Consider the following 57671-nt stretch of genomic DNA (forward strand, 5'->3'; position numbering starts at 1 on the left):
TGATCGCCTATATGCGCCGCCGGCTCGCCGCCGACTACGCGGAAGTCAATGCGCCGCAGGTGCTCGACAAATCCCTGTGGGAGACCTCGGGTCACTGGGGCTGGTACAAGGAGAACATGTTCAAGGTGCAGTCCGCCGGCGACGAGACGGAAGACGAGCGCATTTTCGCCTTGAAGCCGATGAACTGCCCCGGCCATGTGCAGATCTTCAAGCATGGCCTGAAGAGCTATCGCGACCTGCCGATGCGGCTCGCCGAATTCGGTGCCGTGCATCGCTACGAGCCTTCGGGCGCGCTGCATGGGTTGATGCGCGTGCGCGGGTTCACCCAGGACGACGCGCATATCTTCTGCACCGAAGAGCAGATGGCCGAGGAATGCCTCAAGATCAACGATCTCATTCTCTCGACCTACGCCGATTTCGGCTTCGAGGAGATCGTGGTGAAGCTCTCCACGCGGCCGGAGAAGCGCGTGGGCACCGATGAGGTCTGGGATCACGCCGAGGCGGTCATGAGCCGCGTGCTGGAGGAGATTGCCGCGCGTTCGGGCGGGCGCATCAAGACCGACATCCTGCCGGGCGAGGGCGCCTTCTACGGGCCGAAGTTCGAATACACCCTGCGCGATGCCATCGGCCGTGAATGGCAGTGTGGCACGACGCAGGTCGACTTCAATCTGCCTGAACGCTTCGGCGCCTTCTATGTGGATGCCGACGGCACCAAGAAGCCGCCGGTGATGATCCACCGTGCCATCTGCGGCTCGATGGAGCGCTTCACCGGCATCCTGATCGAGCATTTCGCGGGCCATTTCCCGCTATGGCTGGCGCCGTCGCAGGTTGTCGTCGCGACCATCACCTCGGACGCCGACCCCTATGCGGAAGATGTGGTGGCGACGTTAAAGGCGGCGGGCTTGCGTGCTGAAACCGATCTGCGCAACGAGAAAATCACCTACAAGGTCCGCGAGCATTCGCTGGCCAAGGTGCCGGTGCTGCTCGTGGTCGGTCGCAAGGAAGCGGCGGAGCGTACCGTATCGGTCCGCAGGCTGGGGTCCCCCAACCAGACGTCGATGACGCTCGACGAGGCGCTGGCGGGACTGCTCGCTGAGGCAACGCCGCCGGATCTGGCTCAGCAGAACGCGGCGCGCGCGGCCAAGCACTAGTATTCGCGCTGCGAAATACACGATCGGTCAAATCCCGGCGGTTCACGGAACCGTCGGGATTTTTTTTCCTGAATCTGCCAATCGCGGGCGTCAGCGTCGGATAGCGGCGCGCGCCGGTCCCTCCCACGGCCAACGGCTGGCCTCGCGCTCCGCGTCTGCCTGAGACAGCCCGATGTCCTTCAAGGCGTTCTCGTCCAGCTGTCGAAGCCGGCGGCGCTCCGCGCAGCGGGAGAGACTGAGTTCAATCCAAGTCACCAGGCGCAAGCCGTAATCGTTGCCGCGCGCGGTAAGCGATGAAGGTAGAGATATATTAGCCATGATCTTGATCCTCGTTCTGCGGCGGACCATGACCTTGGCCATCGTCCTTGTCGCCGGAGAACGCTTCGATCGCTAGCGAACCATTGTTACATGCGCTCTTCAATATGGACTGCTAATGTCATGGCATGAGTGCGCAAACACACCTTGCTCAGATGGGGGCTCTCCTCGGTGACCCCGCCCGCGCGAACATCCTGCTCGCGCTGATGGACGGCGGGGCGCGGACAGCCAAGGAACTCGCCTTTCTTGCCCGCATCAGCGCCCCGACGGCCAGCGCGCATCTCGGCAAATTGGTCGATGGCGGCTTGCTGACGGTCGTCGCGCAGGGGCGTCACCGCTACTTCCGTATCGCGTCCGCCGAGACCGGGCATATGCTCGAGACGATGCTCGGCTTCGCCACGAGCCGCATGCGCGCTGTCCGGCGTGCGGGCCCTGCCGACGAGCGGCTGCGGGCGGCCAGAACCTGCTACGATCACATCGCGGGCCGACTTGGAGTGGCCATCGCCGACCAGTTGCAGAGAGCCGGGCATGTGGTTCTCAATGATGGCGCTGGTCGGGTATCGGCGAGCGGCCACGCCTTTTTCGCCGAGCTTGGCCTCGATACGGAGGCAAGCGGAAGCCGCCCTGGCGTCCTGTGCCGGCCCTGTCTCGACTGGAGCGAACGACGCTACCACCTGGGCGGAATGCTCGGGCGTGCACTCTGCCAGCACTGCGTCAGCCGGGGGTGGGTCAAGCGTGACAATGACACGCGCGCGCTCATCATCACGGACGCCGGGCGTAATGCTTTCGACAGCCTGTTCGGATTATCGCGCATGGATGCGGAGGAGGAGGCTTCCATCAGGGAAACCACCCTCCAGGCCGTCGCTGTCCCGTGAGGTTCAGTGCTGTCAGCGCGCGACGATTTCGATATCGCGATCGGCGCCGCTGTCGACTTTGAACTCGCGCGTATAGACTTGGCCGTCATGCCGGGCGATGAGCACATAGTCGCCCTCGGCCAGCACGAGCGAGGGAAATGCGCCGATAGCCTCGCGGATCACGTCGCCACCCGGTGTCAGAACGCTGAAGGCAGTGCCTGCAAAAGCCTCGCCCCCGGCGGTATTCACGAGCTTCAACGTAACGGTGGCCGCGCGATGGTTGATCGTGGCCTCCGTGAGCTTGCCGGCTTCGACACGCAGGTCACTGCGCATGATCGCGTTGCTATCGCCATATGTGGAAACGATGTGATAGGCGCCCTCCGGCAGCCGGATCAGATCGCCGGGCTTAGCGTCCGCGACCACAAGACGACCCTCGGCATCGTTGCCGACCGGCAGATAGACCGAGAACGTCAGCTTCGAGACCGGGATCGCGATGTCCCCGATCGTGCCGGAAACCTTCAGGGCTCCGGCATTGACCGTCAATATCTCGTCGAGCGGCGCGTTCCGCAGCGTGACACGCCGCATGGCGCTGGCGAAACCGTAGGAGGCGTGCAGCATGTAGGTGCCGGGGGGAAGCTCGAAATGGCTCGTGGCATCGTCCGCGCGGGCTACGAGGTCGGGCGCCGTGCCTTCAGCGCCAAGCCGGTAGACCCGCCAGATCAGTCCCGAGCGGATCGGCGCATCGCCCGTCGCCAATCTGGCGCTCGCCGTGATCATGCTGTTGGCCACGGATTGATCAAGCGGTGCCATGGCGGCGGGCGGCACAGGCGGTGCTGTAAGTGTCGCTGACGGTAGCGCGGGAGGCACGGGCGGTTGTGCCTGTGGCGCTGGCGCCTGCGCCACAGCTGGCGTGACGAGAGCCACGGCAAGCGGCAGAAGAATTGCCGGGACCCATCGCGCGGTCGCGGCATATCGCGGCCAAATGGCCTTCGGACCCCTGTCGCCGACCTCCAGATCGCCTGCGAAGCTGCCAGTCATGAGTACGCGCGGATTCATCATTCCCTGTATCTGCCAAGGCAAGGCGTCCGCTGCAAGCAGGCGTGTCAGGTACGACCACCAAATGCCCCGCTCATATCATCGCGGCGCGCGTTCCTTGTCGTCCAATAGGTCGGCTGCCGCTGTGGCAAGATTATGGAGCGACAGGGGCTCGTATCTGAACTCGACCATGTGGCGGCCAGCCGGCACCTCGACGGCGCGGAACAGAAGATTGGCGCGCCGGATCGGCTTCTCCTCACCATCGACCGTCACCTGCCAACCGGGATAATAGATGTCGTGCAACACCAGCATCGCCGGCTTGTCGGTGACCACGCGGATGCGCACGCTGTTGCGGCGGTAGCGCGTGATGATGGCCTTGCCGCTCGGTGGCTCCTGCACTTCCGGAATGTCGCCGAGGCCGTAGCGGTTGTTGAGATCCTTGACATCGGCCACATCGATGAGGGCTTCGTCGCTGTGCTCGAGATCCGGCAGGCCCTGTTCCTTGAGCACACGTTCGCTCTCCACGGGCACGAGGCGCGTTGCCAGATAGGCGCGGGGCGTGCGCGGTGGCATCTTGTAGATCCACATCGTTCCCGCGCCGTAGATCAGCCTGGCTTGCGGCAGATGCGGGAACTGGGACGGCATTTTCTCGACCGGGCGGTCGAGTACGATGTATTCGAGGCCGAGCAGCGAGGCGAGGCGCGAGCGATAGTTGCGGAAGGTGATGGGAAACTGCCGCAGGCTCGCGTCGGCGGCATTCTCTCCGGGACCGACGGCGCGCTCGTAATCGGCGATGCGCAGCGGGTTATAGCCGAGCGTGTCTTCGAGGCCCAGCACCATCGAGGCGTTCTGCCAGGCGCCCTGGAGGCCGAGGATCTCGACGCGGGGGCGGGCTCCCTCCGCGTGGCGGGCCGCGAGTTCCCGGGTCAGCACCTGAAGCCCGCGGAGCTGGTCGGACGGCAGCTGCTCGAACACAGCATAACGCTCACGCGGCTCAGCATTGAGAGCCGACGCGGCGTTGCGCAGGATGAGGTCGCCACCCGTGATGGCGATCAGCACCGCGCAGGCATAGAGGCGCACGGCGGGGCGCCTTCCGGCGATGATGATGGCAGCCGCGATGAAGGCGATCAAGGCGCCGAGGCCGATCTGGATCATCGCTTCCGGCAGCTTGCCGGCGGCGATCGCGAAGCGGCTGGCATTGATGATGGCCGCCGCAGTGAGCCCCACCGCGAGCACCACGAGAAGAGGACTGGCCGGGCTGCGCTCGATATCAGCGCGCTTTGGCGTCCCTTCCGCCATGTAGCGATGCACAAGATAGCCGGCGGCCATGGCGAAGGCAAAGTTCAGCATGAACGTTGCGTCGGCCGGCCGCCGGTAGAGGTCGACACCCGGGATATAGCGGTAGAACAGCTCGAATACCGGGGTGTAGTAGCCGAGCGCATAGATGAGCGCGCCGATGCCGACATAGAGGAAGAAGCGGAACTCGCGCGAGAGCAGGCGGCCACCCCCGATACCGTGCCACAGAATGAGCATGGCGGGCACAGTGCCGATGAACAGATAGTCGATCGCCCGGTCCGTCCACGTCCCTTCGGGCAGCGTATGCGGCCCCGGACCCCAATAGTCATAGGTCAGGTTGAGGGAGCCGAAGATATTTCCGAAGATGGCCGTCGCGAGGCTTTGTGGCGGGAGCGATCCCATGCCCGCCGTCGCGAAATCGATCATCGGGCGGTTGGAATCGGAGAGAAACTGGATGGTCAGAAGGGCAGGCACCGCCAGGAGGGCGCCTCCCGTCGCCGCCATGACCGCGAGCAGACCCACGCGGCTGCGCAGATAGGCAAGTGGCGCCTGCGCGGTTGCGATCTGATAGACCACGCTGCCGATCAGCGCGAGGCAGAAGAGATAGGCAACCTGGTCGCGTCCGAGCGCCATGAGCGAGGCGATGACGCCGAAGGCGACAGCTCTGACGTAGGAGCGGCGGCCGAGCGAGCTTTCCAGGAGAAAGAGCGCCAGGGGGAAATAGCCGTAGGAGAAGATCATCCCGGTATGCTGCAGGCGCGCTGACGCCGAGCCGCCGAGGATATAGATCATCACCGTGACGATGGCGCCGGCCGGATGCCAGCCTCTGCGCTTGAACAACCCGACGATGCCGAGAGCGCCCGGCAGGAAATGCGCGTAGACGGCGATATCGAAGAGCTGCATCGATGCCTGGGGCATAAGCCAGCCGAACAGCACCATGGATGGCGTGAACAGGAGCGACTGCGGGTCCGCGACCGAAGGGTAGCCGCTGAAATGGTAGGGGTTCCAGAGCGGCCACTCGCCCGCTTCGAGGGAAGCGCCGAGGTAGCGCAGCATGGGATAGAAGTGATTCTTCGAATCCCACGGCACGACCGCGCCCGTGAGCGGCCAGACCAGTGCTGTCACCAGCCAGAAGGCGAAGATGATAAGGAGCGTGCGGGTCGTGGTCTCACGCGTCCAGTTCATCGACCCCGGAGGCCCGGGTATGCGCGAGGCCGGTGTGCCGGATCTGGGCGAGGGAGGCACGGTCGATGGTGAAGTAAGTGAGTGAGACATGGTCGAGTGGGGCATGGGGATGACCAGGCTGCGGATGCTTGCTACAGAGGCCATCCGATCCTGGCAGGCCCTGGGGCCCGTGAGCGGCATAGCGGGGGATTGAGACACCATGAGCCCTGTTGCCGATTGCACCTGCGCGGCTCTCGCAAATGGCTGGCATGAGCGGCGGTCAGCTAGGCGCTGCCCGTGCTATATCGGCAGTACAGACAGACGATCGACAAAGCGCGCGCGGCTTGACCATGGCACCGACCGGGGAGGGGTAACCTCCGCAACCACCTAAGGCTTGTCCCAATCGCAATGCAGGCATGCGCTGGTAGCTCGACGATTCGAGCACAACAAACCCAATGTCAACCATGAAACACATGAATCAGGCGTAATTCTGATGCTCGACATTCTCCAAAGCCGCAGATCCGTTCCACCCCGCCTTCTCCGAGCCCCGGGCCCGTCGCCGGACGAGCTCGCGACATTGCTCCGGATCGCCTCGCGCGTACCGGATCATGGCAAACTCGCGCCCTGGCGTTTCATCGTGTTTGAGGGGGAGGCCCGGCGTCAGGCTGGTGAGGTGATCGCGGCGGTCTATGCTGTGGATAACCCTGAGGCGGACGACAAGCGCCTGGCCGCCGAACGAGATCGCCTCGCGATCGCGCCGCTGGTCATCGGCGTGGTGTCGCGCGCCGCGCCCCACGTGAAAATTCCAGAATGGGAACAGGTTCTCTCGGCGGGCGCGGTTGCCATGAACCTGACCATTGCGGCCAACGCCATGGGCTATGGGTCCGCATGGCTGACGGAGTGGTATGCCTATGATCGACGCGTGCTGCAAAAGCTGGGCGTCGCCGCGGATGAGCGTATGGCCGGCTTCGTGCATATAGGCACGCCGGTCGAACGCCAGCCGGATCGTCCGCGCCCGGAGCTGGCGGAGATCGTCACCCACTTCCGAGGATGACTGAGGACCGTCCCGTGCCCAGCCGGTCCTGACCCACCGGAACTCCTCACGGTCCCCGACGCGGAACCCGCTGGTGGGTGGTACCGCACAGTCGGTTGGCTTTGCCGAGGGCGGCAGCGGCTCTTTTCGTCGTGCGCGCCGCGATGTGGGAACCGCCGGCGAAGTCAAAAGGCCAAGTGGGATGGCCTCATCTATCCCCACTGTTAATGCATCGTTTACTATGATTACCCCACCATTCAGGCAACGGACTGCTAAGTATCGTCGCGTGAGTCGGTGTCGAGGTTTGTATGATTATTCGTCGGTATCTCGTGTGGGCCACAACGGCTACGGCTTCCCAGCGAGCCGCCGCGGCAGACGTGTTGGTGCGCGCCTATCACCAATCGCCACTGACGGACGCAGACCGCGTCGATATCGACAAGGCGTTGATCGGGCTCGCCTCCGACTCATCCCCGATGGTACGGGTCGCGTTGGTGGAAGCCTTCAAGGCGTCGGCCGCCATACCGATGCCGGTGTTCGAGGCCTTGCTGGCGGCAGGCGACACCGCGGCGATGACCCTGCTTGCCGACAGCCGGGCCGTGAGCTCGGCCCAGCTCGTCGATTGCGTGGCCGTCGGCGACCCTGCGTCACACCGAAGGATTGCCGGACGCGAGGGGCTGCCGGCTCAGGTCTCGGCCGCCCTCGCGGAGGTCGCTTCGCTCGACGGGCTGATGGCGCTGCTGGCCAACGACACGGCCGTAATTTCACAGAGCGCTTTACAGCGCATGTTTGACCGCCATGGCCACAGCCCGGCCCTTCAGTCGGCCTTGCTCAGCCGTCAGGAGCTGCCGCCTTTCATGCGGCATGCGCTGATGTCCTTTCTCTGTGAAAGGCTTGCGGACTATACGGTTGATCGCGGCTGGCTGTCACCGGCGCGGGCCGGGGCGCTGCAGGTCGAGGCTGGCGATATGGCCACCATGGCGCTCGTTGCCGAAGCGAGTGACGAGACGTTGGAACGGCTGGTGAGCCATCTCATCGCCAGCGGCGAATTGACTGTCGGTCTGTTGTTGCGCTCGCTACTCTGCGCTGAGCCACGGCTCCTCACCATTGCACTGGCCAAGCTGACGGGCACGCCGCGCGGTGCTATCGAGGCCGCGCGTGGCATTCCTGGTCGTGCCGCTTTCGAAGCGACCTACCAGCGGGCGGGCCTGCCAGGCGGGTTGCTGGCGGCTTTCCACGCGGCCCTCGACGCGCTGGATAAACTGCCGCCCCCGATGCGCCGCCAGGACGGGCATTTGTCGCTCACGATGGTCCGGCATGTCATCGCTGCCTGCGAGGATATGCCGTCCACGGCGGCCGGGCCGCTTCTGGCGCTGCTGGAGCGATTCACCGAGGAGGCCCGGGCGACGCAGAGCGCGATCGATCCGTCTCCTGCCGCGTCGCCGCTATACGCGAACTGGACGGCAGCGCCGGCCGTTCACCCGCAAGCGCTGGCGGCCTGATCCACGGCGAGCAGCCCGGGTTTCCGGTTCTGAAAGCTTGGTCCAGCGGGTAATAGCCGCCGCATTGTCGCGAGATGACGCTCGCTCGCGCGTTCAGTAGCCGAACTGCTCGCTGAGAATGCGCTCATCCAGGCTGTGGCCTGGATCGTGCAGCATGACGAGATCGACGCTGCGGTCCATGACGACGTCGACATGGCTGACCGAACGGAACTCCGTATGGTCGGCGACGGCGCTGACTGGTCGCTTTTCGCTGTCCAGCACGTCGATGGCGATCCGCGCGTAATCCGGCAGCAGGGCGCCCCGCCAGCGTCTGGGGCGGAAGGCTGACAATGGCGTGAGCGCCAGAAGCGGCGTGTTCAACGGAAGAATGGGGCCGTTGGCCGAGAAGTTGTAGGCGGTCGATCCCGCCGGTGTTGCCACGACGATGCCGTCGGCCACCAGCTCATCGAGACGCACCTTGCCGTCGACCGTGATACGGAGTTTGGCGATCTGGTGGGTCTGGCGCAGCATATGGACGTCGTTGATGGCGCGGGCCTGATGGCGCTGGCCATCCATGCTCTCGGCGATCATCAGGAGCGGATGGGTGATGCTGCGGTGGGCCGCTTCCAGGCGCTCCACCAGGGCATCCTCGGAAAACTCATTCATGAGGAAGCCGACTGACCCGCGGTTCATGCCGTAGATCGGTTTGCCCGTTCCCATGAAGCGGTGCAGCGTTTGCAGCATGAGGCCGTCGCCACCAAGGGCGACGACCACGTCGGCCTCTTCGGGCGGCACTCCATTATAGCGCGAAGCAAGACTGCTGCGCGCTTCCAGCGCTTCGGGCGTATCGCTCGAAACAAAGGCGACAGACGAAAAGCGGCGCGCCATCGAAGACCACGATCTGATCCGCCGGTGCCCTCCATCGCGGCGCTTCTCGCCCGTGACGAATCCCGACCATCAGCAGACATAGCACGCCTCGGAGAGCATGGGATTGTCGCAGCGGCAAAAACAGCATCTGATGTGCGCGGGGATTGGCGAACTCACACAAAAGCCCCATATCAGCTTTAGACTTCCATAAGGTCATCAGAGGGAAAAACTGAGCGCATGCAAGGCTACGACCGGTTCAGGGCTGGCGGCATCCAGTTCACGCGTTTGAAGAGGTGGCAGGTCTGGCTGGCGGTCGCTGTTGCCGCGACGCTGATCCTGACGCTGGCTGTCGTGGCCGCGAGCGCTTTCCTCATCATCTTTCCCATCGTCTTGATAGCGGGATTGCTCTATCGGCTCGCGGCTCGTTTCGGCTTGGTCGGCCGTCGCCAGACAGCGAAAAGCGCCTCCCCGGATATCATCGATGGTGAGTATGTGATCATCACGGATGATCTGCGGGAACGTCTCCCGCCGCACGGCGACCGTCGCTGACCTAGAACGAACATCGGCACGACAGACAGGCCACCCGATCAAAAGTCCGGCTGATCCCGGTCACCACAGCGTTGTCGCCGGTCTTCCTGGTGGCTGGAACGCCTGGTTTACCGCGGCGGAGCGGCCGGAGGTTTCGTTGCGGTGACATCGTGGTCGCGATCGTGGTGCAGCGTATTGATCTCCGCGCCGATCAACAGCGCGAGCGCGGTCAGCCACAGCCACAACAGCAGCACGACCACGGCTCCCAGTGAGCCATAGGTTGCGTCATAGGTGGCGATGCGCGTGACATAGGCGGAAAACAGCGCTGATCCGATCAGCCAGAGTGCTGTCGCCATCACCGCCCCGATGACGGTGGATGTCCAGCGCACGCGGTGGCAGGGGGCCGCGTAGTAGATGATTGTGAAGCCGAGCATCGTGACGGCGGCCAGGAAGGGCCAGCGGATGAGAAGCAGGGGGGTGCGGATCTCGTCAGGCACGGGCAGGAAGGCGAGCACGGCCGGCACGGCGGCGATCGCGAGAATAGAGACCACACCGAAGACCATCCCGCCCAGCGTCAGTGCCAGCGCCACCACCTGCTGATGCAGGATGCCGCGTGCCTCCGGTCGATCATAGGCGATATTGAGGCCGGTCATCAGCGAGCTCATGCCCGTGCGTGCGCTGAAAAGGGCGATCGCGAGACCGATGACGAGGCCCGTGTTGAGCCGCGAGGTGTTCTTCTCGACCACGCCGTGCAGTGCTCCGAGGAGGATCTGGATCGCTTCCTGCGGCAGGAATGCCGAGAGGGCGAGGATCTGCCCCTCGACCGTCTTGGGATCGGCAACGAGCCCGAACAGCGAGACGAAGACGCCGAGCGCCGGGAATATGGCCAACATGGCGTAGAACGCGACCCCGGCGGCGACGAGACTGAGATTGTCGCGCGATATCCGGTCGACGAGCCGCCAGAGCATCGACCAGATCGACGGCCGCGCCGGGCGTCCGGTGTCTTCGCCTAGGTGACGATTGGTCTCCCCGCGTTCCCTGAGCCCGTTGAGCGCAGCGACCGCCATCGCGGTCCATAGTCGTTTCGGCGCCCTGTCTCGATCGAACACGCATATCCCCTTTCGCGCCGGACGCTCGCCGTCGCATCCGCTGCAACACGTGCGGGGCGAACGTGTCAAGCGCGCTGTGGTTCCGCTTGTTCGGGCGCCCGGTCGGGCCTTGCGGCTGTTGGGCCGGTGTGACCGGGCAACAGGTCCTTCAACACGTCGGCGGCCAGCACCAGTGCCGCAATGAGTACCGCTCCGATCGTCCAGTAGAAATAGCGGAACTCGGTTGCCACGCCCACGATAGCGAGCGGCAGCCCGTAGAGCACGCCCGAGAACGAGAGCAAGGCGGCATCGCGGGCTGTCCAGCGATCCAGCCCGCGCCGGCAGGCCGCCGCGCAGACCACCGCGCCGACGATGATCCAGAGCCCGCCGCGCATCAGATCTCCGATAACCGGCGCGCCGCTCGCTGCCCTCACCATGCCCTGGACGCCGCGGAAGCCCTCGTTGGCCGTGAAGCCATGGGCGACCGAAGGCGCGGCCGGGATCGGGGGAACGGCGATGAGAGGCTCCAGCAATTGGCGCGTATGGGAGAGGCGATGCCGGAGATAGGCAAAGGGGTGGGCCGCAACGGCTGCGAGCCAGGGGCGCGTGAGCCCTTCCCGCCAATGGCCATCGGCGACGAGCCGCTTCACGACGAAGGCGCACTGCCCCCACGCGAGGTTATCCCACGCGCGGGGCTCGTAGCAGGTATGGACGATGCGTTGATCCTCATCGGCGCTCCACGCACCGGGCAGTCCGTTGTTGCCGGTTCTCGCCGCGATGCCGACGATGTCGAAGGCCATTAGCGAGTTGACGACCCCGGAAGGCTGGGCATTAAGGATATGCCGATTGAGCAGCCATCCGGCGCATGATGTGGTCGCGACCGTTGCAAGCGTGATGATCACAAGTCGCCACGAGATAGTCCCGACTTGTTTCACGCGGGTGGTCTGCCGGGATGGCGGATGCCAGACGCCGAGCATGATCAGAGGTGCCGCCGCCAGCATGGCATTATGGCGCGCGAGGGAACCGATCAGGAGCAGGACGAGTGCGGTCGCCATCAGGACGGGCCGCCACGGTCCCCGGCGCGATGCCGATGTGGCGAGCAGGGCGGCGGCCGGCAGGAAACAGGCGAAGACGAGCGAGTCCTTCCACAGCATCGCGGGGATCGCGATCATCATTGGTGAAATGCCGGCGAGAATGATGAGGTAGCCAACAATAGGCAGCGATCGGCCGTAGCGCAGGGCCATCAGCCAGAGGCCGAGCCAGTAGAGCGCCAAGATCAGCGTGAACAGGCCAGCGGGACCGGCAACCAGACGATCCGTATAATGCCAGATGAGCGCCATGACAGGCGGATGCCAATCATTAAAGATAAAGCGGCGCGCCTGGTTCAACTGGTCGCCTGAATCGCTGGTCATCAGGCCTGGATAGAAAGACCAGTAAACCGCCCCGGCCAAAACTATGCATATGGCCGTGATCGCTATGCCGTGTATTCTATAGATTTTAGTTTTATCGAATGACATGCTGGTAAAAAATAATTTTACAATATGGGATATTTATCCTTGCCTTTCTCTTAGGGGAAATCGTCTTTTGTTATTGTTTGATGCGAATTTTTATTTTTTTCTTATATCGCGGTCATCGAAGAATATGAATCGATGCGTTCTGATCGACGTCTATATTCGAGACGCCCAAGGGGATGGGCGTGCCATTCGATTGCCGGTTCCGTGCGGGTCAGAATTCAGCTGCGCCGGCCCGCACCGCATTTCATGCCCAGGACCACCGCGCCATATCCAATGACGAGGCTCGCCAGAACATAGACGATGGCGACCATCGCGGATTGGGTGGATGCACCCATCAGGACGACAGCGCCATAAACAAAACTCGAGAAGGTCGACAAGCCGCCCATGACGCCGGTTCCGACCAGAGTATTGGTGTCGTCGCTGATGACTTTGCGGGCATGCAGGGCCGCTGCAAGGCCAAGAAGAAATGCGGCCGCAATATTGGCGACGAAGATATCGAGGGGGAAGCTGTCAGCCAGATGTGGCGTGCCGAGCATCAGAAGCTCGCGGATGATCGCGCCCAAAGCGCCACCGACGAAGACCAGGATGATTGTATTGATCATCGCGCGCGCCTCATCCCATCACATTGGCAAGCGCGGCGCCGAGCGCCGCGGCGGCGAGGCCGGTCATCACGGACAGGACGAGGTAGGCGACAGCCCGAAAAGGGGACTTCGTGGCGAGCTTGGCGGCGTCCAGCTGCATGCTGCTGAAGGTCGTGTATCCGCCGAGCCCGCCCGTCAGGAGAGCGGCGACGAGCGCCGTGCTGTAGCGGTCGCGCCAGTAGACGCCGAGCATGACGGAGAGAAAGCCGATGACGAAGGCGCCGGAGACGTTGATCAGAAATGTCGCGAGCGGGAAGCCGCCGTGATAGCGCTCCCCGACCATTCGCCCGATCGCCCATCTGAGCACGGAGCCGAGGCCGCCGCCGAGGCCAACCCAGGCAAAGTCGAGCGCTGTCATGGCATGTCCCTTCTCCCAGCGCCTGTTCGCTGGGGGCTCGGACCTCACGCGCGAATGGCAGGACGTCCGAGCCCGTGTTCAGGGCTAGTCAGGACCGCAGGAGCGGATCCGGATTGAAATCGTGCAACGGAACATCCGCCACGCCCCAGCTACGCTTCACCACATGGACGTGGACATCACGCGCGCTGTGACGCTTCAGGATCTCGATGATCTTGGCATCATTGGTGGGATCGGCCGCGTGAACCCAGAGGATCAGTCCCCCATCCTCTATCTGCTGCTGAATACGTTCGGCATGGCGGCGGCCGAACGCACGCGCGAAAACGAGGCCTAGCGCCCCGCCGGTCAAGCCGCTGCCGGCGACAACCGCGATGGTCGGGATGAGGGCTGCACCCCCGGTCGCCACAATGGCGGCCGCGCCCGCGCCAGCAACATAGGCCGGAACGCCAACCAGGGCCGCGAGGCCCTCGACACGCGTGTCGGAGGAGACGAAAGCCTTGCGCTCCACATTGTCCTTGTCTTCGAGTTCCTCCGTGGTGACCGATCCGCTTTGCACGCGCGCGGAATCGGCGAGAAGGCTCAGATCCTCCTGCCGCACGCCTACCTGGAACAGTTCGTCGACCGCGGCGTTGAGCGACTTCTCATCGTCGAAGACGGCGACGGCCTCCCGCTCTTCGTAAGCGTGTTCGCCGCTGTCATTCTCGATCCCGTTCAGAGCCATCACCATCTCCCGCGCGTCCTCGCCGACGCATCGACGCCATTGAAATTATTCTAATCCCGTAGCGCAAAAGCTATATTGATGTAAGCCGATTTTCAGCGCGGCTCGTCCAGTCGGTTCGCCTCAGGTGGCGAGCAGATCACGCGGGGTCAGCGTGGCGTTGGCGATCTGTTTAAGGTAAGGCGCGTACTCCGCGCGCATCGCGAGATATTCTCGCAAGCAGGCTGCCTTGTCTTCGGCAACCGGTAGGCCGGCCTTGGCCATGGCGTCATAGACCGTGTCGAACTCCGCCACCTTGGCCTTGCTCGCTTCCGGCATCTCCTGGTCGACGATAGGCGCGCGGCCATCGAGCTCCAGGGCCACCAGCTGCAGCGTATTGACCCCGAGCAGGCGGCACATGCGCGCGGAATCGGGGGCGCCTCGCTGCAGGCAGGCGATGACGAGTGATGTCATGTCGAGAACTGTTGATGCCGCGACCACCCAAGACTTGCCCTTATAGATCGAGGGGACATAGGCGACGATGGGTGACTGCAGATGGGTCTCGCGTACGCCGCGAAACCATTCTTCCCATTCTTCCCACCCATCGAGAAAGCGACCCTGTCCGTTAGAGCCTTGGAGCCAGCGAAAGAATAGCTCGGCGGTCGGCGCTTCATTCGTGCGTGTATAAAGCCAGCTGACCTTGCGTTCGCGCGTCTGCACAGCCGCCTGATAGCCGGGAACGAATGTGAAAAGCAGCATGACGATGGCAAGGCCGATTGCCGCCTGGAAGACAGCGAGATACTCGCCCGCCAGACTGCTCGGGGTCAGGAAGCCAAGCGTGCTTAGCGCGGAGCCGCTCGCGCTCAGGGCGCGCCAGATGTCCGGTTCGATCTGCAGTCCCCAGAGAATGCCCGTGAATGCGAGCTGTACGAGCAGGAACCAGATGATGACGCAGATCAGGATGAACAGCGGCATGATCCATGCCTGCGACTGCTGGATCCGGTAATGCTCGGTCTTCTTGCCGATCGCGCCGTGAACGATGGTGACGGCAATCGTGCGCGCGACGCGTTCGATGACGTCCTTCGACCGGGAGTTCAGCAATGTGACCACGACGATCGATCGGAAATAGACCAGAAGCAGGATAACCCCGCCGACCACCGCCAGCATGCGCAGTGAAAAGTCCATTGTCGCCATTCCCAGTCTATTATGAAGCGCGATCGTGCCTGACAGACGTTTCGGCCGTCAGGGTTTGCTCTTGCTGCTCAAGATGCCGCCTTTGATGGGCGCGTGCGGATGTGGCTGCAGGTCCGACTTCGGCAGCAGGAAAAGCCAGGTGACGAAGACGAAGGGCGCGGTGAAGGTCGGGACGCCGAATGGCGCGATTCCGGCATCGAGAGCCCCCTGCACGATGACGGTGAAGATGGTCCCCAGGAGCGCGAAGGCAGCGACCCGGAGCGAGGGATTGTAGAACACGCACCCCAAGGCCACCGCGGTCAGCACCGGACTGAAGCCGTAAAGTCCCGCGGTTATATCCCCGATACTGGCGCCGAGCCCGAGCGACACGGCCAGCGCGACAGCCGCTCCCGCGGCCGCGAAGAATGCGGCCCAGGGCGAGCTCACAAACAGCCCGAGCAGAACAACGACACCGCTGATAGGGTTGTTGATGAGAAAAACCTGAGCGGGGCCCTTGAGCCACGCTTCAAGGACGGCGGTGAGGCTCAATGCTTCGGCTGCGCCCGCCGATGCGGTGGCGTGGGGCAAGGCAGGCGGTCCCATGGAGGCGATCGGCAGCTGGCCGAAGGAATAGGCCGCCAGCACGAGGAACCAGGTGGTCAGGACGAAGGGGAAGGTAAGCGCGGGTGTCTCCCAGGTCTTCATGACCTTGGAAATGGCGAGCATCACGACCGTCGAGACTGCGGCGCCGACGACGAGGATGAACCACATCGCCGCGCCATCGGCCAGAAAGGTCGGCACGGCGGCGCCGACGAGGATGCCGTTGAAACCGAACAGGCCCTGATTGAGCGATGTCTCGTCAGCTTCCAGAACCATCGCCGTCACGGTTGCTATGACGAGAGCAACGACCGCGCCGATGATGATGTCGAGCTGCCCGCCGGTATACGCCCCCCACGCGATGGCGAGGATGAAGAGCAAGCCGGTCAGCGGGTTGTTCTGGAAGATGACCTGCCCCGCGCCGCGCAGGTTGATGTCGATGAACCGCAGGGCCGCATGCCGCGACGCCAGTGTCGACCAAGTGGAGATCGCTTCAGCCATAGTGCCCCCTTCCATGGTACTCGCGGGCAATCAGCCCTTGCCACGGTGCCGGCGCGGCGTCGCCGACGCGCCGAGATATCTCCGGCGCCCGACACCGAAGCTGCAACACATCCAAAGAGCGCTTCGCGAAGAGCTCTTGCCTTCAAACCAGCTGGCGATGCGCCGATGGCTCAACCATGGCCAGCTACGCTTACGCCCAGAGAAAATTGTCCGGCACGCGCGGACCAACCACGACCTGCCGGACCTCGGACCAGAACTGCCTGATCGTTTCCATCACCGGCGCGCTTTCCATCGCCAGAACCTTGAACACCAGCCCCGCATCATGGGGGAGGCGGCTCACCCCATGCGCGATCCCGTTCTCGCGATCAAAGACCGGTGTGTTGGCCTCGAACAGGCGATCCGCGTTGTCCTTAGGCGTGATGACGACCACATTGCCGAAGACATGGAAGTCGCCCATCGCGCCGAGCGCATGCAGCTTGTCGAGCTTGGGGCGTATGACGAACTTCTCCGTAAAGAGCGACTGGCCGCTCGGCCGCTGCGCGGTCACGGTCGAGGAAAACAGCTCGTATTCGAAGATCTCACCGTCTCGGTAATACTTCCGGCCCGGCATCATGATCTCCGAATAGATCAGGGTTGCACTGGGATCGACCTCGATCTTGGTCGTCTGGATAAAGCGCGAGTTCTTGTGCGGTATGATCGGCCGGGGGATATATTCGAGATAGGAACCGGGCCCAAGGGTGAGCAACTGCGTCTGGCTCGCGTAGTTGGCATCCATTTCGTGGATGCGCGTCGCCGATTGCGTCGTCACATGGGCCTGGGCACCGGCCTGCAGATCGATCTCGATGACGTTGCGATCGCCCTGCAGGATGCCGCCGGCGTTGGAGATGATGCTGACGCAGGGAAGTCCCGGCATCTCCTCATCCCAATAGAGCGCCTGTTGCACGATGAGCGGCGCGCGTCGATGCAGGGTCCGCAACAGGGTGCGATGCGAGCCCGGTTCGAAGCCGAGCCGCAGATAGGCATTCTTGCCAAAGGATCCGCTGGGTAGCTGAGGAGGCTCGTCCTGATAAGCGCTCAGTTCCCTGGCGTCGCCAAGCATCACGCGCTCGCCTTGTCGGAGATGGTTTCGAACAGAACGTTCTCGCGGATGAGGCGCGTAAGCTCCTCGATACCCTCGTTCGTCTTGCAGTTCGTGAAGACGAACGGCTTCTTGCCGCGCATCATGCGGGAGTCATCGTCCATCACCTTGAGGCTTGCGCCGACATGCGGGGCAAGGTCAGTCTTGTTGATCACTAGGATATCGGACTGGCTGATGCCAGGGCCATTCTTGCGCGGGATCTTGTCGCCTGCGGCCACGTCGATGACATAGATGAAGAAATCGACGAGGGCAGGGCTGAACGTCAGGGTCAGGTTGTCGCCGCCGCTCTCGATGAGGACGAGATCGGAATCCGGAAACTTCGCTTCCATTTCCTCCACGGCCGCAAGGTTCATGCTGGGATCCTCGCGGACGGCCGTGTGGGGGCATCCGCCTGTCTCGACGCCGATGATCCGCTCCTCGAGGAGGATGCCGCGCAGGGTGCGCTGCACGTGCTTGGCGTCTTCGGTGGTTACCACGTCATTGGTGATCACGAGAATGCGGTAGCCGAGTTTCACCAGCTCGGGGGTAACGGCCTCGATGATCGCAGTCTTGCCAGAGCCGACCGGGCCGCCGATACCAATGCGAGGAATTTTCTTCATCTGTCCAAACCCTGTTGACGCTTACCGCCGGGGCGCTCCGCTCAAGCCGGAACCATCCCCTCACATTTTCCCTTGGAGCTGCGGTTCTAAAAACCGCGTGGCGCCTTCGCTAGTTCATGAACATGCGCACATGCCCCTTCACATGGACAGCCGCCAGTATGTCGATCATGGGCGCGAAACTGGCCATTTCGTCGATGGTCGCATCCGCGACACGTTCATAGGCAGGTGCCACCTGCGCCGTGACATCGAGCAGGATTTTCTGGGTGTCGATAAAGGAGATGCGCATCAGTCGCAGCGCCGCGCTGAGGACTGCGGTCGCCACGCCATATTGCTGGACACCGAACGCATCTTGCCGCCTCACATGGAGGGCGGCAAGGGTGATGGCCAGGCTCACAGGATGCGTGCCGGGCGTGTCGCCGCTCTTGATCCGCTCGAACCAATCGCGCGTCGCGTCATTTGCAGTAATGACAGATGACAGTTCGCACAGTTTACGTCCCATGCGCACGGTCATGAGACGCGTTTCCTCATTGAGCTTGCGCTCAAAGGTCAGCTTGTCGATCCGCGTCAGTGTCTCGATATCGCCGGCCTCGGCGGCGCGGTGGGCGCAGAGCACGGCGATGCCGTCGCTCGTCGCCGCCTGCCACATCGAGGTCTCGGTATAGGTCCGCAACGTTGCGGGACCATCCACGAGGCCCTCCTGGATGGCCGATTCAAGACCGTTCGAGAACGAGAAGCCACCTACGGGAAGTGCTGAATCTCCGAACTGGAGGAGATACAGCAACTCCGGCAATGTCCTCCCAAGGGGGAGTTCAATGCCCATGGTCGTGGTCGTGGCCATGGTGATGTCCATGTCCGTGATCATGTCCATGCGAATGCGCGGGCCGGCCATCGCCGTGGTGATGCGAATGGGGCGTGTCGCTGGCACCGCCGAACAGACGCCTGGCCTCGTGAGGCGCGAGGTAGGGAATGACGTCCGAGCCCGGGGTGAATTCATAACGCACGCCCGGCAGAGCGTGGGTCTTCATCACCGAGGACATGACCTTGCGATCCACGGTCAGCGGTACATAGACCTTCGTCTCCTTGACGATCGCCGGCCAGTGCTGGTTCCCCAGCGCGTGCCCGAGCTCGAACAGGGTCTGCACCATCTTCTCGACCTTCTCGCCGACCACTTCAGCGAGGTCGATGATCATGACCTCGCGCAGGTGGATGCGCGCGACGACGGCGGCACGCTTGGCCTCGTCCCAGAGGAGGATGTCGCCGTCATGCAGATGGGAGTTGCGATCGAGCGACAAGGCCAGCTCGACCTCGCCGGCCGTCGCCTTGCGCAGGCGGCTCTTCTGAGCTTCCCATTGATCCAGATCGAGCCAGTCGATCGCAGCCCCTTCGAGAGCCTTCGCCCACTTGGGATCCGACAGATTGCCAAGCGTATTCTCGATAATGATCATGCGTGCCTCTGCTGCATGCCGATGCAGACATTAACTGAAGAAGTAGAGCTGGTTAAGCGCGATGCTCTTGGGCGGCTCGACCGTCACATGCGTACCGTCGATAGTGACGGCGAAGGTCTCCGGGTTGACGTCGATATTCGGCAGGTAGTCGTTGAGCACCATGTGATGCTTGCCGAGGACACGCGTCGAAGAGACCGGGCTGACGACGCGCTGCAGGCCCAGGCGCTCACCGATATTCGCGTCATAGGCAGCACGCGAGACGAAGGTGAGAGAGGTCTTCGGCATCGCGGAGCCGAAGGCACCGAACATCGGCCGATAATACATCGGCTGCGGGGTCGGCAGCGAGGCATTTGGGTCGCCCATGTTGGCCCAGGCGACGAAACCACCCTTCAGCACCAGCTTTGGCTTGGCGCCGAAGAAGGCCGGCTCCCAAAGGACCAGGTCCGCGAATTTGCCGGGAGCGATCGAGCCCACCTCATGGGCGACACCGGCGGTGATGCACGGGTTGATCGTGACCTTGGCGATATACCGCAGCACGCGGAAATTGTCGTTGCCTGGCGCGTCTTCCACCAGCGGACCGCGCGCCTTCTTCATGGCATCGGCAGTTTGAATGGAGCGCAGGAAACTTTCGCCGATGCGTCCCATGGCCTGCGAGTCGCTGCCGATCATCGAGATCGCGCCGAGGTCATGCAGCACGCTCTCGGCCACGATCGTCTCCGAGCGCACGCGGCTTTCGGCGAAGGCCACGTCGGACGGGATCTTCGGATTGAGATTGTGGCAGACCATGATCATGTCGAAGAGTTCGGCCACCGAATTCTGCCCGCAGGGCAGGGTCGGGTTGGTCGAGCTCGGGAGAACATTGCGCTGGCCGACGACCTTCAGCAGGTCGGGGGCGTGACCGCCGCCCGCGCCTTCCGAATGGAAGGTGTGAATGGTGCGGCCGTCGAAGGCGGCGATCGTGTCTTCCACATAGCCGGCTTCGTTCAGGGTGTCGGTGTGCACCGCGACCGAGACGTCGTATTCGTCAGCGACCGAAAGGCAGGCGCGAATGGCTGACGGGGTGGCGCCGTAGTCCTCGTGAACCTTGAAACCGGCAGCGCCGCCCAGGAGCTGCTCGATCATGGGGCCCTTACCCGTCGAGTTGCCCTTGCCCAGCAGGCCGAAATTGATCGGCAGGCCTTCGATGGACCGCAGCATCATTTCGAGGTTCCACGGCCCGTTCGTCGTGGTGACGCCGTTCGAGCCGTCCACCGGGCCGATACCGCCGCCCCACAGCGTGGTAATGCCGTTCGACAATGCCGCATAGACCTGCTGGGGCGAGATGTAGTGGACATGGGTGTCCATGCCGCCAGCGGTCAGAATCAGATGCTCGCCCGAGATCGCGTCTGTGGCGGCGCCGGTGACGAGGCCAGGCGTGACGCCTTCCATCGTCGCAGGGTTGCCCGCCTTGCCAAGGCCAACGATGCGGCCGTTGCGGATGCCGACGTCAGCCTTCACGACGCCGAGAGTGGGCTCGAGAACGGTAACGTTGGTGATAACGAGGTCGAGACAGCCGGCCTCCTGGGTCAGCTGGTTCTCGGAGCCCATGCCGTCGCGCAGTGTCTTGCCACCGCCATACTGGAGCTCGTCACCATAGACAGCCCGAAGATCCTTTTCGATCTCGACATAGAGATCGGTATTGCCAAGGCGAATCTTGTCACCAACGGTCGGCCCGTAGAGATCCGCGTACTGTTGACGTGAAATTTGCGACATGGCGGCGTACCTTACGAAACGGAGAAAAGTGGAAGGGCTTACTTCGCAGACTTCTTCGTCTGAGCCCGTGACTTGAAGCCGAGCTCCGCCGCCTTGGCGATCGACGCATCCCGGTTCGGGCTATAGCCGGGCGCCGGCCCGGAGCCTGTCCAACCGTCCACCAAACCATTGAAGCCGAAGATGAATTGCTTGCCCGCGTAGGGAACCAGCGTCACTTCCTTCTCGTCGCCGGGCTCGAAACGCACGGCCGTATTCGCTGGGATGTCGAGGCGCTGGCCGAAGGCGGCGGCGCGGTCGAATTCCAGATACCGGTTCGTCTCGAAGAAGTGGAAATGCGATCCAACCTGGATGGGGCGGTCGCCTGTATTGCGCACCGCAAGCTTCGTACGCGGCCGGCCCGGATTGATCTCGATCGGGTCCGAGGCAAGAACATAGCCGCCAACCGGTGTCGGCGCGGGACCTGGCGCCTTCTTGGGTATTGGAGCTGCGGCCTTCTTGGGAGCAGGAGAGGTTTGCTTCGACGGATTCTTTGCCAAGATAGCCTCCTTGAAAGGCTTTGCCGGCGCGATGCTGGCTGATCAGACGATGGGGCTGTGCAGGCTGACGAGGCGGCTTCCGTCGAGGAAGACGGCTTCGACTTGAATCAGCGAAATGAGATCGGTGACACCTTCCATCACGTCCTCCGCCTTGAGGACGTTGCGGGCCCCGTCCATCACTTCCTCGACGGTCTTGCCCTCGCGCGCGCCCTCGAGAACATAGGCCGACAGCACGGCCACCGATTCCGGGTGATTGAGCTTGAGACCCTTGGCCTTACGCTTCAGCGCAACATCGGCCATCATATGGATCAGCAGCTTGTCGAACTCCCGCGGTGTCAGATGCATCGTCATCTCCAAACAGGTTATAGCCGCATTGATTGGGGGATTATACGTGAGGTCTCGACGATATTCTTGCTGCGCGACAAATTGTTTCCACAGCAGATGGCCTCGTAACTGCCAACGGAACGCGGTTAGAGCTGCACGTCGGTCAACGCCGCATTATGCACGCTCGCTGATCCAGCACTATCGTTAACCAATCACGCCCCCGCAATACAGCATCACGCTGCGTACAACCTAGCTTAAGCTCGATGGGCTGATCAACAGCAAACGCATTACAAGCAAATTAAATAAGTTAATTGTTGGCGTCGGAGCGGCTCAGCGTCTTGTCTACTTGGACGTTAATTTTGGTAAGCACAGATCAGGGTGATCTCGCTTCCCGCTCATGGTGGTCGAACTCAATGCCGGCGAGCATGCCGACTTGGGGTACGAACTGCATGGAGCAGATGGCTCAATCGGTTGATCTCGAAATCGATATCGTTAATTGCTCCGCCATCGTCGCTCGGGGGCTGGGGAAGGGCCGACGCATCACGTTGGTTCCCCGGATGAGCAGCCGCTTTCAGAGAGCGAAGTACGGCGACGCGCGCTGCAATCGCGCGCTCGTCCTCAACCGGATCCTGTTCATGGCGGGTTTCCACAAAGCGCGTGATGTGATCGCACAGGCGCTCGGCATTGACGATCACAGGGAACCATGCGGCAGCTTCGCTGCTCGCGGGTGGAGGCTCCGACAACGCTCGCTGCAACGTGGTGCGGACGTTGGAGAGGCTGTGATATGCCGCCCTCCGCGCGGCCATCAGATCGTTGTCGTTGCCGTTGGCCCCGCGGCCGGCCGCAGCGAGATAGTCCGCGACGGCCTGCATCGCGGCAGCGAACGATTTTCCGATATGCGCTCCGGGCGAGCGTGGCCAGATGAGATAGCCGAAAACCAATGTGATAGCGGCGCCCAGCACGGTGTCGACGAGGCGCTGCGCGGCGTAGTCCACGGTAGCGCCTGGTGTACTCACATCGATCATGATGAGGACAAAGGGGGTCAAGAAAGTGCATTGCAGCGCATAGCCCCGCAAGCCGGCCCACGGGATAGCAGCCGCCAATACGGTCATCACGACGATCAGGATCAGGCCTTTTGGAAGCAAGGTCATGATGGCAACGCCAATGGCCACGCCAGCCACAGTGCCAATGCTGCGCTGAACGGCGCGGACGAAAACCGACCCGAAATCCGGCTTGAGAACGATCGCGACCGTCAGCGGGATCCAGTAGGAGCGCGCGCCCGGCGCGTGACGCTCCGCAACGACGGCTATGCCTATGCACAATGCCAACTGCGCAGCGGCGAGGACGACCTCGCGGCCGAGCACGAGCTTGCCGTGCAATAGCTCGTAGGAAGGAATGCTCAGCCGCCGCGGGACGCGGGCGGCCGCATGCGGGGCTGAGAGCGGTGCAGGCGTAGCGTCCACGGCCGAGGAAGGCCATAGCTCTTCGGTCAACCGGTCGATATAGCGAAGCAAGCGACACGTGGCAGGGCGCGCATAGGAGGGCGGTGGTGGCTCATGGCGTTCGGTCAGCGCTTGGGCGATCTGGTTCAGCCGGGCAGCGACAGAATGCATCAGGCCTCGGTCATCGGCATTGCCGACGATCTCGGCAGAAATCAGCTCCATCGTCGAGAGGATCGCGGCGCTTCGCTCCTGCCTGTCGGACGGGCCTTCGTCGCCGCGCCGCGAGTCGAGCAAGCCCGCATAGCCCTTGGCGATCGCATCGGTGAGGCCGCGCCGTGCCCTCTCGATCGGTGTTGCCGTATCCGGCGGGCCCTTGCTGCCAGGCGCCTGGGGTTCCGCGTCGGCCACCCGGGCCATCGCGTTCACGATATGCGCCAGGGTCGCTCGCTCCGGCAGGCGCCGATCCAGCAAGGCCTCGCAACCCAAAAGAGCGGCTGCAAACGCACTGCCGCCCATGAAAAGCAGCGGCGGGAGCCATAGCGGTGCGTCGGAATGTACGCTCGCGCCGATGATGGCGAGCACGAGCATCTGCATCGCGGCCGTCGAGAACGCGGCGCCGTATCCGCTGATCAGCCCGGAGGCAAAGGCGATTCCGACGAGAAGAATGAGGCTCAGCGCCCCATGGCCGGCAACGGTGGCGCCGACCACATAACCAAGACCCGCGATGGGCGCCGCGATCAACTGCCGTTGCAGGCGCGCGAGATAGGAGTCGGACTGCACCTTGACGGAGTTGAGCAAAGCCCCGAGGCAGACGAGCAGCGCCGGATCTCTCAAGTCGGTGAAATGACCGACGAGCAACGGCACCGCCACCGCGATTGCAATCCGGATGGAATGGCGCCAAGGCCAAGCCGTGTTGGGATTAAGCCGCGCCACATTGCGCAGCCAACCGGGTGGCCGGTACGTCCTGGCGTTGGCGTGTTGGTCGCTACCCGTCCTCACCGCTTCTCTCTCGATCGCTCGAAATTCACTTGCTTCTAAGTGAAGCTCCGGATCATCGCAAGTTTAGCGACTATGCTCCGAAGATGTAACACAGTCCTGTTGTCACGCTGTCCGCATGTTCTGTGTTGTTTCGCATCTGTCAAAAAAACCAACCTTGCCTTCTCTACCGTGAGATGGGGCTGGAAAGCTTGCATATCCCTTGTGGGAAAAGTCAGAGGGCGGTACGGCGCGGGTTGTCCGTTCGTCTCCCCGGCGCTAGCGTCGGATCAATATAGGATGGTTCGTCAGACACGTTGTGTCAGCGGTCGTGAGTGCTATGTCTTTCAGTCGGTTAATGCTCGCGGCTCTTCTTCCTTTGGCAGGCTGCACACCCGCGGCGGCGCCGTCGATTCCGTTGTTCGGAGCTTATTTTCCGGCGTGGTTGGCCTGCGCCGTGGCTGGCATTCTCGGCGCTGTCATCCTACGCGTGGTCTTCGTCCAGATCGGCGTTGACGACGTCCTGCCCTGGCGTCTGCTGGTCTACGTCTGCCTGGCGCTGGCTATCGCTTTCGCGTTCTCGCGCTTCGTCTTCGGACGCTGACGCATGGCCGGATCGCGCAAGACGAGCCCTTCCAACGCCTTCGGCGGGATCGTGGCGGTCATCGTAGTGGCGGCGGCCGCCTTCCTCGGCTGGCGCTACATCAACAAGGCCGACAGCAATCCATTGTCCGAGGATGCGGTGTTGCAGGCCGATCTCGTGCAGATCTCATCGACGGTGCCGGGGCGCATTATACGGCTGGCCGTGAAGGAAAACGATCGCGTGAAGAAGGGAGATCTTCTCTTCGCGATCGATCCTCAGGCTTACGAGCTCGCCGTGGAGCAGGCGACCGCAGATCTGCGCATCGCCGAGGCCGCGCTCGCGACTCAGGAGCGCACCATCCAAGCGGAGGCCTCCAACGCCGCCATCGCCGGCGAGCAGGTGGTCCGCGCGAGGGCCAATCTGGCTCTGGCGACGCAGACGCTCGATCGCCTCACAGCGCTGCGGCCCAAGGGTTACGTCACCGCGCAGCAGGTCGATGATGCCGCCACCGCCAAGCGCGATGCCGAAGTCAGCCTGAGGCAGGCCCTTGCGCAGGTGGAGGCCGCGAAGGCGCTCGTCAACAGCGCCGATGCCGCCGAGGCGTTGGTGCAGGCGCGGAAGGCCGCGCTGGGCTTGGCCAAGCGCAATCTTGCAGAGACGGAGATCCGGGCGCCGCACGACGGGCTCGTCGCCGGTTTGCGCACAGCGACGGGCGAATTCGTCATAACCGGGCAATCGGTCTTCACCCTCATCGACACGGGAAGATGGTTTGCGTCCGCCGCGTTCCGCGAGACAGACCTGCGAAACATCACCGTCGGCAGCTGTGCGACCGTCTATGCGATGGCGGATCGCTCGGTCGCCATGGAAGGCGTCGTCGAGGGCATCGGGTGGGGCGTGAGTTCGGAGGAGCTGCTGCCGATACCCCGGAATCTGCCTTACGTGCCCAAGACCTTAAACTGGGTCCGTGTGTCGCAGCGTTTTCCGGTTAGGGTCCGGATTGATCAACCCCCGGATGATCTGATGCGCGTCGGCGCTTCGGCTGTCGTCATCGTTCACAGCGACCAGCGCTGCTGACGATATGCCGGGCGTGATCCTCCGTCAGGTATGGCGCGACCTGGGAATTTTTCCCGGGCGCTTCGGAATGACGTGGCGTATCGCGCTCCTCTGCGCGCTCGTGGCGGCCGTCGCGATGCTCTACAAGGTTCCCGAGCCGGCTATCGGTTGCTATCTCATCATCTATCTCATGAAGCCTAACGCGGGCGTGAATATCGCGCTTGGGATCGGCGCGTCCATTCTCGTGACCGTGGTCGTGGCTGTGGTCCTCGTCCTGGTCCGTTGGACCATCGACGTCCCCGCGTTACGGCTGGCGACGATGGCGCTGGCGGCCTTTTCCCTTGTTTTCCTTGGTTCGGTCAGCCGTCTCGGTCCCCTCGGGTCGGACATGGCGCTGGTGGTGACATTCGCGCTCAGCCTCACGGCGGATGTACCCGTGGCCGAATTGGCCACCAGAGGTTTGCTCTACGCCTGGCAGATGGTGACCATGCCGATGGCCCTCATGGTCGTTTTTAATCTGGTGGTGGGATGGACGCCCGCCCGACTGCTCGCGGCGACGTTGCAGGAGCGGCTGGAGACGGCATCCGACGCGCTCGAGCGCGGCGATGTTTCCGGCGTGCGGGCCCTTCTGCGCGAGGGCAACGGCGACCCGCAGCAGATGGCGTTGCTGACGCGGCTTTTTCACTACGTGCCCGCGACGCGGGGCATGTGGCTGTCACAGGCCGCGGACAGCACCTACCGTCTGCTGCTCGCGATTGCCGCGCTTCCGCGGTCGCTCGCGCCGGAATGGCGTAGCCGCCTCGCGGCGGATTGCCGGCTTGCCATCGCGGCGATCAGGGAGAAGGCGAGGGGCAAAGCGGAGACCTCCTGGACAGCCCCGGACGCAAAGCAGGTGTCGTCCGATCCGGCAGTCAGCGTCGCCGTACGCGCCGTCGAGGCTCTCGCCTTGCCCGCCCGGAGCTGGGCGCCGGTGCCGAAGGAGCCCTTCTTCGCGCAGGATGCGCTGAGCAATCCTGACCACCAGCGCTTTGCCCTGAAGACCGCCGCGGCCGCGATGGCCTGCTATCTCATTTACACGGGCATAGACTGGCAGGGCATCCACACCGCGATGATCACGTGCTTCGTGGCGGCGCTGGGGACAACGGCCGAGACCGTTCACAAGCTCGCCCTGCGCATCGTGGGATGCTTGATCGGCGCGGCGATGGGCATCGCGGCGATCCTGTTCGTCATTCCCAACATCACGTCGGTTGGCGGCCTGATGGTTCTCGTCTTCGCCGGCATCCTGCCGGCTGCCTGGGTATCCACCGGCAATGAGCGGATCTCCTATGGCGGCGTTCAGATCGGGCTCGCGTTTCTTCTGACCATTCTTCAAGGCTTCGAGCCGAGCCTCGACATGGATTCCGCCAGAGACCGGATCGTCGGCATCCTCCTCGGCAATGTGATGGTCTATGTCGTCTTCACCCAAATCTGGCCGGTCGGTGTCATCCACGGCGTCAAGCAGCAGCTCGCGGATGCTTTCGGGGCCCTGGCGCAACTTGCACGACGAGGTACAGGGGAGATTTCGGCCGCGACCAACGACGCCGCCAAGGCCGAGGCCCAGCTGGAGGCGGCCATGAACAGTCTGGCGCTCGCCCTGTTCGAACCCCGCCACCAGCGCCCGGGTGCCATGCAGATTGAACGTCTGGGGGAGGTGATCGCGGAAGCGAAAGCCGTTGTTCCGAAGCTGTTCGTCCTTGGCGCACCCGACTGGGACGTTGACGGACCTTCGCCCGACAATGAAGACACCGTCGCGAAGATGCCCGGTACGGCGGAAGAGCGGATGGTTTTGGCAAGTCGTTTCGCGCGGTTGTCCCGCGACATTCACGACCTCTCGGTGCCAAATGAGCCACCGCAAGGTCAAAAAAACACCGCGGATCATTTACGGCCTGACCTTAGCCTGTGTAATACAGTTCCAGAACATGTCGATCGGATAGAGGATCTCCTCGGCGGGCTGGGGCGCGATGTCGGTTAAGAGTAGGACAAGCCGCAGCGCCCGCGTGTGCTTCAATTGTGCCTGCGTTGTGGTCATGGCGGCACTGGTCGCCGGCTGCGCCAGCAATGCGGAAAGCCTCGCGCCCGCGTCGCCCACCCAACCCTGGACGCCGGGCAACAGGTCCGGCAGCAGCCTCCTGCCATCCAAAGGTGGCCAGGGAAGCACCGGGACCGATGCGCAAGCCAGGGACTTCTCCGTTCTTGGCAATCCCGCAGTCGCGGATATGCCGCCACCGCCGCAAACGCAGGCTGGCAAGGTCTACCAGCTGCCGGAACTCATCGACATCGCGGCGCGCAACAATCCCACGACGCGTGTCGCCTGGGAACACGCGCGCCAATCCGCGCTCGCGGTCGGTATTGCCGAGGCGACGTTCCTGCCATCCATTTCCGCGAATGCCGTCGGCGGCGTGCAATCGACTGAAACACCGGTGCAGGCGCTCGGGGTTCAGCGCTATCTCGATACGACCGCGCGCGGCGTGACGTCATCGCTTGCGTTTCAGTGGTTGCTGTTCGACTTCGGCCAGCGAAGTGCCGTCGTCGATGCCGCCAAGCAAGTGTCGTTCGCCGCCAATGTGATGTTCAACGCCTCGCACCAGAGGCTGATCTTCTCGGTTACGCAGACCTATTATCAATACGGAGCCGCGCGCACACGCGTCGATATCGCCGAGCAAACTTTGCGCAACAGCCGCGCCATCTATGCCGCGGCGGTGCAGCGTGAAAAGGGAGGCATCGGGACGACCGTGGAGGTGGCGCAGGCGCGTCAGCAGGTCGCGCAATCGGAACTGCGCCGCGTCGTGGCACAGGGGCAGGAGCAGGATGCCTACCAAGCCCTGCTCGGCGCGATGGGTGTGTCGCCGACACTCGCCATCAAGGTCGCCAATGCCGGCAACCGCCGTCTTCCTTCAGCGGTCAATCTGCCGATGGACGACATGATCAAGCTGGCGCTCAGGCGCCGGCCGGACGTGCTGGCGAGCTATGCGACCATCAAGGCGAGCGAGGCCGGGGTGGACGCCGCGAAGGCGGATTACCTGCCGAAAGTCTTCGTGGCTGGCGGCGTGGCAACCGGCAGCGGAAGCTTCAATGCCAGCGGCCTCCCGACCATCGGGCAGCAGACCTCGGCGACGGGGGTCCTGGTGGGGGCCACCATGCCGCTGTTCGACGGCGGTGTGCGGAGTGCCAACCTGCGCGCCGCCCAGTCGCGGGTTTCCGCCGCGCAGGACATCTTCAAGAAGACCCAGCAGGACGCCGTGCGTGAGATGGTGGTTGCATCCAACGCGGTGCGATCCGCGCTTCAGTCTTATCAGGCCGCGACGCGCTTGACCGAGGCGGCCACGATCACCTACGACGCGGCTCTTGACGCCTATCGCAACGGGCTCGGGACTATCACGGCCGCGACGGCCGCCGACACGGGCTTGCTCGACGCCCGCCAGGCCCGCGCCGATGCCCATATGGCGGCCTTGGTGGCGGCCTCCAATCTTGCGTTCGTGCTCGGCTCCATGACATCGCGCGACACCCCTGATCTCATGCTTCCGCGATAAGGGTGACCACGCTCACCGCATCAGCATGACGATGATGATGCCGCCGATGGTCAGCAGCGTGTTGCCGACCGCGCAGGTCACGGTGAAGCCGAGCGCTGGAACCTGACTGCCGGCCCTCTCCGTCAGCATGCCGAGCGTGGCCGTGGACGCGCGCGCGCCGGCGCAGCAGCCAAGCAGGATCGCGTCGTCGAACCTGAACAGGTAACGGCCGATATAGAGGCTGAGGATCAGCGGCACGGCCGTCGCGACCATGCCCCAGAGAAATAGACTTGCGCCGAGCTGTTCCGCGCCGGCGACGAAGCTCGGGCCGGAGGACAGGCCGACTGTCGCGATGAACATGTTGAGGCCAAGGGAGTTCATCAGCCAGCCCGCCGCGGGGGGCACGTTACCGAAGGTGGGGTGCACCGCCCGCAACCAGCCTGCCACGATGCCCGCGATCAATACGCCGCCGGACGAAGAGAGTGTGATCGGCACCGAGCCTATGTGCCAGACGAGTGTGCCGACAAGTGCTCCGATCACGATCGCGCCCGCGACGAATCCGATATCCGTCTCGTCGCTGCTCCGGTCCGCGCGTCCAAAAGTTGAAACCGCGGCTGAAATGTCTTGCGGGCGTCCATAGACGGTCAGCACGTCGCCGCGGTGCAGTTCGGTCGCGGGAAGTATCGGAATGTCGACACCCGTCGCGCCGCGGCGGATGCGTCTCAGAAAAATTCCACGCGTGACGGGGAGTTTCGCGAGTTCGCTGAGTGTCTTCCCGTCGAAGTGCCGATTCGTGAGAAGGACGTCGACGCCCTCGATCCGAACATCGAGGAGTTCCCGGTCCTCGACTTCCTCCAGGGAATGGCCGAGCTGCTGCAGAATATCGCCGCGTTCTCCCGCCACGGCGATGACGTCTCCGGCCTGCAACACGGTATCAGCCTTGACATCGAAGATCGCATTGTCGCGGCGTAGTCTTTCTACGAAGAACTGCTTGTGACGGTAGCTCGCCTCGACCCGCAGCGCCGTTTGTCCGATGAAACTGCTATCCGGCAAAATACGATAGGACCGTGCGATGAACTGATGCCATGCGGAGCTATGGCCGCCATGGTTGGCGCGCGCGCCCATCTTGATCTCGTAGGCCTTGCAGGCCTCGACCAGGTTGATGCCGAGCAGCTTCGGGCCGAGGAGCGCGATGATGAGCGTGGCGCCGATGGTACCGAAGATGTAGGTCATCGCGAAAGCGGTCGGTACCGCATTGACCAGCGCGTTCGTCTCCTCAGGAGGCTTGCCGATTTGCTCGATCGCGTCGACGGAGAGAGCAAGGGCGGATGAGATCGTGTTGGAGCCGGCGAAAAGCCCTGCGGCAAAACCAACGTTGTAGCCTGCGATCCGGGCGCACAGCCATGCAACACCGAGACACAGCACGCAGACCACGATGGTGAAAGCGGCTTGCGGCAATCCGTTCTTGGCGACGCCCTGTACGAATTGCGGACCGACACTGTAGCCTATGGCGAACAGAAAGATCAGAAAGAAGATGGAGCGGACGTCGTTAGAAATGACAATGTCCAGCTGTCCGACGACGAGGGCGGTGAGGAGTGTTCCTGTCACCGCGCCAAGGCCGATACCCTTGTACGACAGCTTTCCGACCGCGTAGCCTATGGCGAGTGACAGGAATACTGCGATTGCGGGATGCGCTCGCAGCACGTCCACAAACCACTGCCACATTACACATTGTCTCCCATGATGCTGGTGCGCGGCGCCCCGTCATCACCGGGCTTGTCCGCGAGATCGGATTTATCCGATTTCGGCTATAGATCAGAAGCTCGGCAACAGCCGAGTCCCTGTGATCGCGACCAGTGAGTCGCCTCGCTTTGCGTGGTCATGCATAGCGAGGCGACAATAGACCGTTTTCAGGGGCTGCTTTGAGCCTGGACGACGCCGGCGATCCAGGCCTCGGCGGAAATGCCCGCGCTCTTGGCCTTGGCCCGCACGGCCTCGACGACAGTCGGGCGGAGCGGCACGTCGAGAATGATCTGGTCTGCGTCATCCAGCGAATAGACCGTGCGCATGACGCGCGCGGCAAACCGCATGACGCGCGCGGTCTTCTGCGCATCGGACAAGGCGGTATTCGACGCAACGACCGGACAGTAGCCAGCTACGAGACTATCGATCACCAAGGTCTCGGAAGTGCCTTGCTGGCGCAGCGCATAGACCGCAGCGTTCAACTGCGCGATGTCGTCGAAGGCGTCACCGGTCGGCAGCAGCTTCTCGACGCTCGCGGCCTGTTGGCCGTCGGCGATGGGCTTCCATGGACAGGTGAAGCCGGCTGCGCTGGCGGGCGCGGCTGCGAGTAGAAGAGGAAGAGCGACACTCAACGCCGCGATTGCCAGGGGTTTGCTCATCGGGTTTCTCACGCTAGCGACTTTGCTGACAGCTTCGGCTCAGGCTGAGGGGGCGGCGGGAGCCGGCGCGCTCAGCGGCTGCGCGGCGAGCGCTTCGCGCAAGGCCTGTTCCTTGCTGTGGTCGAGCGAGGTCTTGAGCACCGTGCCGCCTGAGCCGCGCAGCTCCTCCAGGACCTTGTCGCCGGTGACTTCCTGCACCAGGACGAACAGCGCGGCGCTGCCGGGCTGCAGCGACTCGCTCAATTCCTTCATGAACTTGTCGTTGATGCCGTAGTCGGTCAGAGCGCCACCGAGAGCGCCCGAGGCGGCGCCGAGGACAACGCCGACAAGCGGCATCAGGAAGACGGCTCCGATGAGCAGTCCCCACAGGCTGCCCGAGGCGGCGCCGGCCGCGGTCGTATTCATGAGCTGATTAAGCTTGACGTGGCCCTTCTCGTCCTTCGTCGCGATGACGGCGTCGCCAATCTTGATGAGATACTCCTTCTGGAGCTCGAACAACCGCTGGCGAATTTCTTCAGCCTTCTGCTCCGAAGGATAGACCACGACGACAAGATCAGACATTGAAAACTCCACTGCGGTACCCTGATGGCGGGCCAAGGCAATCTACCGAGTCAGGGTGTCAAATCAACCGGACTATACAGGCGACAGTTGAAAGAAGGCGGTGACGGGGTGTCGCCCCCTCGTTACCGGGTTATCACCGTGGGCTTCTCTCCGTCTTTTACACAATTCCAGGCGCTGAACCGCTGCAAGCTTCCACTGGAATCGCTTTAGAGCTTTCATTCTCTCAACAAGGAATTGTCCGGCAATGAGCGACACAGTCACTGTTCACGAGAACGGCCAGCCGATCAGCTTCACCTTCGCGGAGATCTTGAAGTATCATGGCTTCGGCTATCCGGGCGGGGTCGCCCATGCGTTCAAGGTCATGCAGCGCGCCTTCCCCCTCCTTGATGGCGGAAATCCTCCCGAGCGGCGTGAACTCTCGATGGATACCGCATTTCCCGGCCCGGGCGGGCGCGATGCCTTCGAGATGGTGACGCGCATGGTCACGGCGGGACGCTATAACGTTGACCTCGCGCTCGCCAGCGACGATGTGCTTTCGAGCCCGAAAGGCCGTTATCTCTTCCGTTTTCACTATCGCGGCACGACGGTCGATCTCACCCTCCGGCCGGGGCTGGTACATGACGAGTTCATCACGCTCGCCGCTAAGGAGAACAGGACCGCCGCGGAGGAAGAGCGGCTGGTTTGGCTCAAGAACGACATGGCGCAAAGGCTACTGAGCCTGCCCGCCGACCAGGTCTACGACGCAAAGCGCGTCGGGGGCTGAGCGCGCCATGTCCCCGTACCGTGATGTCTGGTCGCGGCACGGGGCCTCTGCTATTGAGTGCGCGGCCACGAACCACACTGGGGCGCGGCATCCGCGCCGCGCCGGGCGATCCTGCAGTGTCAGTGGCGCAAGGCGCGCAGGTCCCGCGCCGCCCGGACCATGTTGATCAACGCCGGCCTGACCTCTTCCCATTTGCGCGTCTTCAGCCCGCAGTCCGGGTTGACCCAGAGCTGCTCGTCGTTCAGCCGTTGGCGCGCGAGTCGCAGCAGCTCCGACATCTCTTCGACATCGGGCACGCGCGGCGAGTGGATGTCATAGACGCCGGGGCCGATCTCGTTCGGATATTTGTAGCTGCGGAAGGCTTCCAGCAGCTCCATTTTCGACCGCGAGGTCTCGATCGAGATGACGTCGGCATCCATCGCCGCGATGGCGTCGATGATCTGGTTGAATTCCGAGTAGCACATATGCGTGTGGATCTGGGTGTCGTCGCCGACGCCCGACGAGCAGAGGCGGAAGCTTTCGACGGCCCAGTCGAGATAGCGCTTCCAATCCCCCCGGCGCAGCGGCAAGCCTTCGCGCAGAGCCGCCTCGTCGATCTGGATCATGGCGGCGCCCGCCCGCTCCAGATCGAGCACTTCATCACGAATGGCGAGGGCGATCTGTCTGGCAGCGTCGCTGCGCGGGATGTCGTCGCGCACGAAAGACCAGTTGAGGATCGTTACCGGCCCGGTCAGCATGGCCTTCATCGGCTTCTTGGTCAGTGACTGGGCATAGCGCCACCACTCCACGGTCATCGGCTCGGGGCGCGAGACGTCGCCATAGAGGATCGGCGGGCGCACGCAACGCGAGCCGTAACTCTGAACCCAGCCATGACGCGTGAAGGCGAAGCCCGCGAGCTGCTCGCCGAAATACTGGACCATGTCATTGCGCTCGAATTCGCCGTGAACAAGCACGTCGAGACCGATCTCCTCCTGCCAGCGCACGGCGCGCGCCGTTTCCTCGCGCAGGAAGGCTTCATAGTCGGCTGCGTCGAGCTGCCCCTTGTCATGGGCGGCGCGTGCCTTGCGGACCTCCGGGGTTTGCGGGAAGGAGCCGATGGTCGTGGTGGGGAAGGCCGGGAGGTTGAAGCGCTCGCGCTGTAGTCTCGCCCGGCTCGCGAAGGCATTCTTGCGGCGCGCGAAGGCCTCCGTCACGGCCGCCAGGCGCGCGGCGACGATCGCGTCGTTGACCTTTGGAGAAGCCTTGCGGGCTCTCGCCGTCGCTGTCGAGGCGGCGAGAGCCTCCTTGACGCTCTCGCGTCCGTCCGCGAGCGCGCGGCCGAGCGTGGCCAGCTCACCCATTTTCTGCACGGCGAAGGAGAGCCAGCCCCTCACTTCGGGATCGAGGTTCGTTTCCAGTTCGAGGTCGAGCGGGCTGTGCAGCAGCGAGCAGGATGGCGCGATCTGGACATGGTCGGTCCCGCGCTTCGCGGCGACGGGCGCCACCCGGGCCAGGACTTTCTCCAGATCCGTGCGCCAGATGTTGCGGCCATCGACGACACCTAGTGACAGGACAAGGCCACGCGGCGCCTTGGCGAGAACTGCATCGAGCTGCTCCGGCGCACGCACCAGATCGACATGCAAGCCCGCGACGTGCAGCGAGAGCGCGGTGTCCAGGTTATCGCCGATGCTGCCGAAATAGGTGGCGAGCATGATTTTCAGATCCGGCAAGGCATGGGCGAACAGCGCGTAGGCGCGACGCAGCGCCTCGCGCGCGGGTTTGTCGAGATCGAGCACGAGGCAGGGCTCATCGATCTGGACCCATGTCGCGCCATTGGCGGCAAGCCGGCGCAGGACATCGACATAGACCGGCAGCAGGTCACCCAGAAGCGTCAGCGGGTCGAAGGACGGATCCTTTGCCTTGCCGAGACGCAGGAAGGTGACGGGGCCGAGCAGGACCGGACGGGTCTCGAAACCGAGGGATTTTGCCTCGCGGTACTCCTCGACCGGCTTGAGGGAGGCGAGCGCAAAGCGCTGCCCGGCCTCGAATTCCGGCACCATGTAGTGATAGTTGGTGTCGAACCACTTCGTCATTTCCTGGGCCGGGACGCCATGGGAAGCCGGGACACCATGAGGCGCGCCATGATCGTGGTGGCCATGGCCGCAGGCGTGAGGTTGCGCGTCCCCCTGCGAGCCGCGCGCCATCGCGAAATAGGTCGCGAGCGACACCGGGCCGCCCGTCCAGCCATAAGCGGCGGGGATGGCGCCGACCATCACGCTGGTGTCGAGCACCTGATCGTAGAAAGAAAAGTCATTGGATGGGATGGTCGTGATCCCCTGGGATTTCTGGCGCGCCCAGTTGGCCGCGCGCAGGGCGGAGGCGGCTTCCAGCAATGCCTTCTCGTCGGACTTGCCGGACCAGAAACTCTCAAGCGCGATCTTGAGTTCGCGGCGCGGACCGATGCGCGGCGTGCCGAGCGTCGCGATGCCAATGGATGATGATCGATACATAGGCTTAACCCCAAAATTGGGGGCAAAGGCCAGAGCGGACGCGGGACGATCACCGGCCGAACAGAGATCCGGGCGAGCCGTCGAGCGCACCACCGGGACACCCCGCCCGTGGACGTTGTTCGCCACGGCAGGTCTCCTGGCTCGCAGGTCGTCGCCTCCACCCGTCTTCCCAAGGCTATCGCCTCAGTGACATCGTGGGCATCGGCTCGCCGCTTACAGTTGCGGGGGCAGCGCCGGCATTTCACCGGCTTCCCTCTTAGCCCCGACGCGCCGCAGGCGGCATGTCGGGGAACCATGGCATGCGCATCTTGAGCTGCGTCGGCGGGCAAGTCAATGTCATATAAAGAGTTGTTTATATCTTTACATCGATGCTGTGAGGTAGACGCCCGCGATAGGGGCCTCTGTCGGTTTCATACGCTTTCGATCCCGTTGCGGCGATGACACGCCCGGCGGCCGATCGCGGATTTTTGGCTCGGCGCTGGAAAACGCTGCGTGAGCTCCCGAATCATCCGAGCCGTCTGGAGACAGGCGCGCCCGTCCCGCTTCCGAGATGCGAGGCGACTTTCCAGGCCACCGGTCCCGCAAGAGGGGTTCCTACGCTGTTATCTTAACAGATCGCGGGCAACTTGGCCGGTGTTCGGCGGGGAATGTGGTGCCGGCGGAGAGGATCGAACTCCCGACCTTCGGTTTACAAAACCGCTGCACTACCGCTGTGCTACGCCGGCCCTTGCGGCACCGATGAGGTGCCTATTCACTACTCGTCCAGATCAGGCGCTCGTGAAGCGCATGATTCAGAGTCGCTTTCCGCCGCCTGATCACAAACCAAATCTCTCAACCAGCTTAATTCAACCGGTGGCGTGGTGCGCGTGGGTGTCTCGGCTACCAGTCTTTGCGGGAATCCGCAAGGGGCGTTGGCGACAGGAGCGGTGATTGGGCCCAAGGTGTATCTCTTGCGATGGCGCGGCTGTCTTCAAGACCCAATTGTTTCGGGGCGATCATGATTGGGGGGTTATCGCCAGTCCCGATGCGGGCGGTGCGAGCAAAAGATTTTCACGCCTTGTCAAGGCCGTGCTTGCGGCCACGTTAGGCCACAATGGGCGATCATTTTTTTCGAGGATGGAAATGAGGCGGGCCTGCTTTCAAAGGAAATCGCAGGCTCGTCAATGGTATCGAGGAAGTGATCATGATCCGTTCCGTTTCGTTCAACGGCCTTTCCAAGAAAACGGTCGCGGCTGGCCTTGCCGGCTTGACGCTTCTCGGAGGGCTTGTGGCCGGCGCGGGGGAAGCGTCGGCGGGTTGGTATGGCCGGCATGGCTATTATCGGTATCACGGCGGTAACGGCGGGGCGGTGGCCGCTGGTATCGTCGGAGGCCTGGCGCTTGGCGCGCTTGCCGCTGGAGCGGCGCGTGCTTCCGCTCCTCCGCCGCCCGCGTGGGCCTATGATGGTTATGATGATGGTCCCGCTTGCTATGTCGCGCCCCGTCGTGTCTGGGTCGAAGGCTGGGGGTGGAGCGTGCGCCGCGTCACCGTCTGCGATTGAGCAGCGAACCGCGTCTATGAAGAGGCCCCGCCCGTGCGGGGCCTTTCTTGTTGATGGGTAAGGTTCCTGATCTCGGCCGCTGACAACGGCCTGTGGAACGGGGCGGGGGCTGCCCGCGTTTACCGATAAAGAAGGTCCAGGCGGACAGTTCGCTTTGGCAAACAGTTAGCCTTGATCGTTGGGCGTGGCTTGAGCGGGAGAACGTTCATGCGGAATTTCAAGCCTATCAAGACACTTCTGTGCGGTGCGGGCGCAATGGTCGCGGCGGGGTTCATGGTCGCGAGCGTGCCAACCCCCGCCGAGGCGCAATGGAGAGGTGGCGGTGGCGCTCATTGGGGCGGCCGGCCCGGATGGGGAGGTGGCGGGCCGCGCTTCGCGCCCGGGGTGAGGCCGGGCTGGGGTGGTGGCGGGTGGAACCGACCGGGCTGGGGGTATCGTCCGGGCTGGAACGCCGGTTGGCGCCCTGGCTGGAACGGCGGCTGGTATGCCCGTCCCGCATGGCGAGGCGGCTGGTATGGCGGCCCGGCCTACGGCTATGGTCCCTACTACGGCTATGGCTACGGATATGACGGCTGGGGGGCGGGGGCTGCCCTTGCGACGGGCGCCATTCTCGGAGCCGGCATCGCAGCGGCGGCAAATTCGAGCCGATCCTACTGCTACCGTGCTCCGCGCCGTGTGATCGTTAATGGCGTCTGGCGGACACGCACCGTCACGGTCTGCCCGCGCTGATAGGGCTCTCGCACCGGCGCAGAGCGGAGACGCCCCGCCGGTGCCCGGTTCAAAAAAAGACCCCGCCGTGAGGCGGGGCTTTAGGGTCTCGATAAACGCATCAATTTCCTGGTCTGACAACGTTGGAGTAAGGACCAAGTTCCGCGACCTTTCACCGAAATTGCAGTTTTTATGTGGTCGCAGGCTCACATTGTCCTGATCGCTCATTTTCCATGAGGTCAGACCAGCCTATCGGACGTCGGTGCGACGCTTCCCGATTACTTGTCCCCTTCGTAAGTGAAGATGTCGCGATCCTTGGTCTCGGGCATCAGGAGAAGACCGACCACGAACGTCATGAGCGCGATGATAATCGGATACCACAGACCGGAGTAAATATTGCCGGTGGCGGCAACGATGGCGAAGGCGGTGGGTGGCAGAAATCCACCGAACCAGCCATTGCCGATGTGATACGGCAATGACATGCCCGAGTAGCGGATACGAGTTGGGAAAAGTTCCACCAGCAAAGCCGCAATGGGGCCGTACACCATCGTCACGAAAATCACGAGGACGGTGAGTATGAGCGTCATCATGAACATGTTGATCTTGGTGGGATCTGCGGCGGCGGGATAGCCATGGGAACGGATGGCGTCCGTGGCGGCTTTGGTGAATGCGGCCGTGCGGGCCGCGGCTTCGGCGCCGGCGGTACGGGCGTCGAAGGACTCAATCACCTGGTCGCCGATGCGGATCTTCGCGATCGTACCAGCCGGAGCCGCCTCATTCGCATAGTTCACGGCATTGCGGGCAAGGAACGACTTGGCGATATCGCAAGACGTCGTGAAGCTCGACGTGCCCACGGGGTTGAACTGGAACGAGCACTCAGCCGGGTTGGCGATGACCGTCACCGGCGCTTTCTCCTGAGCGGCAATGAGGGTCGGATTGCCATATTTGCCAAGCGCTGCGAACAGCGGGAAATACGTGATCGCGGCGATCAGGCAGCCCGCAAGGATGATGGGCTTGCGGCCGATGCGGTCCGACAGCCAACCGAAGAAGATGAAGAACGGCGTACCGATGAGGAGAGCGAGAGCGATCAGAATATTCGCCGTCGTTCCGTCAATTTTCAAAGTCTGTGTCAGGAAGAACAGGGCGTAGAACTGGCCTGTATACCAGACGACGGCCTGGCCGGCGGTGCCGCCGAGCAGCGCGATAATTCCGATCTTGGCGTTCTTCCAGGTGCCGAAAGCCTCCTTGAGGGGAGCCTTCGAGCCCGTGCCTTCTTCCTTCATCTTGACGAAGGCGGGGGATTCCTGGAGCTGCAGGCGGATCCAGATGGACACGCCGAGGAGGAGGATCGACAGGAGGAAGGGAACGCGCCAGCCCCATTCGTTGAACGCCTCGGTCGACATCGACATGCGCAGGACGAGGATGACGACGAGCGAGAGGAACAGGCCGACGGTCGCGGTGGTCTGGATCCACGACGTATAGAAGCCACGGCGTCCCTGGGGGGCGTGCTCCGCCACATAGGTCGCGGCGCCGCCGTATTCGCCACCGAGCGCCAGTCCTTGCAGCAGACGGCAAGCGACGAAGGCAATCGGCGCGATGATGCCGATGGAGGCGTAGCTGGGCAGCAGGCCGACCACGAAGGTCGAGATACCCATGACGGTCATCGTCACGAGGAACGTATACTTTCTGCCTATGAGATCGCCGAGCCGTCCGAAGAACAGGGCACCGAAGGGGCGCACCGCAAATCCGGCAGCGAACCCAAGCAGTGTAAAAATAAATCCGGCGGTCGGGTTGACGCCGGAAAAGAAGTTCATCGAAATATTGATGGCAAGCGAGCCTGCCAAGTAAAAATCATACCATTCGAAGACCGTTCCAAGCGAAGACGCAACGATAACTTTGCGCTCTTCGCGGGTCATAGGACGCTTCTGCTCGGATATCGCTTCCGCTGCCGCGACGCTCATTGACGCCTCCTCAAGTGTTTCCTCGTTTTATTGTCTTCCGATCTCAATGATTCAGATCAGGGTTGCTTGCGAACATTGCAGCTGCCCTCTAGAATCATGGCCGACCGTACGGTCAATACGGGAAAACTACGGCGGGAGGCGGTGCCGTGTCGCTCGTCAATTCGTCGTCATTCAAAAGTTGAATGTGTCGGCGTAGTGGTCGTTCGGACGGGCAGCCGAGTGGGCGGGCATGCTTATTGCCTGATCGTGCCATCAATCGGCGTTGTCCACGCCACGGCCGGTGAGGGGCGGCGTGGGAAGGCGCGCCGCGGCGTCAAGAGAGTGCCTGTGAGAGTGCCTGTGCCGTGGGCCAACCGCGCGCGGGCGCCCGCGCGCGTCAATCAATCAAGAGCGGCGAGCGCCCGGGAGGTCGCGTAGAGGGCGACGGCTGCGGCGTTCGACACGTTCAGGCTCTTGATATGACCCGGCATGTCGAGCCGAGCGAGCACGTTGCAGCGTTCCCGGGTGAGCTGCCGAAGGCCTTTGCCCTCCGCGCCGAGGACGAGCGCGACCGGGCGGCGCAGCGGAACGGCCTCAAGTTCGGTCTCGCCGGCGGAATCAAGACCAATGCACAGAAATCCGCGCTCACGCAGCGTCTGCAAGGCGCCGGCGAGGTTGCGCACGATGGTGAAGGGCACATGTTCCAGCCCGCCCGACGCTGATTTGGCCATGACACCGGTGGCCGAGGGGCTATGCCGGGCGGTGGTCACGATGCTGTCCACGCCGAAGGCGGCGGCGGTGCGGACGATGGCGCCGACATTATGCGGGTCGGTGATCTGGTCCAGGACGAGAATCAATGATTGCGCGTTCATCGTCTCGATGGTGGGAGAGGGGAGGGGATCCGCCTCGATATAGAGACCCTGATGCACCGCATCCGGCTCGAGCTTGCGCGCGATCTCGTCCGGACGAGCGAGTTCCGGCGTGACGCGCAGGGGGCCCAGCTCTTCGGTCAGGCGTCGCTGCGCGTTCTCGGTCACGAGTAGACGGCGGATGCGGCGCTTCGGATTCGAAAGCGCCTCGACGACAGGATGCCAGCCGTACAGGATGACGCCGTCCTCGACCTCCGCGGCCCTTCGCGCGCGCCAGTCTGGCCGTGAGGGGGGGCGATTCGATCTGCCAGGGCCGGATTTGTGGCCAGGGCCGGATTTGCCGTGGCGGGGCCGCCGCTGATCGTCACTCATCGCTACTACTCGTTTCCACAGGTATGGGCACGGTCCGCCCGGGCCCGGCGAGCAAGACGTTCCCGCGATATGCGCTGGCCTGGCTCAGGGTGAGGCAGGTTTGACACAGGGGATTGTGGCGCGCCAGCCCGGTTTTGCAGTTGACACCCATAACCGGCTCCTCTTAAGAACGCGCCACTGCTCCTGCGCCGCAGGTGAGCGGAAAGGTGATCGACCCACCGGGGTTGGTCATGCTGGATGGGCCGGAGGGGTGCCCGAGTGGTTAAAGGGGACGGACTGTAAATCCGTTGGCTACGCCTACGTTGGTTCGAATCCAACCCCCTCCACCATCCAAGCCTGACGTGCGTTAGCGGGTGTAGCTCAATGGTAGAGCAACAGCCTTCCAAGCTGATGACGAGGGTTCGATTCCCTTCACCCGCTCCACGGCCTCATCGAATTCCATTTATTGTATGGTTTCGAGCGCGGCGCTGTCTGATAGCGCGGCGGGCAGGGACGTGATTTGGTGTTTGTCGGGACCGGTTGCAGAGGCATATTGTCGAAGGTGTCGCAGCGGGTGTTCCCCACAATCGGCACTAATTGCGCCGCTGGCACTTGCGCAAGCGAGTGAAACCCCCTAGACGATCGCGCAATTTCGGGGATCGATATCCCCGATCCTTTATCATGATGGCAATGCCCAGGGTTTGTGACTGATGGCCAAAGAGAAGTTTGAGCGGACGAAGCCGCACTGCAACATCGGGACGATTGGTCACGTTGACCATGGCAAGACGTCGTTGACGGCGGCGATCACGAAGGTTCTGGCGGAGTCTGGGGGCGCGTCGTTCACGGCGTATGACCAGATCGACAAGGCGCCTGAAGAGAAGGCGCGCGGGATCACGATCTCGACGTCGCATGTCGAGTACGAGACGAAGAACCGGCACTACGCGCATGTGGACTGCCCCGGCCACGCCGACTATGTGAAGAACATGATCACGGGCGCGGCGCAGATGGACGGGGCGATCCTGGTGGTGTCTGCGGCTGACGGCCCGATGCCGCAGACGCGCGAGCACATCCTGCTTGCGCGCCAGGTGGGCGTTCCGGCGCTTGTGGTGTTCCTGAACAAGGTCGACATGGTGGACGACGCCGAGCTTCTCGACCTGGTCGAGCTCGAGGTGCGCGAGCTTCTGTCGAAGTACGAGTTCCCCGGGGACGACATCCCGGTGGTGCGTGGTTCGGCGCTGTGTGCGCTTGAGGATCGCGAGCCGACGATCGGCCATGACGCGGTGCTTGAGCTGATGACGCAGGTCGACGCGTATATCCCGCAGCCGGAGCGTCCGGTTGACCTGCCGTTCCTGATGCCGGTCGAGGACGTGTTCTCGATCTCGGGTCGCGGCACGGTTGTGACGGGCCGCGTCGAGCGCGGGATCGTGAAGGTCGGCGAGGAAATCGAGATCGTCGGGCTGAAGCCGACGGTGAAGACGACGGTGACGGGCGTCGAGATGTTCCGGAAGCTGCTTGACCAGGGTCAGGCGGGTGACAACATCGGGGCGCTGCTGCGCGGCACGAAGCGCGAGGACGTTGAGCGCGGCCAGGTGCTGTGCAAGCCGGGTTCGGTGAAGCCGCACACGAAGTTCAAGGCGGAAGCCTACATCCTGACGAAGGAAGAGGGTGGCCGGCACACGCCGTTCTTCACGAACTACCGTCCGCAGTTTTACTTCCGGACGACGGACGTGACGGGCGTGGTGACGTTGCCGGAAGGCACCGAGATGGTGATGCCCGGGGACAACGTGACGATGGAAGTCGTGCTGATCGTTCCGATCGCCATGGAAGAGAAGCTTCGCTTCGCGATCCGCGAAGGTGGCCGCACGGTTGGCGCCGGCGTCGTCGCCTCCATCATCGAGTAAGACACCAGCACATCAGGCGAATGCGCAAGCAATCAGCGCATTCGCCTGCGTCGCACGGCTGCCGCGCCGTAATCCAGGCGCGACAGTGAATATTCCCATCATTCGCCTATCGCCATGTCGCGCGAGTGATGTATAGGAATGGCGTGGCGATTCCATCTTGAGCTGAGCTTTGGCTTAAGGGGCGCCATTGTCGGCCTGTTACCGCAGGCATCCGCTAGGAGTGTAGCTCAACTGGCTAGAGCACCGGTCTCCAAAACCGGGGGTTGGGGGTTCGAGTCCCTCCACTCCTGCCAGCGGATCCCAGGCGGTCGGCTTTCAGTTCCTGACTGCAGTTTTTTGCAAGTTGCGCTGATCGCAGGATGACATTGCAACAGACCTCGGGGTCACTGGCCCTTGCGTGTTGACCGTTGTGATGCCAAATCAGCACTGCGCGACGGCTATGGTGAGACAATATGGCGAAGACGAATCCGGTCGAGTTCATTCAGCAGGTAGGTAACGAGGCCTCCAAGGTCACGTGGCCGACCCGCAAGGAGACGCTCGTCACGACGGCTATGGTATTCGTCATGGTCATCGTCGCGAGCCTGTTTTTCCTTCTCGCCGACCAAATCATCCGCTTCGGCGTGACGCTGATTCTCGGTATCGGTCGCTAGGAGCCGCGCAGATGTCTTCTCCCAGCCCGACCAGCATCTCATCCGCTCCGAAACGGTGGTATATCGTCCACGCTTACTCGAATTTCGAGAACAAGGTTGCGCAGTCCCTGCGTGATCAGGCCGTCCAGCGTGGTCTCGAGGACAAGTTCGACGAAATCCTTGTCCCAACGGAAAAGGTCGTCGAGGTGCGTCGGGGCCGCAAGGTCGATACCGAGCGCAAGTTTTTCCCGGGCTATGTCCTGGTGAAGTGCGACCTGACCGACGAGGTCTATCACCTCATCAAGAACACCCCGAAGGTCACCGGCTTCCTCGGCGCCGACAAGTCCAAGCCGCTGCCGATCCCGGACCGCGAGGCGGAGCGCATCAAGGGGCAGGTCGCCGAGGGCGTAGATCGTCCGAAGCCCTCCGTCAGCTTTGAGATCGGCGAGCAGGTGCGTGTGGCCGACGGGCCTTTCGCCTCCTTCAATGGCATCGTCGAGGAGGTGGACGAGGCACGCGCCCGTCTCAAAGTCGCGGTGTCGATCTTCGGTCGCGCGACGCCGGTCGATCTCGAATACGCGCAGGTCGAGAAAGTCTGATCGACCGGGGCAAGGGGCGACCCTTGAGGCTTGCCTCGGGTTGTCTCTGTTGCTAAAGAGCTTTCACAAAGGGTGGCCGGCATGCTGGCCGCCCTTCGTCGTTGGAGCGCCAAGCTCCAGAAAGCCGGCGAAACCCATCGCCGGTTCATCCGCGGAAGGTCCGCCGGTCGCCAGCCGGAACAGAAGGGCCGTACCGCGATCTGTCATCCCCGGCGCGCGGATTGGCATCCGCGGCGTCGTCCCATGGGAGCAGCCATCATGGCAAAGAAGATCACGGGTTACGTGAAGCTTCAGGTTCCGGCAGGCGCGGCCAACCCGTCGCCGCCGATCGGTCCGGCGCTCGGTCAGCGCGGCCTCAACATCATGGAATTCTGCAAGGCCTTCAACGCGAAGACCGCGCAGATGGAAAAGGGTACGCCGATCCCGGTGATCATCACCGCGTATCAGGACCGCTCTTTCACCTTCGAGATGAAGCAGCCGCCGGTCAGCTACTTCCTGAAGAAGGCCGCTGGCATCACGAGCGCGTCAAAGACCCCCGGCAAGGGCGCCTTTGCCGGCAAGGTGACGCGCGACCAGCTGCGTGACATCGCCACGAAGAAGATGGTCGACCTGAACTGCGACACCGTCGATGCGGCTGTCGCGATGATCGAAGGCTCGGCCCGCTCAATGGGCCTTGAGGTCCAGGGCTGAGGAGGTCGATCATGGCAAAACCAGCAAAGCGCATTACCGCCCTTCGCGACGGCGTCGACCGGGTGAAGCTCTATGGTCTCGAAGAGGCCGTGAAGATGGTGAAGGAGCGCGCCAAGGCCAAGTTCGATGAGACCATCGAAGTGGCCATGAATCTCGGCGTCGATCCCCGCCACGCCGACCAGATGGTCCGCGGCGTCTGCAACCTGCCGAATGGCTCCGGCCGGACCGTCCGCGTTGCCGTCTTCGCCCGCGGCGCCAAGGCTGACGAAGCCAAGGCAGCCGGTGCGGACATCGTCGGCGCCGAGGATCTGCTCGAGATCGTTCAGGGCGGCACGATCAATTTCGATCGCTGCATCGCGACCCCGGACCTGATGCCGCTCGTCGGCCGTCTCGGCAAGGTGCTCGGCCCGCGTGGCCTGATGCCGAATCCAAAGGTCGGCACGGTGACCATGGACGTCAAGGCGGCGGTCGCTGCCGCCAAGGGCGGTGCCGTCGAGTTCCGTGTCGAGAAGGCCGGCATCGTCCACGCCGGCATCGGCAAGGCTTCCTTCGATGAGGGTAAGCTGATCGAGAACATCAAGGCTTTCGCGGATGCGGTTTCCAAGGCCCGTCCGTCCGGCGCGAAGGGCACCTACGTCCAACGCGTGGCCATCTCCTCGACGATGGGGCCGGGTGTGAAGGTCGATCCCGCGTCCGTGCTCGGCGCGTAAGAAGACAGCTGCCTCATCTTTGGCGCAATAGCGCGCTAGCTGATGCGACTTGCCTGTTTGCCTGCGGTGGGCTCTTGGCAAACCGCAGGTGAATGGTTATTAAAACCATTCTTGCCTGGAATCGGCTTGGCATCTGATGTCGCCGGTCTCAGGTGTTGGAGTTTCGCCCGGGTAACCGGGTGAATGTGGCCGGCGGGCAAGGCGGTAGCTTTGCGCGAACCGGTCATATGTCCTGTCCGAGACTGCGGGTGCCGTTTACGGCTTAATTTCAGTATGAAGCCAGCATAGACGGGGAAGGCTGATTTACACGATGGATGCCTCTTGTGGGGTTTTCCTTTGGGTGGGTTGGTTCGGACCTATTCCTGGGGCGTGAGTTTGATCTCTGCGATCTGGGGGACAGGGCTTGCGGGCGCCGCGCGCGGCGCATTGGGTGCAAGCCTAGTGCACGGCGTGTGGCATGTGCAGCCGGCGGCGGGGGTGTTCCCTGCTGCTGAACCGGAGAGAGCCAAGTGGACAGAGCGGCAAAAGCCGAGTTCGTCGCGGCAATGGGTGATGTGTTTTCATCAGCCGGCGTCGTCGTCGTAGCTCACTATGCCGGCCTGACGGTCGCCGACATGCAGAAGCTCCGCAGGGAGATGAAGCAGGCTGGTGCCTCGGTCAAGGTCGCGAAGAATCGCCTCGCCAAGATCGCTCTCGAAGGCACGGACGTCGCATCAATCGCGCCTCTTCTTAAGGGGCCGACGTTGCTGGCTTATTCCAGCGACCCTGTTGCGGCGCCGAAGGTCGCTGTCGACTTCGCCAAGGCTAACGACAAGCTCGTTATCCTCGGCGGCGCGATGGGAGTGACCGCTCTGAACCAGGACGGCGTGAAGGCTCTGGCCGCGCTGCCGTCCCTTGATGAACTGCGCGCCAAGCTGGTCGGCCTCGTTCAGGCCCCGGCAACGAAGATCGCGCAGGTCGTCAACGCACCCGCCGGGAAGCTGGCGCGCGTGTTCGGGGCATATGCCAAGCGAGACGAAGCGGCGTAAGGCCGTCTAAACCCCTATCAATCGAACCAACCCAGGAAGTGTATCATGGCTGATTTGGCAAAGCTCGTCGACGACCTGTCGAGCCTGACCGTTCTCGAGGCCGCCGAGCTGGCGAAGCTCCTCGAAGAGAAGTGGGGCGTGTCCGCCGCCGCCGCCGTGGCTGTTGCCGCTGCGCCGGGTGCTGGTGCCGCCGCCGCCGTTGAGGAGCAGACCGAGTTCACCGTCGTTCTCGCCGGTGTGGGTGACAAGAAGATCGAAGTCATCAAGGAAGTCCGCGCGATCACTGGCCTTGGCCTCAAGGAAGCCAAGGACCTCGTTGAAGGCGCTCCGAAGCCCGTCAAGGAAGGCGTGTCCAAGGACGAGGCCGAGAAGCTCAAGGCTCAGCTTGAGAAGGTCGGCGCAAAGGTCGAGCTCAAGTAATTACCGCGCGGGCTCAGCCCGTGCATCGGCGGGAGCTGGAGTGTCCCTGCGGATCGATCCGGTTTCCAGCCATCGTTCGAGACTTGGTTCTAGCGATTTCGTTTTGAGGAGATCGCAATGGGAAGGGGCTCTTGGCCCTTCTTGGTTAGAGGCGGGCCGCTGCGGCGGAACGCTACAAGTTGAGAATTCCACGGTCCCGAAGGCATCTTGTCTCCGGGGCCGTTGTGTCGTCGATGCGCGACCGTGTTGCAGCATGGTCCCCGCGACACGCAAAAAAAGTGACGACGGCGGTCCCCCCGGGACTGTCGGGAGTGACATGGCAGCATGCCGCAGGAGCGGCCGGCTGACCTGGCGGCCTTGTGGAGCCGCCCGGTCTCGTGATGAGGCCGCCAGGTCAGCCGTGCGTGAGGAGCGAGAACAGACATGGCCCAGACGATCACTGGCCCGAAGCGTGTCCGCAAGTTCTTCGGCAAGATCCGGGAAGTGGCGCAGATGCCGAACCTCATCGAGGTTCAGAAGGCATCTTATGACCAGTTCCTGATGGTCGACGAGCCGAAGGGAGGGCGGCCAGAGGAGGGGCTACAGGCCGTCTTCAAGTCCGTTTTCCCGATTTCCGATTTTTCCGGTGCTTCGCTGCTCGAATTCGTGAAGTACACCTTCGAACCGCCGAAATACGACGTGGACGAGTGCCGCCAGCGGGGCATGACCTTTGCCGCGCCGCTCAAGGTCACGTTGCGCCTCATCGTGTTCGATGTTGATGAAGACACCGGCTCCAAGTCCGTCAAGGACATCAAGGAGCAGGACGTCTACATGGGCGACATGCCGCTCATGACCGACAACGGCACCTTCATCGTCAATGGCACCGAGCGCGTCATCGTCAGCCAGATGCACCGGTCGCCGGGCGTGTTCTTCGACCACGACAAGGGCAAGACCCATTCGTCGGGCAAGCTCCTGTTCGCCGCGCGCATCATTCCGTATCGCGGCTCCTGGCTCGATATCGAGTTCGACGCCAAGGACATCGTCTATGCGCGTATCGACCGTCGCCGCAAGCTGCCGGTGACGTCGCTGCTCTATGCGCTCGGCCTCGATGGCGAAGAGATTCTCGAGACCTTCTACAACCGCATCCTCTACAAGAAGGATGGTGACGGCTGGCGCGTTCCTTACGACGCGGAGCGCCTCAAGGGCTTCAAGGCGAGCGTTGACCTGATCGACGCCGACACCGGCGAGGTGGTTCTCGAGACCGGCAAGAAGCTCACGGCCCGCGCCGCGCGTATCCTCACGGAAAAGGGCGTGAAGGAACTCCGCGCGACGCATGACGACCTGATCGGGCAGTACGTGTCCGAGGACCTCGTCGACATGTCGAATGGCGAGATCTTCGCCGAGGCCGGCGACGAGATTACCGAGAAGCTTCTCAAGGTCCTGCTGGAGGCAGGCTTCGAGGAGATCCCGGTTCTCGACATCGACCACATCAATATCGGCCCCTACATCCGCAACACGCTGGCCGTCGACAAGAACTCCTCTCGCGAGGAAGCGCTGTTCGATATCTATCGCGTGATGCGTCCCGGCGAGCCGCCGACGCTCGAGACGGCCGAGGCGATGTTCCATTCGCTGTTCTTCGACGCCGAGCGCTACGATCTCTCAGCCGTCGGCCGCGTGAAGATGAACATGCGTCTCGATCTCGACGCGGCGGACACCGTGCGCACGCTGCGCCGCGAGGACATGCTCGCCGTGGTGAAGGCACTGGTCGACCTGCGCGACGGCCGTGGCGAGGTCGATGACATCGACCATCTCGGCAACCGCCGTGTCCGTTCGGTCGGCGAGCTCATGGAAAACCAGTATCGGCTGGGTCTCCTGCGCATGGAGCGCGCGATCAAGGAGCGCATGTCGTCGGTCGACATCGACACGGTGATGCCGCAGGACCTGATCAACGCGAAGCCCGCGGCCGCCGCCGTGCGCGAGTTCTTCGGCTCATCGCAGCTCTCGCAGTTCATGGATCAGACGAACCCGCTGTCGGAAGTCACTCACAAGCGTCGTCTTTCGGCGCTTGGCCCGGGCGGTCTGACGCGTGAGCGCGCCGGCTTCGAGGTGCGTGACGTGCATCCGACGCATTACGGCCGTATCTGCCCGATCGAGACGCCGGAAGGGCCGAACATCGGCCTGATCAACTCGCTCGCGACCTTCGCGCGCGTCAACAAGTACGGCTTCATCGAGGCGCCTTATCGCAAGGTCCGCGACGGCGCGGTCACCAATGAGGTGGCCTACCTCTCGGCGATGGAAGAGTCGAAGTACTATGTGGCGCAGGCGAACGCCGACATCGACACCACCGGCAAGCTGACGGAGGACCTCGTGGTCTGCCGCCGCGCCGGCGACGTCGTGGTCGTTCCGCCGGATCGCGTGGACTACATGGACGTGTCGCCGAAGCAGCTCGTGTCGGTGGCCGCGGCGCTCATTCCGTTCCTTGAGAACGACGACGCCAACCGCGCGCTGATGGGCTCGAACATGCAGCGTCAGGCCGTGCCGCTCGTGAAGGCGGATGCGCCCTTCGTCGGCACCGGCATGGAGGCCGTTGTGGCCCGCGACTCCGGCGCGGCGATCGCGGCGCGTCGGACGGGCATCATCGACCAGGTGGACGCGACGCGTATTGTTATCCGCGCGACGCAGGACCTCGACCCCACCAAGTCGGGCGTCGACATCTACCGGCTGATGAAGTTCCAGCGTTCCAACCAGTCGACCTGCATCAACCAGCGCCCGCTGGTGAAGGTGGGTGACCAGGTCCGCAAGGGCGACATCATCGCCGACGGCCCGTCGACGGATCTCGGCGAGCTCGCCCTCGGCCGGAACGTGCTCGTCGCGTTCATGCCGTGGAACGGCTACAACTTCGAGGACTCGATCCTGCTCTCCGAGCGGATCGTGAAGGAGGACGTGTTCACCTCCATCCACATCGAAGAGTTCGAGGTGATGGCCCGTGATACCAAGCTCGGTCCGGAGGAAATCACGCGCGACATTCCGAACGTGTCGGAAGAGGCGCTGAAGAACCTCGACGAAGCCGGCATGGTCTATATTGGGGCGGAAGTGAACGCGGGCGACATCCTCGTCGGCAAGATCACGCCGAAGGGCGAGAGCCCGATGACGCCGGAAGAGAAGCTTCTGCGCGCCATCTTCGGTGAGAAGGCGTCCGACGTGCGCGACACGTCGCTGCGTGTTCCGCCGGGCGTCACCGGAACGGTCGTCGAAGTGCGCGTGTTCAATCGTCATGGCGTCGACAAGGACGAGCGCGCCCAGGCTATCGAGCGCGAGGAAATCGAGCGCTTGGCCAAGGACCGCGACGACGAGCAGGCGATCCTCGATCGCAACGTCTATGCGCGTCTCGCCGAGGTGCTGACGGGCCGCGTGGCGATCGCCGGTCCGAAGGGCTTCAAGAAGGACGTCGAGCTGACCCGTGAGGGGCTGACGGAGTTCCCGCGTTCGCAGTGGTGGGCTTTTGCCGTCTCCGACGACGCCATCACGGCGGAGCTCGAGGCGATGCGCAAGCAGTATGACGAGTCGAAGAAGCGCCTTGAGCAGCGCTTCCTCGACAAGGTCGAGAAGCTGCAGCGCGGCGACGAGCTGCCGCCCGGCGTGATGAAGATGGTCAAGGTCTTCGTCGCGGTGAAGCGCAAGATCCAGCCAGGCGACAAGATGGCTGGCCGTCACGGCAACAAGGGCGTCGTGTCGCGGATCGTACCGATCGAGGACATGCCGTTCCTTGACGATGGCACGCATGCCGACATCGTGCTCAACCCGCTCGGCGTGCCGAGCCGCATGAACGTCGGACAGATCCTCGAGACGCATATGGGTTGGGCCTGCGCCGGTCTCGGCCGGCAGGTCGGACTGGCCGTCGACGCCTATCTCAAGTCGCAGGATTCCTCCCGCCTGAAGGGCACACTGCGTGACATATACGGCACGCAGGGTGACCTTGATCAGTTGGGCGACGCCGATCTCGTCGAGCTCGGCCAGAACCTGCGCCGCGGCGTTCCGATCGCCACCCCGGTGTTCGACGGCGCCAAGGAGGCCGATATCGAGCGGATGCTCGAGGAGGCTGGCCTCGACCGCTCCGGTCAGGTCACGCTCAACGACGGCCGGACCGGCGAGGCGTTCGATCGCAAGGTGACGGTGGGCTACATCTATATGCTGAAGCTCCACCATCTCGTGGACGACAAGATCCACGCGCGTTCGATCGGTCCTTACTCGCTCGTCACGCAACAGCCGTTGGGCGGCAAGGCCCAGTTCGGCGGCCAGCGTTTCGGCGAAATGGAGGTGTGGGCGCTCGAAGCCTACGGCGCCGCCTACACCCTGCAGGAAATGCTGACGGTGAAGTCGGACGACGTGGCTGGCCGTACCAAGGTCTACGAGGCGATCGTCCGTGGCGACGACACCTTCGAGGCGGGCATTCCGGAGAGCTTCAACGTGCTCGTCAAGGAAATGCGTTCGCTCGGCCTCAACGTCGAATTGCTGTCGACGAAGCAGCCGCCGGCGGAACTGCCGCCACAAGAGGCTGCGGAATAAGACCGCGGAGCGAGCGTTACGCTCGCTCCGGTCCGTCGCCATTCAGGTGCGACGGCCGGGTCGTTCGGGTGATAGGAGGCTGCGGATGTTCCCGGACATGCGCAGCCGGCCGAACCCAAGTTTTGCAATGGGCCTGAGGCAGGCTCGACGGATATTTGGCCGGCAGGAGCAGAAAAGCGGCGCTCCAATCCCGGCTTGAAGGAGACGGCGATGAATCAAGAGGTCATGAATCTCTTCAATACCCAGGCTCCTGCGCAGACCTTCGATCAGATCAAGATATCGATCGCGAGCCCGGAAAAGATTCTGTCCTGGTCCTTCGGTGAGATTAAAAAGCCGGAGACGATCAACTACCGGACGTTCAAGCCCGAGCGTGACGGCTTGTTCTGCGCGCGCATCTTCGGACCGATCAAGGATTACGAGTGCTTGTGCGGCAAGTACAAGCGCATGAAGTACAAGGGCGTCATCTGCGAGAAGTGCGGCGTCGAGGTTACGCTGGCGCGCGTACGGCGCGAGCGCATGGGCCACATCGAGCTGGCCGCCCCGGTTGCCCATATCTGGTTCCTGAAGTCGTTGCCGTCGCGCATCGGCCTTCTGCTCGACATGACGCTGAAGGATCTCGAGCGCATCCTGTACTTCGAGTACTATGTCGTCATCGAGCCGGGCCTCACCCCCCTGAAGGAGCGTCAACTCCTCTCCGAGGAAGAGTACCTGCGCGCGCAGGAGGAATATGGAGATGACTCGTTCACGGCGCTCATCGGCGCCGAGGCGATCCGCGAGATCCTGCGCAGCCTCGACCTCGACAAGATCGCGACGGACCTGCGTCACGAGATCGCGACGACAACCTCGGAGCTGAAGCCCAAGAAGCTGATGAAGCGTCTCAAGATCATTGAGGCGTTCCAACTGTCAGGCAACAAGCCGGAGTGGATGATCCTGACGGTGGTCCCGGTGATCCCGCCGGATATCCGCCCGCTCGTTCCGCTGGACGGCGGCCGTTTCGCGACGTCGGATCTCAACGATCTCTACCGCCGCGTCATCAACCGCAACAACCGCCTGAAACGCCTCATCGAGTTGCGCGCGCCGGACATTATCATCCGCAACGAGAAGCGCATGCTTCAAGAGGCGGTTGATGCGCTGTTCGACAACGGCCGCCGCGGCCGCGTGATCACGGGTGCCAACAAGCGCCCGCTGAAGTCGCTCGCCGACATGCTGAAGGGCAAGCAGGGCCGCTTCCGCCAAAACCTCCTCGGCAAGCGCGTCGACTACTCCGGCCGTTCGGTCATCGTGGTCGGCCCGGAAATGAAGCTGCATCAGTGCGGCCTGCCGAAGAAGATGGCGCTGGAGCTGTTCAAGCCCTTCATCTACGCGCGTCTCGACGCCAAGGGTCTATCCGCGACCGTCAAGCAGGCGAAGAAGCTCGTCGAGAAGGAAAAGCCGGAGGTTTGGGATATCCTCGACGAGGTTATCCGCGAGCATCCGGTGATGTTGAACCGCGCTCCGACGCTCCACCGCCTCGGCATTCAGGCCTTCGAGCCGGTGCTGATCGAGGGCAAGGCGATCCAGCTGCACCCGCTCGTCTGCGCGGCCTTCAACGCCGACTTCGACGGTGACCAGATGGCGGTGCACGTGCCGCTGTCGCTTGAAGCGCAGCTTGAAGCGCGCGTGCTGATGATGTCGACCAACAACATCCTGCACCCGGCCAATGGTCAGCCGATCATCGTGCCGTCGCAGGATATCGTGCTCGGCCTCTATTACCTGTCGATCATCGCCGAAGGCGAGCCCGGCCAGGGCAAGACCTTCTCCGATCTCGGGCAGCTGGAGCACGCGATCGCGGCGAAGGTCATTACCTATCACACGAAGATCCGCTACCGCTGGCAGGGGATCGACGAGGAAGGCCGCGCCTACAGCAAGATCTACGACACCACGCCCGGCCGTGTGATCCTGTCGCGCATCCTGCCGAAGCATCCGAGCCTTCCCTTCGACGTCGTGAACAAGCTCATGACGAAGAAGGAGATCTCGAACATGATCGACGCCGTCTACCGCAATTGCGGTCAGAAGGAATCGGTCATCTTCTGCGACCGCATCATGAGCCTCGGCTTCTATCATGCCTTCCGCGCCGGCATCTCGTTCGGCAAGGACGACATGCTGATCCCGGAGAACAAGTGGGGCATCGTCGAGGAGACGCGCGCGCTCGTGAAGGAGTTCGAGCAGCAGTACAACGACGGCCTCATTACGCAGGGCGAGAAGTACAACAAGGTCGTCGATGCCTGGGGCAAGTGCTCGGCGCGTCTCGCGGACGAGATGATGGCCCGCATCTCGGCGACACAGAAGGACGAGAACGGCCGCGACAAGCAGGTCAATTCGATCTACATGATGGCGCATTCCGGCGCCCGTGGCTCGCGCGAGCAGATGCGCCAGCTCGGCGCCATGCGCGGCCTGATGGCCAAGCCGTCGGGTGAGATCATCGAGAGCCCGATCATCTCGAACTTCAAGGAAGGCCTCGACGTTCTCGAGTACTTCAACTCGACCCACGGCGCCCGTAAGGGTCTCGCCGATACGGCGCTCAAGACGGCGAACTCGGGCTACCTGACCCGCCGCCTGGTGGACGTGGCGCAGGACGCCGTCATTCGCGAGCCGGATTGCGGCTCGGAGCGTGGCATCCGCATGCGCGCCATCGTTGATGCCGGTCAGATCGTCGCGACGCTGGCTTCGCGTATCCTGGGCCGCACCGCGGTTGAGGACGTGATCGACAGCGAAGGCAACGTGCTGGTGCCAAAGGGCACGATGATCGAGGAATGGCATATCGAGCCGATCAACGCGGCCGGTGTCCAGGAAGTGAAGATCCGTTCGGTGCTGACCTGCGAGTCGCGGGTCGGTGTCTGCGCGACTTGCTACGGGCGTGATCTCGCTCGCGGCACGCCGGTCAACCACGGTGAGGCCGTCGGCGTCATCGCGGCGCAGTCGATCGGTGAGCCGGGCACGCAGCTCACGATGCGTACGTTCCACATCGGCGGCGCCGCGCAGATCGCCGACTCCTCGTTCCTCGAGACGAATTTCGAGGGCGAGGTGAAGCTGCGCAACCGCAACGTGGCGCGCAACTCCGATGGCGATCTTATCGCCATGGGCCGCAACGTGGCCGTCGTGCTGCATGCGCCGGATGGGCAGGAGAGGGCGGTTCACCGGGTCCAGTACGGTGCCCGTCTGAAGGTGGATGATGGCGACCAGGTGAAGCGCGGCCAGCGCATCGCCGAATGGGACCCCTATACCCGGCCGATCCTCTCGGAAGTTGACGGCACGGTCGCCTTTGAGGACCTGGTCGAGGGTGGCTCGATCACCGAGACGGTCGATGAGGCGACGGGTATCGCCAAGCGCGTCGTCATCGACTGGCGCGGCTCGGCGAGGACTTCGGATCTCCGCCCGGCCATCGTCGTCCTGGATGCGGATGGCAAGGTCGCCAAGCTGTCACGCGGTGGCGAGGCACGCTGGTTGCTGCCGGTCGATGGCATCATCGCCGTCGATCCGGGCAACAAGGTGAAGGCGGGTGACGCCTTGGCGCGTATCCCGACCGACAGCGCCAAGACCCGCGACATCACGGGCGGTCTGCCGCGCGTGGCCGAGTTGTTCGAGGCACGCCGTCCGAAGGACGCGGCGATCATCGCCGAGAAGTCGGGGACGATCTCCTTCGGCCGCGACTACAAGAACAAGCGGCGCCTCACGTTGTCGCCTCACGACGGTTCGGATGCGGTCGAGTACCTCATTCCGAAGGGCAAGCACATCCATCTGCAAGACGGCGATATCGTCGAGGTCGGCGACTTCATCGTGGACGGCAACCCGGCTCCGCACGACATCCTTGCGATCAAGGGCGTCGAGGAACTGGCCGCCTATCTCGTCAACGAGATTCAGGAAGTCTACCGGTTGCAGGGCGTGAATATCAACGACAAGCATATCGAGGTGATCGTTCGCCAGATGCTGCAGAAGGTTGAGATCGACGAGCCGGGCGACTCGGAGTTCCTGCATGGCGAGCAGGTCGACCGCATGGAGCTCGCGGAAGCGAACGAGAAGCTGGAAGCCGAAGGCAAGAAGCTGGCTGCAGGCACACCGGTTCTGCTCGGCATCACCAAGGCGAGCCTGCAGACCCGGTCCTTCATCTCGGCGGCTTCGTTCCAGGAGACCACCCGCGTCCTCACCGAGGCGGCGGTCAACGGAAAGGCGGATGCTCTCGAAGGATTGAAGGAGAACGTGATCGTCGGTTCGCTGATCCCGGCGGGTACGGGCGCCCTGGCTACGCGCCTGCGCGAGATCGCCCAGCGCCGCGACGATCTCATTCTCGCCCAGCGGGTTTCCGAGAATCAGGCTGTGGTTCGGCCTGAACTGCCGGCAGCCGAATAAGAATCACGAGATCCGCGTTCCTAAGAGGGGGATGCGGATATCGCAAAGACCGGAAGGGCGTCGTGAAAGCCACGGCGCCCTTTCTGCATGGATGAGGACTTGCCGCTTGGAATAGGACTTGCCGCTCGGAATAGGACTTGCCGCTTGGATAAGGGCTTGCCGTTTGGCCGCGCTGGCCGGCCTGTGCCGGGCAAAACAGGTAATTTTCTATTGACGAGGCGGGTTTCTGAGTCTAGAAGCAGCCCACTCAGGCAGGCAGTAGGCGCTCGCTGTTCGAAGCGACTCGTTTCGACGTATGAGCCCTAAACGCTGCTAATTTAGCACCAACTGACCGCCGGCGAAGCTGGTGAAGTTAGACCTGGGGCAAGATCGCGTTGCGAAAGCCGCGTGATCCTCTGCATGCGCTTCGCGCCTTAAGCTTAATGAGCTCAAGGCGCGATTCGTTGTGCATGGTTTTTAGAATTGTGCTGATGCACGGTGAATTGGTGTTTGTCCTCCCTCGGGGTTGGCGGCGCCGAACAGGGCCAAAGGTCGTTACGGCGGCCGAAGCGAGAGAACGAGAGCATGCCGACGATCAACCAGTTGATCAGCAAGCCGCGGGTGGCGCCCAAGAGCCGTAACAAGGTTCCTGCGCTGGAGGCTTGCCCTCAGAAGCGTGGCGTTTGCACGCGTGTCTACACGACCACGCCGAAGAAGCCGAACTCGGCTCTGCGTAAGGTCGCCAAGGTCCGGTTGACGAATGGCTTTGAAGTGATCGGTTACATCCCGGGCGAGGGGCATAACCTCCAGGAGCACTCGGTCGTGATGATCCGTGGTGGCCGTGTGAAGGACCTTCCGGGCGTTCGCTACCACATCCTGCGCGGTGTCCTCGATACCCAGGGCGTGAAGAACCGCAAGCAGCGCCGTTCGAAGTACGGCGCGAAGCGGCCGAAGTAATCGTACCGGCTTACCCCGGTTGAGCAGGGGCGCCGCAGGCAGCCCCGTTGACGAAATGCGAAGTTAAGGACGAGCGACATGTCCCGTCGTCACAGTGCCGAGAAGCGCGAGATCATTCCGGACCCGAAGTTCGGTGACATCGTCGTTACGAAGTTCATGAACTCGATCATGCGCGACGGCAAGAAGTCGGCCGCTGAAGCGATCGTCTATGGTGCGTTCGACATCATTGAGCAGAAACTGAAGAGCGAGCCGCTCGGCGTGTTCAAGCAGGCCCTCGAGAACGTGGCGCCGGCCATCGAAGTGCGCTCCCGCCGTGTCGGCGGTGCGACCTATCAGGTTCCGGTCGAGGTTCGCACGGACCGTCGCCAGGCGCTGGCCATCCGCTGGCTGATCCAGGCCGCGCGGTCGCGCAACGACAAGACCATGGTCGAGCGCCTGTCGTCCGAGCTGATGGACGCCTCGAGCAATCGCGGCAGCGCCGTGAAGAAGCGCGAGGACACACACCGGATGGCTGAGTCCAAC

Annotated in this window: 49 protein-coding genes, 4 tRNA genes and 1 riboswitch (2 of these 54 cut by a window edge); of the genes, 26 read left to right on the plus strand and 27 right to left on the minus strand. The window is 63.1% G+C overall.

Going from position 1 to position 57671, the window contains the following annotated elements:
• Positions 1–1151 carry the 3' portion of a threonine--tRNA ligase gene (gene thrS, locus KIO74_RS02500; protein ID WP_213330221.1) on the plus strand. Its footprint begins 829 nt before the window's first position, so 1151 of the gene's 1980 nt are visible here — the last part of the coding sequence; the start codon falls outside the window, past its left edge; it ends in the stop codon at positions 1149–1151.
• Between the two features lie 90 nt (positions 1152–1241).
• Here thrS and KIO74_RS02505 read toward each other — a convergent pair whose 3' ends face one another.
• Positions 1242–1469, minus strand: coding sequence for a DUF1127 domain-containing protein (locus KIO74_RS02505; RefSeq protein ID WP_213330223.1), 228 nt, complete (start codon positions 1467–1469; stop codon positions 1242–1244).
• A 125-nt stretch (positions 1470–1594) separates the two neighbouring features.
• On the opposite strand from KIO74_RS02505, the gene KIO74_RS02510 reads away from it, so the two are divergent.
• Complete coding sequence (locus KIO74_RS02510) at positions 1595–2341, plus strand: ArsR/SmtB family transcription factor (RefSeq protein WP_213330225.1); 747 nt, start codon at positions 1595–1597, stop codon at positions 2339–2341.
• A gap of 12 nt (positions 2342–2353) precedes the next feature.
• Here the strand turns inward: KIO74_RS02510 and KIO74_RS02515 are convergent, their stop codons facing one another.
• Together KIO74_RS02515 and KIO74_RS02520 are read right to left on the minus strand one after the other, a co-directional pair.
• Positions 2354–3379, minus strand: coding sequence for an RgsD C-terminal domain-containing protein (locus KIO74_RS02515; protein WP_249730832.1), 1026 nt, complete (start codon positions 3377–3379; stop codon positions 2354–2356).
• 75 nt (positions 3380–3454) lie between these two features.
• On the minus strand, positions 3455–5836 hold the full coding sequence (locus KIO74_RS02520) for a YfhO family protein (protein ID WP_213330227.1): 2382 nt from the start codon (positions 5834–5836) through the stop codon (positions 3455–3457).
• A gap of 472 nt (positions 5837–6308) precedes the next feature.
• Between KIO74_RS02520 and KIO74_RS02525 the strand changes: the two genes are divergently transcribed.
• Both KIO74_RS02525 and KIO74_RS02530 read left to right on the plus strand, forming a co-directional pair.
• Positions 6309–6869, plus strand: coding sequence for a nitroreductase family protein (locus KIO74_RS02525; RefSeq protein WP_213330229.1), 561 nt, complete (start codon positions 6309–6311; stop codon positions 6867–6869).
• 287 nt (positions 6870–7156) lie between these two features.
• Positions 7157–8347, plus strand: a complete 1191-nt coding sequence (locus KIO74_RS02530) for a DUF2336 domain-containing protein (protein ID WP_213330231.1) — start codon at positions 7157–7159, stop codon at positions 8345–8347.
• A 93-nt stretch (positions 8348–8440) separates the two neighbouring features.
• Here KIO74_RS02530 and KIO74_RS02535 read toward each other — a convergent pair whose 3' ends face one another.
• Positions 8441–9214, minus strand: coding sequence for an NAD kinase (locus KIO74_RS02535; protein WP_213330233.1), 774 nt, complete (start codon positions 9212–9214; stop codon positions 8441–8443).
• A 216-nt stretch (positions 9215–9430) separates the two neighbouring features.
• Here KIO74_RS02535 and KIO74_RS02540 point away from each other — a divergent pair, with 216 nt between their 5' ends.
• Positions 9431–9742, plus strand: coding sequence for a hypothetical protein (locus tag KIO74_RS02540; RefSeq protein ID WP_213330235.1), 312 nt, complete (start codon positions 9431–9433; stop codon positions 9740–9742).
• 107 nt (positions 9743–9849) lie between these two features.
• Here KIO74_RS02540 and KIO74_RS02545 read toward each other — a convergent pair whose 3' ends face one another.
• The 15 genes from KIO74_RS02545 to KIO74_RS02615 all read right to left on the minus strand — a co-directional run bounded on the left by KIO74_RS02545 (position 9850) and on the right by KIO74_RS02615 (position 24522).
• The gene (locus tag KIO74_RS02545) at positions 9850–10788 is read right to left on the minus strand and encodes a YihY/virulence factor BrkB family protein (protein ID WP_213330237.1); all 939 of its coding nucleotides are present in this window, start codon (positions 10786–10788) and stop codon (positions 9850–9852) included.
• A 107-nt stretch (positions 10789–10895) separates the two neighbouring features.
• Positions 10896–12221 carry a hypothetical protein gene (locus tag KIO74_RS02550; protein WP_213330239.1) on the minus strand — a complete coding sequence of 442 codons (1326 nt, stop codon included), beginning with the start codon at positions 12219–12221 and terminating at the stop codon, positions 10896–10898.
• Between the two features lie 320 nt (positions 12222–12541).
• Positions 12542–12925, minus strand: a complete 384-nt coding sequence (locus KIO74_RS02555) for a CrcB family protein (protein ID WP_213330241.1) — start codon at positions 12923–12925, stop codon at positions 12542–12544.
• 10 nt (positions 12926–12935) lie between these two features.
• Complete coding sequence (locus KIO74_RS02560; RefSeq protein ID WP_213330243.1) at positions 12936–13322, minus strand: fluoride efflux transporter FluC; 387 nt, start codon at positions 13320–13322, stop codon at positions 12936–12938.
• 88 nt (positions 13323–13410) lie between these two features.
• The gene (locus tag KIO74_RS02565) at positions 13411–14040 is read right to left on the minus strand and encodes a hypothetical protein (protein ID WP_213330245.1); all 630 of its coding nucleotides are present in this window, start codon (positions 14038–14040) and stop codon (positions 13411–13413) included.
• 120 nt (positions 14041–14160) lie between these two features.
• On the minus strand, positions 14161–15201 hold the full coding sequence (locus KIO74_RS02570; protein ID WP_213330247.1) for a hypothetical protein: 1041 nt from the start codon (positions 15199–15201) through the stop codon (positions 14161–14163).
• Between the two features lie 57 nt (positions 15202–15258).
• Entirely contained in the window at positions 15259–16287 is a 1029-nt protein-coding gene (yut, locus tag KIO74_RS02575; protein WP_213330249.1) for an urea transporter, read from the minus strand.
• A 190-nt stretch (positions 16288–16477) separates the two neighbouring features.
• A complete protein-coding gene (locus KIO74_RS02580; protein WP_213330264.1) occupies positions 16478–17386 on the minus strand; it encodes an urease accessory protein UreD in 909 nt (302 codons plus the stop codon).
• A complete protein-coding gene (gene ureG / locus KIO74_RS02585) occupies positions 17386–18024 on the minus strand; it encodes an urease accessory protein UreG (RefSeq protein ID WP_213330266.1) in 639 nt (212 codons plus the stop codon). The genes KIO74_RS02580 and ureG overlap by 1 nt, the downstream gene beginning before the upstream one ends.
• A gap of 109 nt (positions 18025–18133) precedes the next feature.
• A complete protein-coding gene (locus tag KIO74_RS02590) occupies positions 18134–18868 on the minus strand; it encodes an urease accessory protein UreF (protein ID WP_502762097.1) in 735 nt (244 codons plus the stop codon).
• Positions 18834–19469, minus strand: coding sequence for an urease accessory protein UreE (locus KIO74_RS02595; RefSeq protein WP_213330270.1), 636 nt, complete (start codon positions 19467–19469; stop codon positions 18834–18836). The genes KIO74_RS02590 and KIO74_RS02595 overlap by 35 nt, the downstream gene beginning before the upstream one ends.
• 30 nt (positions 19470–19499) lie before the next feature.
• The gene (locus tag KIO74_RS02600) at positions 19500–21221 is read right to left on the minus strand and encodes an urease subunit alpha (RefSeq protein WP_213330272.1); all 1722 of its coding nucleotides are present in this window, start codon (positions 21219–21221) and stop codon (positions 19500–19502) included.
• Positions 21222–21259: 38 nt separating this feature from the next.
• Positions 21260–21757 (minus strand): urease subunit beta, encoded by a 498-nt coding sequence (locus KIO74_RS02605; RefSeq protein ID WP_213330274.1) that lies wholly within the window; start codon positions 21755–21757, stop codon positions 21260–21262.
• 42 nt (positions 21758–21799) lie between these two features.
• On the minus strand, positions 21800–22102 hold the full coding sequence (locus KIO74_RS02610) for an urease subunit gamma (protein WP_213323648.1): 303 nt from the start codon (positions 22100–22102) through the stop codon (positions 21800–21802).
• A 389-nt stretch (positions 22103–22491) separates the two neighbouring features.
• The gene (locus KIO74_RS02615) at positions 22492–24522 is read right to left on the minus strand and encodes an FUSC family protein (RefSeq protein WP_213330276.1); all 2031 of its coding nucleotides are present in this window, start codon (positions 24520–24522) and stop codon (positions 22492–22494) included.
• A gap of 334 nt (positions 24523–24856) precedes the next feature.
• On the opposite strand from KIO74_RS02615, the gene KIO74_RS02620 reads away from it, so the two are divergent.
• From KIO74_RS02620 to KIO74_RS02635, 4 genes are all read left to right on the plus strand, one after another.
• The gene (locus KIO74_RS02620) at positions 24857–25102 is read left to right on the plus strand and encodes a YtcA family lipoprotein (protein ID WP_249730833.1); all 246 of its coding nucleotides are present in this window, start codon (positions 24857–24859) and stop codon (positions 25100–25102) included.
• A 3-nt stretch (positions 25103–25105) separates the two neighbouring features.
• Positions 25106–26155, plus strand: coding sequence for a multidrug transporter subunit MdtN (gene mdtN / locus KIO74_RS02625; protein WP_213330280.1), 1050 nt, complete (start codon positions 25106–25108; stop codon positions 26153–26155).
• A gap of 67 nt (positions 26156–26222) precedes the next feature.
• Positions 26223–28145, plus strand: coding sequence for an FUSC family protein (locus KIO74_RS02630; protein ID WP_249730834.1), 1923 nt, complete (start codon positions 26223–26225; stop codon positions 28143–28145).
• 55 nt (positions 28146–28200) lie between these two features.
• Positions 28201–29703, plus strand: coding sequence for a TolC family protein (locus tag KIO74_RS02635; protein ID WP_213330284.1), 1503 nt, complete (start codon positions 28201–28203; stop codon positions 29701–29703).
• 12 nt (positions 29704–29715) lie between these two features.
• On the opposite strand, the gene aspT is transcribed toward KIO74_RS02635, so the two are convergent.
• The 3 genes from aspT to KIO74_RS02650 all read right to left on the minus strand — a co-directional run bounded on the left by aspT (position 29716) and on the right by KIO74_RS02650 (position 32645).
• Positions 29716–31407 (minus strand): aspartate-alanine antiporter, encoded by a 1692-nt coding sequence (aspT, locus tag KIO74_RS02640; protein WP_213330286.1) that lies wholly within the window; start codon positions 31405–31407, stop codon positions 29716–29718.
• A 185-nt stretch (positions 31408–31592) separates the two neighbouring features.
• A complete protein-coding gene (locus tag KIO74_RS02645; RefSeq protein WP_213330288.1) occupies positions 31593–32084 on the minus strand; it encodes a hypothetical protein in 492 nt (163 codons plus the stop codon).
• Positions 32085–32123: 39 nt separating this feature from the next.
• Positions 32124–32645: a DUF1269 domain-containing protein gene (locus KIO74_RS02650; protein ID WP_213330290.1), complete on the minus strand. Its 522-nt coding sequence runs from the start codon at positions 32643–32645 to the stop codon at positions 32124–32126.
• Positions 32646–32889: 244 nt separating this feature from the next.
• On the opposite strand from KIO74_RS02650, the gene KIO74_RS02655 reads away from it, so the two are divergent.
• On the plus strand, positions 32890–33408 hold the full coding sequence (locus tag KIO74_RS02655; RefSeq protein WP_213330292.1) for a hypothetical protein: 519 nt from the start codon (positions 32890–32892) through the stop codon (positions 33406–33408).
• A gap of 119 nt (positions 33409–33527) precedes the next feature.
• Here KIO74_RS02655 and metE read toward each other — a convergent pair whose 3' ends face one another.
• Positions 33528–35897, minus strand: coding sequence for a 5-methyltetrahydropteroyltriglutamate--homocysteine S-methyltransferase (gene metE / locus KIO74_RS02660; protein ID WP_213333989.1), 2370 nt, complete (start codon positions 35895–35897; stop codon positions 33528–33530).
• 109 nt (positions 35898–36006) lie between these two features.
• Positions 36007–36209: riboswitch (cobalamin riboswitch) on the minus strand.
• A 338-nt stretch (positions 36210–36547) separates the two neighbouring features.
• Positions 36548–36622: transfer RNA gene (locus KIO74_RS02665), tRNA-Thr, on the minus strand.
• A gap of 458 nt (positions 36623–37080) precedes the next feature.
• Between KIO74_RS02665 and KIO74_RS02670 the strand changes: the two genes are divergently transcribed.
• Both KIO74_RS02670 and KIO74_RS02675 read left to right on the plus strand, forming a co-directional pair.
• Entirely contained in the window at positions 37081–37437 is a 357-nt protein-coding gene (locus KIO74_RS02670; protein WP_213330294.1) for a hypothetical protein, read from the plus strand.
• Between the two features lie 207 nt (positions 37438–37644).
• The gene (locus tag KIO74_RS02675; protein ID WP_213330296.1) at positions 37645–38166 is read left to right on the plus strand and encodes a hypothetical protein; all 522 of its coding nucleotides are present in this window, start codon (positions 37645–37647) and stop codon (positions 38164–38166) included.
• Positions 38167–38423: 257 nt separating this feature from the next.
• Here KIO74_RS02675 and KIO74_RS02680 read toward each other — a convergent pair whose 3' ends face one another.
• Both KIO74_RS02680 and rlmB read right to left on the minus strand, forming a co-directional pair.
• A complete protein-coding gene (locus KIO74_RS02680) occupies positions 38424–40106 on the minus strand; it encodes an MFS transporter (protein WP_213330298.1) in 1683 nt (560 codons plus the stop codon).
• Positions 40107–40486: 380 nt separating this feature from the next.
• Positions 40487–41326 carry a 23S rRNA (guanosine(2251)-2'-O)-methyltransferase RlmB gene (gene rlmB, locus KIO74_RS02685; RefSeq protein ID WP_213330300.1) on the minus strand — a complete coding sequence of 280 codons (840 nt, stop codon included), beginning with the start codon at positions 41324–41326 and terminating at the stop codon, positions 40487–40489.
• 244 nt (positions 41327–41570) lie between these two features.
• On the opposite strand from rlmB, the gene KIO74_RS02690 reads away from it, so the two are divergent.
• The 6 genes from KIO74_RS02690 to nusG all read left to right on the plus strand — a co-directional run bounded on the left by KIO74_RS02690 (position 41571) and on the right by nusG (position 44434).
• A tRNA-Tyr gene (locus KIO74_RS02690) sits at positions 41571–41655 on the plus strand.
• 20 nt (positions 41656–41675) lie between these two features.
• A tRNA-Gly gene (locus tag KIO74_RS02695) sits at positions 41676–41749 on the plus strand.
• 266 nt (positions 41750–42015) lie between these two features.
• Positions 42016–43206: an elongation factor Tu gene (tuf, locus tag KIO74_RS02700; RefSeq protein WP_213330302.1), complete on the plus strand. Its 1191-nt coding sequence runs from the start codon at positions 42016–42018 to the stop codon at positions 43204–43206.
• Between the two features lie 216 nt (positions 43207–43422).
• Positions 43423–43499 (plus strand) — tRNA-Trp (locus tag KIO74_RS02705).
• A 159-nt stretch (positions 43500–43658) separates the two neighbouring features.
• Positions 43659–43856 (plus strand): preprotein translocase subunit SecE, encoded by a 198-nt coding sequence (gene secE / locus KIO74_RS02710; RefSeq protein WP_110375526.1) that lies wholly within the window; start codon positions 43659–43661, stop codon positions 43854–43856.
• Between the two features lie 11 nt (positions 43857–43867).
• On the plus strand, positions 43868–44434 hold the full coding sequence (nusG, locus tag KIO74_RS02715) for a transcription termination/antitermination protein NusG (RefSeq protein ID WP_213330304.1): 567 nt from the start codon (positions 43868–43870) through the stop codon (positions 44432–44434).
• 63 nt (positions 44435–44497) lie between these two features.
• Here the strand turns inward: nusG and KIO74_RS02720 are convergent, their stop codons facing one another.
• Positions 44498–44641 carry a hypothetical protein gene (locus KIO74_RS02720; RefSeq protein ID WP_213330305.1) on the minus strand — a complete coding sequence of 48 codons (144 nt, stop codon included), beginning with the start codon at positions 44639–44641 and terminating at the stop codon, positions 44498–44500.
• A 51-nt stretch (positions 44642–44692) separates the two neighbouring features.
• Between KIO74_RS02720 and rplK the strand changes: the two genes are divergently transcribed.
• From rplK to rpsG, 8 genes are all read left to right on the plus strand, one after another.
• The gene (gene rplK, locus KIO74_RS02725) at positions 44693–45124 is read left to right on the plus strand and encodes a 50S ribosomal protein L11 (RefSeq protein WP_213330306.1); all 432 of its coding nucleotides are present in this window, start codon (positions 44693–44695) and stop codon (positions 45122–45124) included.
• 11 nt (positions 45125–45135) lie between these two features.
• Positions 45136–45834 (plus strand): 50S ribosomal protein L1, encoded by a 699-nt coding sequence (gene rplA / locus KIO74_RS02730; protein ID WP_213330307.1) that lies wholly within the window; start codon positions 45136–45138, stop codon positions 45832–45834.
• A 509-nt stretch (positions 45835–46343) separates the two neighbouring features.
• Entirely contained in the window at positions 46344–46862 is a 519-nt protein-coding gene (gene rplJ, locus KIO74_RS02735; protein WP_213330309.1) for a 50S ribosomal protein L10, read from the plus strand.
• Between the two features lie 45 nt (positions 46863–46907).
• Entirely contained in the window at positions 46908–47282 is a 375-nt protein-coding gene (gene rplL / locus KIO74_RS02740) for a 50S ribosomal protein L7/L12 (RefSeq protein WP_213330311.1), read from the plus strand.
• A gap of 423 nt (positions 47283–47705) precedes the next feature.
• Positions 47706–51827 (plus strand): DNA-directed RNA polymerase subunit beta, encoded by a 4122-nt coding sequence (gene rpoB, locus KIO74_RS02745; RefSeq protein WP_213330313.1) that lies wholly within the window; start codon positions 47706–47708, stop codon positions 51825–51827.
• Between the two features lie 210 nt (positions 51828–52037).
• Positions 52038–56213 (plus strand): DNA-directed RNA polymerase subunit beta', encoded by a 4176-nt coding sequence (rpoC, locus tag KIO74_RS02750; protein WP_213330315.1) that lies wholly within the window; start codon positions 52038–52040, stop codon positions 56211–56213.
• Positions 56214–56777: 564 nt separating this feature from the next.
• Positions 56778–57149 (plus strand): 30S ribosomal protein S12, encoded by a 372-nt coding sequence (gene rpsL / locus KIO74_RS02755; RefSeq protein WP_110375519.1) that lies wholly within the window; start codon positions 56778–56780, stop codon positions 57147–57149.
• Between the two features lie 78 nt (positions 57150–57227).
• Positions 57228–57671, plus strand: partial view of a 30S ribosomal protein S7 gene (gene rpsG / locus KIO74_RS02760; RefSeq protein WP_213323669.1) — the 5' portion only. The gene runs 27 nt beyond the window's last position; the window shows 444 of its 471 coding nt (coding positions 1–444); the start codon lies at positions 57228–57230; its stop codon lies beyond the right edge, outside the window.

The sequence above is a fragment of the Chelatococcus sp. HY11 genome, assembly GCF_018398335.1.
Classification (GTDB): Bacteria; Pseudomonadota; Alphaproteobacteria; order Rhizobiales; family Beijerinckiaceae; genus Chelatococcus.

Coding starts and splice junctions, on each gene's coding strand:
- KIO74_RS02560 (WP_213330243.1), bottom strand. CDS start 13,322: ATGACAGCGCTCGACTTTGCCTGGGTTGGCCTCGGCGGCGGCCTCGGC.
- KIO74_RS02620 (WP_249730833.1), top strand. CDS start 24,857: ATGCTCGCGGCTCTTCTTCCTTTGGCAGGCTGCACACCCGCGGCGGCG.
- KIO74_RS02635 (WP_213330284.1), top strand. CDS start 28,201: ATGGCGGCACTGGTCGCCGGCTGCGCCAGCAATGCGGAAAGCCTCGCG.
- KIO74_RS02540 (WP_213330235.1), top strand. CDS start 9,431: ATGCAAGGCTACGACCGGTTCAGGGCTGGCGGCATCCAGTTCACGCGT.
- KIO74_RS02565 (WP_213330245.1), bottom strand. CDS start 14,040: ATGGCTCTGAACGGGATCGAGAATGACAGCGGCGAACACGCTTACGAA.
- KIO74_RS02595 (WP_213330270.1), bottom strand. CDS start 19,469: ATGATCATTATCGAGAATACGCTTGGCAATCTGTCGGATCCCAAGTGG.
- KIO74_RS02510 (WP_213330225.1), top strand. CDS start 1,595: ATGAGTGCGCAAACACACCTTGCTCAGATGGGGGCTCTCCTCGGTGAC.
- KIO74_RS02515 (WP_249730832.1), bottom strand. CDS start 3,379: ATGATGAATCCGCGCGTACTCATGACTGGCAGCTTCGCAGGCGATCTG.
- metE (WP_213333989.1), bottom strand. CDS start 35,897: ATGTATCGATCATCATCCATTGGCATCGCGACGCTCGGCACGCCGCGC.
- KIO74_RS02600 (WP_213330272.1), bottom strand. CDS start 21,221: ATGTCGCAAATTTCACGTCAACAGTACGCGGATCTCTACGGGCCGACC.
- KIO74_RS02580 (WP_213330264.1), bottom strand. CDS start 17,386: ATGCTTGGCGACGCCAGGGAACTGAGCGCTTATCAGGACGAGCCTCCT.
- KIO74_RS02630 (WP_249730834.1), top strand. CDS start 26,223: ATGACGTGGCGTATCGCGCTCCTCTGCGCGCTCGTGGCGGCCGTCGCG.
- secE (WP_110375526.1), top strand. CDS start 43,659: ATGGCGAAGACGAATCCGGTCGAGTTCATTCAGCAGGTAGGTAACGAG.
- KIO74_RS02550 (WP_213330239.1), bottom strand. CDS start 12,221: ATGACCAGCGATTCAGGCGACCAGTTGAACCAGGCGCGCCGCTTTATC.
- KIO74_RS02680 (WP_213330298.1), bottom strand. CDS start 40,106: ATGAGCGTCGCGGCAGCGGAAGCGATATCCGAGCAGAAGCGTCCTATG.
- KIO74_RS02530 (WP_213330231.1), top strand. CDS start 7,157: ATGATTATTCGTCGGTATCTCGTGTGGGCCACAACGGCTACGGCTTCC.
- KIO74_RS02535 (WP_213330233.1), bottom strand. CDS start 9,214: ATGGCGCGCCGCTTTTCGTCTGTCGCCTTTGTTTCGAGCGATACGCCC.
- KIO74_RS02655 (WP_213330292.1), top strand. CDS start 32,890: ATGAGCGACACAGTCACTGTTCACGAGAACGGCCAGCCGATCAGCTTC.
- KIO74_RS02670 (WP_213330294.1), top strand. CDS start 37,081: ATGATCCGTTCCGTTTCGTTCAACGGCCTTTCCAAGAAAACGGTCGCG.
- KIO74_RS02525 (WP_213330229.1), top strand. CDS start 6,309: ATGCTCGACATTCTCCAAAGCCGCAGATCCGTTCCACCCCGCCTTCTC.
- ureG (WP_213330266.1), bottom strand. CDS start 18,024: ATGAAGAAAATTCCTCGCATTGGTATCGGCGGCCCGGTCGGCTCTGGC.
- rplA (WP_213330307.1), top strand. CDS start 45,136: ATGGCAAAACCAGCAAAGCGCATTACCGCCCTTCGCGACGGCGTCGAC.
- KIO74_RS02720 (WP_213330305.1), bottom strand. CDS start 44,641: ATGACAGATCGCGGTACGGCCCTTCTGTTCCGGCTGGCGACCGGCGGA.
- aspT (WP_213330286.1), bottom strand. CDS start 31,407: ATGTGGCAGTGGTTTGTGGACGTGCTGCGAGCGCATCCCGCAATCGCA.
- KIO74_RS02520 (WP_213330227.1), bottom strand. CDS start 5,836: ATGAACTGGACGCGTGAGACCACGACCCGCACGCTCCTTATCATCTTC.
- nusG (WP_213330304.1), top strand. CDS start 43,868: ATGTCTTCTCCCAGCCCGACCAGCATCTCATCCGCTCCGAAACGGTGG.
- KIO74_RS02570 (WP_213330247.1), bottom strand. CDS start 15,201: ATGGACTTTTCACTGCGCATGCTGGCGGTGGTCGGCGGGGTTATCCTG.
- KIO74_RS02645 (WP_213330288.1), bottom strand. CDS start 32,084: ATGAGCAAACCCCTGGCAATCGCGGCGTTGAGTGTCGCTCTTCCTCTT.
- rlmB (WP_213330300.1), bottom strand. CDS start 41,326: ATGAGTGACGATCAGCGGCGGCCCCGCCACGGCAAATCCGGCCCTGGC.
- mdtN (WP_213330280.1), top strand. CDS start 25,106: ATGGCCGGATCGCGCAAGACGAGCCCTTCCAACGCCTTCGGCGGGATC.
- KIO74_RS02555 (WP_213330241.1), bottom strand. CDS start 12,925: ATGATCAATACAATCATCCTGGTCTTCGTCGGTGGCGCTTTGGGCGCG.
- KIO74_RS02505 (WP_213330223.1), bottom strand. CDS start 1,469: ATGGCTAATATATCTCTACCTTCATCGCTTACCGCGCGCGGCAACGAT.
- rplK (WP_213330306.1), top strand. CDS start 44,693: ATGGCAAAGAAGATCACGGGTTACGTGAAGCTTCAGGTTCCGGCAGGC.
- rpoC (WP_213330315.1), top strand. CDS start 52,038: ATGAATCAAGAGGTCATGAATCTCTTCAATACCCAGGCTCCTGCGCAG.
- yut (WP_213330249.1), bottom strand. CDS start 16,287: ATGGCTGAAGCGATCTCCACTTGGTCGACACTGGCGTCGCGGCATGCG.
- rpoB (WP_213330313.1), top strand. CDS start 47,706: ATGGCCCAGACGATCACTGGCCCGAAGCGTGTCCGCAAGTTCTTCGGC.
- KIO74_RS02545 (WP_213330237.1), bottom strand. CDS start 10,788: ATGGCGGTCGCTGCGCTCAACGGGCTCAGGGAACGCGGGGAGACCAAT.
- tuf (WP_213330302.1), top strand. CDS start 42,016: ATGGCCAAAGAGAAGTTTGAGCGGACGAAGCCGCACTGCAACATCGGG.
- KIO74_RS02650 (WP_213330290.1), bottom strand. CDS start 32,645: ATGTCTGATCTTGTCGTCGTGGTCTATCCTTCGGAGCAGAAGGCTGAA.
- rplL (WP_213330311.1), top strand. CDS start 46,908: ATGGCTGATTTGGCAAAGCTCGTCGACGACCTGTCGAGCCTGACCGTT.
- KIO74_RS02610 (WP_213323648.1), bottom strand. CDS start 22,102: ATGCATCTGACACCGCGGGAGTTCGACAAGCTGCTGATCCATATGATG.
- KIO74_RS02675 (WP_213330296.1), top strand. CDS start 37,645: ATGCGGAATTTCAAGCCTATCAAGACACTTCTGTGCGGTGCGGGCGCA.
- rpsL (WP_110375519.1), top strand. CDS start 56,778: ATGCCGACGATCAACCAGTTGATCAGCAAGCCGCGGGTGGCGCCCAAG.